This window comes from Paenibacillus thalictri, assembly GCF_004307995.1.
GTDB lineage: Bacteria > Bacillota > Bacilli > Paenibacillales > NBRC-103111 > Paenibacillus_AF > Paenibacillus_AF thalictri.
In genome coordinates, this window is the sequence record NZ_SIRE01000021.1 from 1 (window position 1) to 57671 (window position 57671).

Annotated in this window: 55 protein-coding genes and 1 tRNA gene (1 of these 56 running past the window's edge); 35 read left to right on the plus strand and 21 right to left on the minus strand. The window is 52.1% G+C overall.

Going from position 1 to position 57671, the window contains the following annotated elements:
- Nucleotides 1-1305: ATP-binding protein (locus EYB31_RS40385; RefSeq protein ID WP_420819477.1), on the plus strand; the 1305-nt coding region annotated here is incomplete at its 5' end.
- 240 nt (nt 1306-1545) lie between these two features.
- On the opposite strand, the gene EYB31_RS26435 is transcribed toward EYB31_RS40385, so the two are convergent.
- Nucleotides 1546-2571 (minus strand): EamA family transporter, encoded by a 1026-nt coding sequence (locus EYB31_RS26435; protein WP_131016448.1) that lies wholly within the window; start codon nt 2569-2571, stop codon nt 1546-1548.
- Nucleotides 2572-2636: 65 nt separating this feature from the next.
- On the minus strand, nt 2637-3425 hold the full coding sequence (locus EYB31_RS26440) for a glucose 1-dehydrogenase (RefSeq protein ID WP_131016629.1): 789 nt from the start codon (nt 3423-3425) through the stop codon (nt 2637-2639).
- A 168-nt stretch (nt 3426-3593) separates the two neighbouring features.
- Here EYB31_RS26440 and EYB31_RS26445 point away from each other — a divergent pair, with 168 nt between their 5' ends.
- Both EYB31_RS26445 and EYB31_RS26450 read left to right on the plus strand, forming a co-directional pair.
- Nucleotides 3594-3866 carry a hypothetical protein gene (locus EYB31_RS26445; RefSeq protein ID WP_131016449.1) on the plus strand — a complete coding sequence of 91 codons (273 nt, stop codon included), beginning with the start codon at nt 3594-3596 and terminating at the stop codon, nt 3864-3866.
- 30 nt (nt 3867-3896) lie between these two features.
- On the plus strand, nt 3897-4295 hold the full coding sequence (locus tag EYB31_RS26450; protein ID WP_131016450.1) for a hypothetical protein: 399 nt from the start codon (nt 3897-3899) through the stop codon (nt 4293-4295).
- Here the strand turns inward: EYB31_RS26450 and EYB31_RS26455 are convergent.
- Complete coding sequence (locus tag EYB31_RS26455; RefSeq protein ID WP_131016451.1) at nt 4221-5267, minus strand: YkvI family membrane protein; 1047 nt, start codon at nt 5265-5267, stop codon at nt 4221-4223. The genes EYB31_RS26450 and EYB31_RS26455 overlap by 75 nt on opposite strands.
- Nucleotides 5268-5459: 192 nt before the next feature.
- Here EYB31_RS26455 and EYB31_RS26460 point away from each other — a divergent pair, with 192 nt between their 5' ends.
- Nucleotides 5460-6044, plus strand: a complete 585-nt coding sequence (locus EYB31_RS26460) for a DedA family protein (protein ID WP_131016631.1) — start codon at nt 5460-5462, stop codon at nt 6042-6044.
- Between the two features lie 48 nt (nt 6045-6092).
- Here EYB31_RS26460 and EYB31_RS26465 read toward each other — a convergent pair whose 3' ends face one another.
- Nucleotides 6093-6827: a DUF4309 domain-containing protein gene (locus EYB31_RS26465; RefSeq protein ID WP_165452635.1), complete on the minus strand. Its 735-nt coding sequence runs from the start codon at nt 6825-6827 to the stop codon at nt 6093-6095.
- A gap of 364 nt (nt 6828-7191) precedes the next feature.
- Between EYB31_RS26465 and EYB31_RS26470 the strand changes: the two genes are divergently transcribed.
- The 4 genes from EYB31_RS26470 to EYB31_RS26485 all read left to right on the plus strand — a co-directional run bounded on the left by EYB31_RS26470 (nt 7192) and on the right by EYB31_RS26485 (nt 8819).
- Nucleotides 7192-7761: a xanthine phosphoribosyltransferase gene (locus tag EYB31_RS26470; RefSeq protein WP_131016453.1), complete on the plus strand. Its 570-nt coding sequence runs from the start codon at nt 7192-7194 to the stop codon at nt 7759-7761.
- A gap of 100 nt (nt 7762-7861) precedes the next feature.
- Nucleotides 7862-8182, plus strand: coding sequence for a hypothetical protein (locus EYB31_RS26475; protein ID WP_131016454.1), 321 nt, complete (start codon nt 7862-7864; stop codon nt 8180-8182).
- A gap of 161 nt (nt 8183-8343) precedes the next feature.
- Nucleotides 8344-8565, plus strand: coding sequence for a hypothetical protein (locus EYB31_RS26480; RefSeq protein ID WP_131016455.1), 222 nt, complete (start codon nt 8344-8346; stop codon nt 8563-8565).
- Complete coding sequence (locus tag EYB31_RS26485; RefSeq protein WP_165452636.1) at nt 8565-8819, plus strand: hypothetical protein; 255 nt, start codon at nt 8565-8567, stop codon at nt 8817-8819. Before EYB31_RS26480 ends, EYB31_RS26485 begins: the two co-directional genes overlap by 1 nt.
- 16 nt (nt 8820-8835) lie before the next feature.
- Here EYB31_RS26485 and EYB31_RS26490 read toward each other — a convergent pair whose 3' ends face one another.
- Nucleotides 8836-9060 (minus strand): hypothetical protein, encoded by a 225-nt coding sequence (locus tag EYB31_RS26490; protein ID WP_131016457.1) that lies wholly within the window; start codon nt 9058-9060, stop codon nt 8836-8838.
- Between the two features lie 324 nt (nt 9061-9384).
- Nucleotides 9385-9714 (minus strand): hypothetical protein, encoded by a 330-nt coding sequence (locus tag EYB31_RS26495; protein WP_240762898.1) that lies wholly within the window; start codon nt 9712-9714, stop codon nt 9385-9387.
- Nucleotides 9715-9872: 158 nt separating this feature from the next.
- On the opposite strand from EYB31_RS26495, the gene EYB31_RS26500 reads away from it, so the two are divergent.
- Nucleotides 9873-9956: transfer RNA gene (locus EYB31_RS26500), tRNA-Leu, on the plus strand.
- 154 nt (nt 9957-10110) lie between these two features.
- Here EYB31_RS26500 and EYB31_RS26505 read toward each other — a convergent pair.
- The 3 genes from EYB31_RS26505 to EYB31_RS26515 form a co-directional block, all read right to left on the minus strand.
- The gene (locus tag EYB31_RS26505) at nt 10111-10548 is read right to left on the minus strand and encodes a flavodoxin domain-containing protein (protein ID WP_131016458.1); all 438 of its coding nucleotides are present in this window, start codon (nt 10546-10548) and stop codon (nt 10111-10113) included.
- A 44-nt stretch (nt 10549-10592) separates the two neighbouring features.
- Complete coding sequence (locus EYB31_RS26510) at nt 10593-11036, minus strand: MarR family transcriptional regulator (protein ID WP_170318277.1); 444 nt, start codon at nt 11034-11036, stop codon at nt 10593-10595.
- A 281-nt stretch (nt 11037-11317) separates the two neighbouring features.
- Nucleotides 11318-12823: a sulfatase family protein gene (locus EYB31_RS26515; protein WP_165452637.1), complete on the minus strand. Its 1506-nt coding sequence runs from the start codon at nt 12821-12823 to the stop codon at nt 11318-11320.
- 317 nt (nt 12824-13140) lie between these two features.
- On the opposite strand from EYB31_RS26515, the gene EYB31_RS26520 reads away from it, so the two are divergent.
- From EYB31_RS26520 to EYB31_RS26555, 8 genes are all read left to right on the plus strand, one after another.
- Nucleotides 13141-14949: a sensor histidine kinase gene (locus tag EYB31_RS26520; protein WP_131016461.1), complete on the plus strand. Its 1809-nt coding sequence runs from the start codon at nt 13141-13143 to the stop codon at nt 14947-14949.
- Nucleotides 14924-16519 carry a response regulator transcription factor gene (locus EYB31_RS26525; protein ID WP_131016462.1) on the plus strand — a complete coding sequence of 532 codons (1596 nt, stop codon included), beginning with the start codon at nt 14924-14926 and terminating at the stop codon, nt 16517-16519. The genes EYB31_RS26520 and EYB31_RS26525 overlap by 26 nt, the downstream gene beginning before the upstream one ends.
- Before the next feature lie 183 nt (nt 16520-16702).
- Nucleotides 16703-18304: a type 2 periplasmic-binding domain-containing protein gene (locus tag EYB31_RS26530; protein WP_131016463.1), complete on the plus strand. Its 1602-nt coding sequence runs from the start codon at nt 16703-16705 to the stop codon at nt 18302-18304.
- A 71-nt stretch (nt 18305-18375) separates the two neighbouring features.
- Nucleotides 18376-19290, plus strand: a complete 915-nt coding sequence (locus tag EYB31_RS26535; protein ID WP_131016464.1) for an ABC transporter permease — start codon at nt 18376-18378, stop codon at nt 19288-19290.
- Nucleotides 19291-19303: 13 nt separating this feature from the next.
- Complete coding sequence (locus EYB31_RS26540; RefSeq protein ID WP_131016465.1) at nt 19304-20188, plus strand: carbohydrate ABC transporter permease; 885 nt, start codon at nt 19304-19306, stop codon at nt 20186-20188.
- Between the two features lie 27 nt (nt 20189-20215).
- Nucleotides 20216-21634 carry a sulfatase family protein gene (locus tag EYB31_RS26545; protein WP_131016466.1) on the plus strand — a complete coding sequence of 473 codons (1419 nt, stop codon included), beginning with the start codon at nt 20216-20218 and terminating at the stop codon, nt 21632-21634.
- 44 nt (nt 21635-21678) lie between these two features.
- Nucleotides 21679-23694, plus strand: coding sequence for an alpha-L-arabinofuranosidase C-terminal domain-containing protein (locus EYB31_RS26550; protein ID WP_131016467.1), 2016 nt, complete (start codon nt 21679-21681; stop codon nt 23692-23694).
- Between the two features lie 283 nt (nt 23695-23977).
- Nucleotides 23978-25039 carry a hydroxyacid dehydrogenase gene (locus tag EYB31_RS26555; protein WP_165452638.1) on the plus strand — a complete coding sequence of 354 codons (1062 nt, stop codon included), beginning with the start codon at nt 23978-23980 and terminating at the stop codon, nt 25037-25039.
- A 74-nt stretch (nt 25040-25113) separates the two neighbouring features.
- On the opposite strand, the gene EYB31_RS26560 is transcribed toward EYB31_RS26555, so the two are convergent.
- The gene (locus EYB31_RS26560; RefSeq protein ID WP_165452639.1) at nt 25114-27084 is read right to left on the minus strand and encodes an FUSC family protein; all 1971 of its coding nucleotides are present in this window, start codon (nt 27082-27084) and stop codon (nt 25114-25116) included.
- A 290-nt stretch (nt 27085-27374) separates the two neighbouring features.
- On the opposite strand from EYB31_RS26560, the gene EYB31_RS26565 reads away from it, so the two are divergent.
- The 8 genes from EYB31_RS26565 to EYB31_RS26600 all read left to right on the plus strand — a co-directional run bounded on the left by EYB31_RS26565 (nt 27375) and on the right by EYB31_RS26600 (nt 37684).
- The gene (locus EYB31_RS26565) at nt 27375-28262 is read left to right on the plus strand and encodes an AraC family transcriptional regulator (protein ID WP_131016470.1); all 888 of its coding nucleotides are present in this window, start codon (nt 27375-27377) and stop codon (nt 28260-28262) included.
- Between the two features lie 123 nt (nt 28263-28385).
- The gene (locus tag EYB31_RS26570) at nt 28386-29735 is read left to right on the plus strand and encodes a DUF455 family protein (protein ID WP_131016471.1); all 1350 of its coding nucleotides are present in this window, start codon (nt 28386-28388) and stop codon (nt 29733-29735) included.
- Nucleotides 29736-29960: 225 nt separating this feature from the next.
- Nucleotides 29961-31289: an ABC transporter substrate-binding protein gene (locus tag EYB31_RS26575; protein ID WP_131016472.1), complete on the plus strand. Its 1329-nt coding sequence runs from the start codon at nt 29961-29963 to the stop codon at nt 31287-31289.
- A gap of 91 nt (nt 31290-31380) precedes the next feature.
- A complete protein-coding gene (locus tag EYB31_RS26580) occupies nt 31381-32277 on the plus strand; it encodes a carbohydrate ABC transporter permease (protein ID WP_131016473.1) in 897 nt (298 codons plus the stop codon).
- A 5-nt stretch (nt 32278-32282) separates the two neighbouring features.
- Nucleotides 32283-33122, plus strand: coding sequence for a carbohydrate ABC transporter permease (locus EYB31_RS26585; protein ID WP_131016474.1), 840 nt, complete (start codon nt 32283-32285; stop codon nt 33120-33122).
- A gap of 28 nt (nt 33123-33150) precedes the next feature.
- Nucleotides 33151-34227, plus strand: coding sequence for a beta-galactosidase BglB (bglB, locus tag EYB31_RS26590; protein WP_131016475.1), 1077 nt, complete (start codon nt 33151-33153; stop codon nt 34225-34227).
- A gap of 17 nt (nt 34228-34244) precedes the next feature.
- A complete protein-coding gene (locus EYB31_RS26595; protein ID WP_165452640.1) occupies nt 34245-36044 on the plus strand; it encodes a cache domain-containing sensor histidine kinase in 1800 nt (599 codons plus the stop codon).
- Nucleotides 36041-37684: a response regulator transcription factor gene (locus EYB31_RS26600; RefSeq protein ID WP_131016477.1), complete on the plus strand. Its 1644-nt coding sequence runs from the start codon at nt 36041-36043 to the stop codon at nt 37682-37684. Before EYB31_RS26595 ends, EYB31_RS26600 begins: the two co-directional genes overlap by 4 nt.
- A 64-nt stretch (nt 37685-37748) precedes the next feature.
- Here EYB31_RS26600 and EYB31_RS26605 read toward each other — a convergent pair whose 3' ends face one another.
- Nucleotides 37749-38570: a helix-turn-helix domain-containing protein gene (locus EYB31_RS26605; protein ID WP_131016478.1), complete on the minus strand. Its 822-nt coding sequence runs from the start codon at nt 38568-38570 to the stop codon at nt 37749-37751.
- Between the two features lie 127 nt (nt 38571-38697).
- Between EYB31_RS26605 and EYB31_RS26610 the strand changes: the two genes are divergently transcribed.
- Together EYB31_RS26610 and EYB31_RS26615 are read left to right on the plus strand one after the other, a co-directional pair.
- Nucleotides 38698-39594, plus strand: a complete 897-nt coding sequence (locus EYB31_RS26610) for a phytanoyl-CoA dioxygenase family protein (protein ID WP_131016479.1) — start codon at nt 38698-38700, stop codon at nt 39592-39594.
- Between the two features lie 33 nt (nt 39595-39627).
- Nucleotides 39628-40446 (plus strand): sugar phosphate isomerase/epimerase family protein, encoded by an 819-nt coding sequence (locus tag EYB31_RS26615; protein WP_131016480.1) that lies wholly within the window; start codon nt 39628-39630, stop codon nt 40444-40446.
- Nucleotides 40447-40560: 114 nt separating this feature from the next.
- Here the strand turns inward: EYB31_RS26615 and EYB31_RS26620 are convergent, their stop codons facing one another.
- Nucleotides 40561-41481, minus strand: coding sequence for a tyrosine-type recombinase/integrase (locus tag EYB31_RS26620; protein WP_131016481.1), 921 nt, complete (start codon nt 41479-41481; stop codon nt 40561-40563).
- Nucleotides 41482-41650: 169 nt separating this feature from the next.
- Here EYB31_RS26620 and EYB31_RS26625 point away from each other — a divergent pair, with 169 nt between their 5' ends.
- The 6 genes from EYB31_RS26625 (at nt 41651) to EYB31_RS26655 (ending at nt 44918) form a co-directional block, all read left to right on the plus strand.
- Entirely contained in the window at nt 41651-41854 is a 204-nt protein-coding gene (locus EYB31_RS26625) for a cold-shock protein (protein ID WP_131016482.1), read from the plus strand.
- A gap of 112 nt (nt 41855-41966) precedes the next feature.
- Nucleotides 41967-42245, plus strand: a complete 279-nt coding sequence (locus EYB31_RS26630; protein ID WP_131016483.1) for an HU family DNA-binding protein — start codon at nt 41967-41969, stop codon at nt 42243-42245.
- Between the two features lie 803 nt (nt 42246-43048).
- On the plus strand, nt 43049-43390 hold the full coding sequence (locus EYB31_RS26640) for an ArsR/SmtB family transcription factor (protein WP_131016485.1): 342 nt from the start codon (nt 43049-43051) through the stop codon (nt 43388-43390).
- On the plus strand, nt 43368-44006 hold the full coding sequence (locus tag EYB31_RS26645) for an MIP/aquaporin family protein (RefSeq protein ID WP_131016486.1): 639 nt from the start codon (nt 43368-43370) through the stop codon (nt 44004-44006). The genes EYB31_RS26640 and EYB31_RS26645 overlap by 23 nt, the downstream gene beginning before the upstream one ends.
- A 13-nt stretch (nt 44007-44019) precedes the next feature.
- The gene (gene arsC / locus EYB31_RS26650) at nt 44020-44442 is read left to right on the plus strand and encodes an arsenate reductase (thioredoxin) (RefSeq protein WP_131016487.1); all 423 of its coding nucleotides are present in this window, start codon (nt 44020-44022) and stop codon (nt 44440-44442) included.
- 2 nt (nt 44443-44444) lie between these two features.
- The gene (locus EYB31_RS26655) at nt 44445-44918 is read left to right on the plus strand and encodes an ArsI/CadI family heavy metal resistance metalloenzyme (protein ID WP_131016488.1); all 474 of its coding nucleotides are present in this window, start codon (nt 44445-44447) and stop codon (nt 44916-44918) included.
- A 69-nt stretch (nt 44919-44987) separates the two neighbouring features.
- Here the strand turns inward: EYB31_RS26655 and EYB31_RS26660 are convergent, their stop codons facing one another.
- The 8 genes from EYB31_RS26660 to EYB31_RS26695 all read right to left on the minus strand — a co-directional run bounded on the left by EYB31_RS26660 (nt 44988) and on the right by EYB31_RS26695 (nt 54248).
- Nucleotides 44988-45833 (minus strand): sugar phosphate isomerase/epimerase family protein, encoded by an 846-nt coding sequence (locus tag EYB31_RS26660; protein ID WP_165452641.1) that lies wholly within the window; start codon nt 45831-45833, stop codon nt 44988-44990.
- A gap of 60 nt (nt 45834-45893) precedes the next feature.
- Nucleotides 45894-46715 carry a Cof-type HAD-IIB family hydrolase gene (locus tag EYB31_RS26665; RefSeq protein WP_131016490.1) on the minus strand — a complete coding sequence of 274 codons (822 nt, stop codon included), beginning with the start codon at nt 46713-46715 and terminating at the stop codon, nt 45894-45896.
- A complete protein-coding gene (locus tag EYB31_RS26670) occupies nt 46712-47629 on the minus strand; it encodes a ComEC/Rec2 family competence protein (protein ID WP_131016491.1) in 918 nt (305 codons plus the stop codon). The genes EYB31_RS26665 and EYB31_RS26670 overlap by 4 nt, the downstream gene beginning before the upstream one ends.
- Before the next feature lie 6 nt (nt 47630-47635).
- Nucleotides 47636-48721 (minus strand): ABC transporter ATP-binding protein, encoded by a 1086-nt coding sequence (locus EYB31_RS26675; RefSeq protein ID WP_131016492.1) that lies wholly within the window; start codon nt 48719-48721, stop codon nt 47636-47638.
- Nucleotides 48722-48735: 14 nt separating this feature from the next.
- The gene (locus EYB31_RS26680; protein WP_131016493.1) at nt 48736-50382 is read right to left on the minus strand and encodes an ABC transporter permease; all 1647 of its coding nucleotides are present in this window, start codon (nt 50380-50382) and stop codon (nt 48736-48738) included.
- Between the two features lie 199 nt (nt 50383-50581).
- Nucleotides 50582-51709: an ABC transporter substrate-binding protein gene (locus EYB31_RS26685; protein WP_131016494.1), complete on the minus strand. Its 1128-nt coding sequence runs from the start codon at nt 51707-51709 to the stop codon at nt 50582-50584.
- Nucleotides 51710-51766: 57 nt separating this feature from the next.
- Nucleotides 51767-52780 carry a LacI family DNA-binding transcriptional regulator gene (locus EYB31_RS26690; protein ID WP_131016495.1) on the minus strand — a complete coding sequence of 338 codons (1014 nt, stop codon included), beginning with the start codon at nt 52778-52780 and terminating at the stop codon, nt 51767-51769.
- 121 nt (nt 52781-52901) lie between these two features.
- Nucleotides 52902-54248 carry a hypothetical protein gene (locus EYB31_RS26695; RefSeq protein WP_131016496.1) on the minus strand — a complete coding sequence of 449 codons (1347 nt, stop codon included), beginning with the start codon at nt 54246-54248 and terminating at the stop codon, nt 52902-52904.
- Nucleotides 54249-54877: 629 nt separating this feature from the next.
- Here EYB31_RS26695 and EYB31_RS26700 point away from each other — a divergent pair.
- Nucleotides 54878-55453 (plus strand): nitroreductase family protein, encoded by a 576-nt coding sequence (locus EYB31_RS26700; protein WP_131016497.1) that lies wholly within the window; start codon nt 54878-54880, stop codon nt 55451-55453.
- A 204-nt stretch (nt 55454-55657) separates the two neighbouring features.
- Here EYB31_RS26700 and EYB31_RS26705 read toward each other — a convergent pair whose 3' ends face one another.
- Nucleotides 55658-56551 carry an AraC family transcriptional regulator gene (locus EYB31_RS26705; RefSeq protein WP_131016498.1) on the minus strand — a complete coding sequence of 298 codons (894 nt, stop codon included), beginning with the start codon at nt 56549-56551 and terminating at the stop codon, nt 55658-55660.
- Nucleotides 56552-56716: 165 nt separating this feature from the next.
- Here EYB31_RS26705 and EYB31_RS26710 point away from each other — a divergent pair, with 165 nt between their 5' ends.
- A protein-coding gene (locus EYB31_RS26710) for a Gfo/Idh/MocA family protein (RefSeq protein WP_131016499.1) crosses the window boundary here: on the plus strand, nt 56717-57671 show its 5' portion. Its footprint extends 68 nt past the window's final position; 955 of the gene's 1023 nt are visible here — the first part of the coding sequence; its start codon is at nt 56717-56719; its stop codon lies beyond the right edge, outside the window.

Genomic DNA, 57671 nt, shown 5'->3' on the forward strand with positions numbered 1-57671 from the left:
CGCGAGCTGGCCGCGCGCCATGCGCAGCTGGCGGCCCGCGAAGCGGAGCTGCGCGAGCGGCAGGGCGCCGGCGCCCTGCCGCTCCGCGCGCTGGAGCAGGAGCGGGCCGCGCTGCGGGCGGGCTGGCGCAGCTGGCGCGAGCGCTGCCGCCTCGGCGGCGAGGTGTCGCCCGAGGCGACGCTGGAGCAGCTGCAGCTGGCCGAGCAAGCGGAGCAGCTCGTGCGGCAGAAGCAAAAAAGCGCCGCCCGGCGTGACGCGTTGGCCGAACAGGCCGCGCAATTCGAGCAAGCCGTCTGCCGGCACTTGGGCAGCGCCGCGGCAAGCGATCCGGTAACGGCGCTGAAGCTGTGGAAGGAACGCGCAGCCGAATACGAGCGGGGCCAAACAGCCAAACGGTATGCCGCCGAACAACGGGAGGAGCTGGCTGCACAGCAGTCGCTGGCCGAGTCACAGCTGGAACGATTGGATCGCCGGCTGCGGCAGCTGTTGGAACAAGGAGACGCACAAGACGCCGAGCAGTTGCGGGTCAGAGCCCGCCAGCATGCCCAACGTCAGACCTTGGAGCAGGAGCGCAGCCAACTGGCGGCATTGCTTGCCGGCTGGGGTTGTACGGACGAAGGAAGCGCTGTAGGTGAGCTGCTTAAGGGTTATGATAAGCCGGGATTGAGCGCACTCGAGGATGTGAAGCAGCGGGAATGGAACGAAGCGGAGGAGGATCTTCAGGCATCCAGAACCCAATGCGCAAGATTGGAGCAGGAGGCGGAGCGGCTGGAAGGAGCGGAACGGGGCAGCCGCTTGCAGACGCTGGAAGAGCATAAGGCCGAGCTGAAGCAACTGACCTTGCGGTACGCGGCGTTATCCATGTGCTCCGCGTTGTTTGCCAGCACCAAGCAGCTTTACGAGAAAGAAAGACAGCCCGCCGTTATCCAGCGGGCCTCCGAATACTTTCGTATGTTGACGTGCGGCACGTTTGTCCGCATTGTCTCGCCGATCGGCGAGACAACCTTGCTTGCGCAGCGGTTGAGCGGCGAGATGCTGGAGACGTCGCAGCTCAGCCGCGGTACGGCCGAGCAGCTTTATCTGGCCATGCGCCTCGCTCTTGCTGACGACTATGCCCGGCATGTCCAGCTGCCGCTTGTCATGGACGATATATTCGTCAACTTCGACATCCAGCGGCTGCAGGGCAGCTTGGCGGCGCTGCGCGAGATGTCGCAGCGCCAGCAGGTGCTGATGTTCACCTGCCATGAGCATGTGGTCAGCGAAGCCCGCCGGCTTGTGCCGGAACTTCACTTGATCGAGCTGTGAAGCACGGCGGCTCCGCGCACGAGCCTGTCCGACGTAATGATTTAAGTGATTTATTCATCTTTGTGTAAGAAGGGTAAGGGAATGGTATGGAAAGTTTACGTCCGCCTTGAAAACTGCGTTTTTACCGTAAGGTAAATTGTATAGAACACGGTTTTCACGAGCGGTGGAATGCCATCCGTTTCCCGCAATAACCACACTGATGAATACATATCCGCGGATTTGCTTTCGCCGGTCAGCTTCCTAGCTGACAAGCCGCATCGCAACCATGCCCAGCAGGGCGCAGAGGATGCCGCCGATTTCCAGCCGGCTGAACTTTTCCTTGAGGATGATCCGGGCGTACAAAAGCACAAATAACACACTCATGGCCATAACCGCCGAGACAAGTCCGGTTACGCCGACACGGAAGGCAGGGAGAGCGAACATCATGCCGAATATGTTGGTTAATCCGACGAACATCCCCCACAGCAGCGTCCGCGAAAAAGACCATGGCGCCGGCCGGCGATCCGCCGTCGCCGTTGTGCGTTCCGCGACAACGGGAGTCGGTTCGGCATTGTCCGCTGCATCGCGGCTTGCCGCTTTCGTACGGCCGTCGCCGCTTTCGGCCGCTGCGGCCAATTCTTTGGCTGCGGCCGCAGCGGATGCTAACGCCGCGTTGGCGCTTGTATCTTGTCCGCGCCTCATCCATGTTCCTCTCAGCCATGCGAGAAAAAACAAGACGGATCCGGTCGCGTACATGACCGTTAAAGCCGGCATGGTCTGAGCTCCGTGCAAGGTGGCCATCTTGGTGGTCGCATCCGTCATCCCGAACAGCACCATAGTCAGAACGCCCCATCCGGCCCCTTGCAGATTGCTTAGCGAAATATCGTTGGAATAACGAATCATCAGAATCCCGATGATGATAATGCCAAAGGAGAGGCTCTGCAGTCCGCTGAGCTTCTCCCCTAATACGGCGTAGGCTGCTCCTGCCGCCACAACCGGCGACAATGAAGCCAATATGGCGATCAGCGACGCTTTGCCGACGGCGTAACCGCGGTACATCGCGGCGTTTGCGCCAAATGAAAAAAGTCCCATGAATACGCCGATCCATGCCCCGGCCGTCCAGGCTTGCCCGGCTACAACATTGCTTGCTACCGCAATAACGACACCGGACAAGTACACCCCAAACAACATCAGGTTTCGGTCCAGCCGTCTTTGCGACGTCCATTGATAAAGAATGCCCCTCATTCCGAAGCAAGCCGCAGAGGCGAGGGCGTAAAGTAACCACATGCTGTTTGTCCCCTTTTGCGCTATTCGTGAAAGCCGCTGATATGCAGTTTATTATAGTGCAGCCGTCATTCTTCGTAAATCATTTTTACCGTCATGCCGCCGTCCACCACCAGGTTTTGCCCGGTAATAAACGAAGCCTGATCTCCGGCGAGAAAAAGGCAAGCGGCGGCGATATCCAGCGGATGTCCGACCCGGCCAGCCGGATGCTGCAGTTTGTCGCGTTCGCTATGCACCGGGATGCTTGCGTTCGCCGACTTCTGCCAATCCCTTGTTTCAATCCAGCCGGGGCTTATGGCGTTGACCCGGATGCCGTATCCGCCTAAGCTGACCGCCATGGCATGCGTCAGCGCCAGAATGCCTCCTTTGGAAGCGGAATACGCCTCCGTATCCGCCTCGGACATCAGCGCCCGGGTAGAAGATATATTGATGATACAGCCCTTGCCTTGGCGGCGCATGATACGGGCCGCATGCTGCGAGCTTAAGAAAGTTCCGCGCAAATTGACGCCGATCACACGGTCGAACGCTTCTGCAGCAAGCTCCAGCACCGGACCGTTGCTGCTGATCCCGGCATTGTTGATGAGCGCGTCAATCCGTCCCATTTCCTGTGCCGTCACTTTGACCCAGCGCCCCACATCCTGCTCGTTTGAGACATCGGTACATACAAACAACGACTGCCCGCCTTCTTTGCCGATCCGTTTGACTACTTCAAGTCCCGCATCCTTATCCGTATCGGCAATCGATACCTGGTAGCCCTCTTGGGCAAAGCGAAGCGCGAGCGCTCTCCCGATACCTTGCGCTCCGCCTGTAATCAATACCGTGTTTCCGCGGGCTTGTTCATGTTCTGCCGTGCCCATACCGTCACCTCCATGTTCTCTTTTCATATTTTCCCATTATACAAGAAACGACTCCTTTACGGGAGTCCGAACGGCGGTTGTTGACATCTTGCCATTGCATTTTACAAAACATTTAGTCTAATCTTTAGTATAATCAGATAGAGTAAGAATGGAGAGGAGACTTACAAGGTGAATTCCGAACATAAACCGGGCAGGGAAATTACATACCAGGTTGGCTGGAAGAAAGGAAAGATTCGACTGGATCAAGCTGACCGTCCAGCAGCTGTGGAGGAGACGCCGGTGTCCGAACCCGAGCCGGCCGGCAGCAGGCTGCTTGAACGTTATATTTGGAGACCTCTTCCAACTGTAACGGGACGTACGCTTACCGTCATCGTCTGCGTATTGCCTGCGGTCAGCTTTATCGTGACGCTTCTGCTCGTGTCCGCATTAACACGGGGATGATGCATTTGAACCAAAAGGAGGACTTTCGACTTGAATACGATACTTGCTATTTTTGCCGGAATCATCGGTTTGTTTGTTACCGGCGCCGCTGTATTTACAGCATGGGTTTATGTGCAGCGGCGTAAGGAAGGCGGTACGCAACCGAAGCTGCCCGATCTGACCAAATGGTCGGTATTTGATGCGGCGCTGCTTATCTTGTTTGCGCTTGGTTTTGTTTTTTTACTTACCGATGTTGTTGCCGTTATCCGCGATCAGGCGAGCTACCCCATGTATCATTATGGCTATTTGCTTTGCGGGTTCATTTTTACATGCATGGGTATGCTTTTTATGGTGGTGCGGCTTGCGATGCTACTGTCATTCATGCGGGCGGACAGGGTGCCTGCGCCAAATGAGCATAGTCATCCAAGCCAAGCTGACAGCGCCGAATAAAGGATACAAAGATGACAGCAGCGTTTTGAACCCGAATTGGCTGACGATATAACTTAAGACAAGGATAGCGATAATTACGAACTGCTGCGGAATGGAGAAGCGCTGCTTTAATTGGAGTGTGAGACCGTAGGCGTCGGCGACATAGGTCGTGAAAATTTCGCCGTAAATGATCAGAATAAACATCGCCTGCAACCCCGGTCCAAGCCGTTTGATCACGTTGCCCATAGGGATGTCAAACTGGGAGATGTCGGGCATTTGCGCCGCCAGGGCGTAATGCCCGGCAAGCAGCATCAGCCCGATGCCGGCTCCGCCCCAAATGCCGCCCCAGAGCAGCACGGAACGGTCTTTCGTCTGAGCGCCAAGCGGGACAAGTACCGCTTGGGCCATCGCGAGATTAAACGCGCAGTATAGAAACGGAGCCGACCATACGGCCCGAACGGGGGAATCGCTGCCCATATGGAGCCAGTTTTCGGCTCCGGGTTTGTCCCATGTGAACCATACTAAAGCGCAGCTGAAAAAAATCATCATCGGAACAACGATGGTGTTAACCATCATTAACGCGCTCATGCCTTTGCTCAGCACGAAATAAGCAAGCACTAAGGTGATCGCAAGACCGAGCTGATAAGAGCTGCCGAGCTGCTCGGCAAAAATCGAACCGGCGCCGGCCAGCATGACCGTTGTTACGCCAAATAAGATCACAAGTGTAAACAAGCTGATCCAATTGCCGAACTTCGGCCCGAATAAAAACACATTCATATCCTCGTATGAAGTCGCGCCGACCCGATGGGCCAGCAGCATCATTTTGATGCCCAGCCAAACGAACATAACGCTGGCGAGTCCAATCGTGAGTGTTGCCATCCAGCCGTAGCGGGTGAAAAATTGCAGGATTTCCTGCCCGCTGGCAAAGCCCGCTCCCACAACCGTTCCGGCATATGTAAAGCTGATTTGAACAATGCTGATTATTTTTTTCATCAAGCCTCGACTCCGCCTTTCGCACACCTGCATTAGTACAAGGTATGTAGGGGGAAAGCGGGACATGACTTAAGATTTCTAACTTAAGACAAGCGTTCGCCAAAAACAACTTTTTCTGCTAAAATTAACTTTGGATTTAAATAGATACCTTTCATACCGGAGCGTGCAGGCGTGCAGGAACAAATCGTGGACATGGTAACGCAATATGGATATATCGCTCTATTCGGACTGCTCGCACTCGGCATTGTAGGGTTGCCTGTGCCTGACGAAATATTGATGACTACAGTAGGTTCTTTAACCTCACTGGGCATGCTTTCGTTCTGCACATCGCTGATCGTTTGTTATCTCGGAGCGATGACCGGCATGATGGTCAGTTACACGCTTGGGAAAAAGGTCGGCAAGCCGGTTTTGTACCGGTACGGCAAGTGGATCAAACTTACGCCGCAGCGGCTTGAGAAGGCGGAGGGATGGTTTAAGAAGTACGGATTGTGGGCGGTCGCGTTTGGTTATTACGTTCCGGGGGTTCGTCATTTTACGTGTTATTTGGCAGGCGTCAGCGGTGTCGGATTGTGGAGATATTTGCTGTACGCGGGGAGCGGGGCACTGGTCTGGGTGCTGACCTTCCTCACCTTGGGACATTTTATCGGACAGAATGCTCCGGCTCTGATGGGTTTGGTTCATAAGTATATGGGGGTAAGTGTAACGGTCATTATTGTGCTCGTTGCGGTCGCGGCGTTGATTTATATGAGGCACCGTAAAAAACAATCGCTCCGCTGATCGCTCAAAAGGCTCTTCCGGTAACGGAAGAGCCTTTTGCATGTGCGCTTATTTATCGTAGAACAACTTGATTGAGTTGATAGTTTTTGTTTTCGGATCGACATCCAACTTCAATACTGTGCCTTCCGACTTATAGGTCAGCACGTAACTGGTGTTGGTGTCGGGTTTCCCGAGTGCCTTGTATGCATCGTCGGTCGTTTGGCCTAACTTCAACCCGTTCAAACCCGGATTGATTTCGCTGCTTCGGACATCGACAAACATCAACTGCTCCGCTTTATTAAAGCCGACCATAAAATCGGTATAATCATATACCGTCATCGGATCGATCTCATCATCCATCAAAAATTGCTCGCGTGGGTTGCCGAACTTTTTCACCACATCGCTTGCCGATGTTTTGAGCGTAAGTCCCATCAAGATGGGCTTGGCCACGGTGTAGGTTTCCTGCACATCGACTTTCGGTTTGCCGGAAGTGGCTGGTTTAGCCGGTTCCGGCGGTTTGTCGGCCGGAATGTCCGCGCCGCCGCTGGAGCTGGAAAGCGTGACTTTATCGGCTGCTGCATTCGCTGCTGCCGGCTTGTCGGCAGATGGCGGGGCAACGTCGAGCGGTGTCACTGTTTGCGTATGAGCGGGCGCATCTGCGGTCAAAGCGGGCAGGTCTTTCACCTGGATAATCGGCTTCTCCGCTACAGGCTGTTCCTCAGGGGATTGTTTGCAGCCTGACATGAGCATCATAACTAGGAAAGGAATGGCTGCGCCTGTTATCAGTTGCCTTGCTCTGTTCATACGCATCATCCTTTCGGCTAAGGGGGTACTTGCAACATTTCTTATCTTACTCGTTTGCCGTCACTTTCACAAAGACCGCTTGGCTGACATATTCAGCATATTCTCTAGAAATTGGCAGCATTTGATTTTCTGAAAACAGTTTTCACGGCCAAGGACCGTTTTTCTAATCATTACACCATTATAGACGGAAAAACAGGCTAAAAGTTGCACCTTTTTAGAAAAAAATTCAAAAATTTGCTGCTTATGTCCGTATGATACTTTTCGGAATAATCGTAAATTGTATGAATTTACAGGATAGTACTTGAAACTCAGTTTTCTGTTATGTTAAGTTATCTGAAAGAATGATGTCATACGGAGGTTGTTTATGGATTTACTGAAAAATAAAATATTGGAAGTTGGCGTTGTCATATCAAAGGATGTCATTAAGCTTGACTCCATCTTAAATCATCAAGTCGATCCCCAGCTGACACTGGAAATGGGCAAGGTGTTTGCCACCAGGTTCCGTGAAGCAGCCGTCGATAAAGTCATGACAATCGAATCATCGGGTATTCCGATTGCGTTTGCCACCGCTTTGGAGCTGGGCGTGCCGCTTGTCTTCGCGCGCCGCAAAAAAACGCTGACAACCGATGACGACGCCTGGAGCGAACGGGTGCCGTCGTTCACCAAAGGGATTGTTACCGATATAATGGTATCCAAGGCGTACTTGCGGGAAGGCGAACGGGTGCTGATCATCGATGATTTTATTGCCAACGGGGATGCCGCTAGAGGCTTAATCCGGGTCATTCGCCGGGCCGGCGCGGAAATTGCCGCAGTGGGCATCGCTGTGGAAAAAACGTTCCAATCCGGAGGACGTTCCATTCGCGAAGAAGGCATCCATGTGGAATCTCTTGTCAAAATCGCTTCCATGGAGAACGGCAACATTATTTTCGAATAGGCATGAATTATTTTCAAAGCGTTGCCGCCTTCCCTAGTTATTGATTTTCCTTTATAATGTACGTATAAAATGTACGCAACGTAAAAGAGGAGGCAGTACCATGGGCGAGGCTATCATTCCGAACGATTTTTTAATGACAAAGCTGTCCGAGGCGAAGGTTCATTTCGAGCGTGCCCTGGATTGCAAGCATACCGAATTTGATGACTTGTATCCTTATATGATCGAGCATCCTCAATTTTTCTGGTACAAAAGGTATGTGGCTTGGTCCGAACTGCTCACTATCGTGAAGCTCTGCACGGAGCTGAAAGTAGAATGGGAGCAGCAGTTCTCCGCTCAGCAGGTCGATTATATCAAGAAGCGGGTCATGTCCAGCAAGGTGCTTGATTACTGGTTTGAGACAAACGATACCAAAGTTGTGTAATGCCTTGAATACATGAAAGACCCGCGCTGAAGACTAAAGCGAGGGTCTTTTTATTAAGAGTAAAGAAAATTTCTGGATGAAGCTGTTCCTGCAACCGTCAAAGAGCTGGCGGGACTTGCGGGCAGCTTAAGCAGTCGCCGATAAGAGGAGGTTACAAGCGAATGATTTCCGATGAACAACTGGATCGGTACCGATTGGATGGAATTCTGCTGCGCGTAGTGCGGGATGCCAGCCCGGAAAACGACTTGCGTGGTTACGTCGTGGCATGGGACGAGGAATCGGTTGTGATCCGCAAGCGAAACCGCAATATGGTCAAGCTAAAGAGGAGCTACCGGTATCAGCCCTACGAGCAGGAAAGAAGTACCGACGGGCTCGGTATTTAATGTCATACGCCAGGGCAATCTACTTGTATGGAGGCGACGGCATGGAATATATTCCTTTAGATCAACACCATGTGTTAAAAGTGGTTGCCGGCACACAGGAGGATGTATGGCAAGGTGAGGTCATATTGCTGGCGAGCGGGCAGCGTGAAGGCACCATGCTGGGAACAAAGCTTTTTCAAGTGCCGGAGCAAACCAACCGCGAACTTCTGTGCGGCATGGCTCAGCAGGCTTTGCAAGCTTACCGGGAGGGGTAGTCAACCGGTACCCGGGTTATCGCGGCCCCAGCAGCAGCGAGCACAAAAACAACACGCCCAGCGTCGCAAACAGCGATAGCAGCAATAAACCAAATCCGCCCAGCAGCAGCATACCCCCGGGGATGAGCAGCAGCAGGAACGTTGCAGCGAATCCCCAAAGCAGCAGCTTAAACGTAAGCCGGAATAACCCCCACAGAATACATGCGATCAATATACCGGCGAGCAACTGAACGAGCATCATAGACATCGACCCCTTCTCCGCAGGAAGATGTGTTCCTCGTAAAATTATATTCAGCCCGGAACAGATAAGCACTGAATTTTTGCTATAAGCGTGCATATACTATAATCCCACAGCTATTAATTTTGAAATGAGGGATAGGCTATGTCCGAAGAAGGATCTGCGCTGAAAGGAACGGTCTACGGCATATTGTTTACGCTTCCAATATGGGGACTGGTCGGATGGCTTGTATTCACTTATTGCATAAAATAGAAAAAAAGACCGCGACGGCTTCTAGAAGAAGCGCCACGGCTTGGTGTCTGGATGGGTAACGTAAAATCGTTATGCCTAATCCAGCATGCTCTGCGATTTGCTGGAAAGCTTTTTGTCGCGGAACGTAAATTTGGCATTCGAGTTCGGTTTGTCGCCTTTATATTGATAAGTTTCGGTATAATCGGGTTCGCCTTGCTTGCCGGTTTCGGATATTTTTTGTCCTGCTCCGCCAACAATTTTTTGCACGTCTTCGTAAGTGGCGCCAGTTTCAATCTTATCGAAGGCGGCTTTGGTGATAACGGCTTCCTGCTGCTTAGTAGAACTGGGCGTACCTGTTGAATTCGATGAACAACCGGCGCTTGCGAGCACTGCGGCAGTCATCATGATCATCAACCATTTCTTCATATCCATCGCTCCTTGCTGCTTGCTTAGCATGTTATATTGTTTCCCTGCTGACCGGGTACCTATTCATTGTATATAAACGGAGGGGTGTTTGTCCAGAAACTAACCGTTGACACCGTCTAGGTTACCGTGATATTATAGTCACTGTTCACTTCATATTTGCGTTCGTGGCGGAATTGGCAGACGCGCTAGATTCAGGTTCTAGTGGGGTAACAGCCGTGGAGGTTCGAGTCCTCTCGAGCGCATCAGGAATAAATAAGGGTTTCAGCTTATGCAGCTGAAACCCTTATTTATTGTTGAGGCATGACCGCAGCTTGCTGCAGCCGGTAACGCCGTCCGGTTTATGGAAACCTGGGCTCGTAAGCCAATATCTACCCTGATTTTTTTGGCGCGGTCAAGTTAGAGGGTCTTGAATTTCTCAGCAAACGATTTTATATGATCCACAAAAATTCCTTTTAATTGATCGGTGCCTTCCTTAGGCGCAGCATAAGCCTTGTAACCGCCAAACGATGCTATGCAGATAGCTGCTTCTTTCAGATCTTCGGGAATGTTTCGTGTTATTATTTCTTCTGTTTCCTTCGGTTTTTCATTGCAAATAAAGTATCCCATTTTCTTTTTTAGTAACTCGCTACGATTTTTTTTGATAAAGTCCCGAATGGGCTTATATATTTTTCCGTCTCTTACCCCCGCCCCGAGAATAATATGATCAAAATCTTCTAACGCGGGTTTTTCCGCTTCAATGTTACAAGTCGTGCAGTGCACGAGCTCGTCCGCCAACACTTTTACACATTGCTCTGTTGCTCCGGTTTTCGTGGCATATAGAACCAACATACTCATCTTTTGCTCACCCTTATCGGTAAAAGATTTACTTGCGGAATTCGTCACGGAGAAAATTTGCTGCGTGCGTTTGAATGAAGATATTGAATTTGCTCCTCCAATACCTCGCTAGCTTTGCCTAAAAATGTTGAAATAAGCTCAAGCTCTTCATCCGTATAGCTGGAAGCCAACTTGACCATCGCTGTATGAAGAGGGAGGTATGTGCTGCTGACTTCTTCTTTTTGTTCATACAATGGAACAATGATTACTTTACGGCGGTCATTAGGATCGTTTTGCCTGCGAACATAACCGTTATTTTCAAGCCGGTCGATTAAAGCGGTAACGCTGCCTGTCGTAAGCCCGGTGAGTTTCGACAATTGCCCGGCTGTGATTGGACCTTTTTCATGCAGAATATCCACGGCTAAAAAATCATTATTGTAAAGTCCCAAACAGGACGCCGCACATTGCTGATAAAGCACCGTTCGATTACCCAATCCGCGCATGCGCATTGTAAAGATTTCCTGCTGCTTTGTGGGCTGATCTTGTCGGTCGTCTGCCAAAGAATTCGCCTCGCTTTATATTTGAATTGTATTTCTTTTACGAAATACTTGATTATCAAGATACTTTATTAACATAATACTTGATTGGGATCATTAAAGCAAGTACTCGAAGTGCAAGGTTTGCCTAACAGCCGTAGGGGCTTGAGTCTTCTCGAGGGCATAATAGCAATCAAGGGTTTCAGCCATATGACTGAAACCCTGATTTGTTTTCCCGAATTATTGTTCTAGCTTCAGCCGCGGATCGAATATGGCGCCAAATAGTTTCTTGCGTCCTTCTTATACGCATATTGGCCGGGATAGGGAAGCGGGTCCTGGCTGCGCATCATCCATATGACAAGCTCGTGGAAGAGCTCCGCTTCGATATCCTTCGTATCCGGCTCGCCGTGCCGGTTGTTTAATTCCAGCGGATCACTGCTGATCCGATACAATTGCACGTTGCCCTGCATGCTCACATTCAGCTTCCAGTCTCCTTTACGGACCGTTCGCATGAAACCTGCCTGAGTCACCGTGTTCAGCTCATCAAACCGGACGATGGCGCCTTGCTCCGTTTCGGTCCGCTTGCCAAAACGGCTGATGTCCAGTCCGTCTTCCTCCGAAAATTCCAACCCGCCAAAGCCATGTTCACCGTACACGCTGGAAAATTCCTGCGCAGGATATTCCGCTCCGGTCAATAGCGGCCACAAGCTCCTGCCTTGCACGCCTGCCGGAATTTCCGTTCCAACCGCTTCACATAACGTTGGCATGAGATCGGCCAAGGAAACATGCGCAGCATGAGGCCGTTCATCCCGTTGAATCCCAGGTCCTATCCAGAACATCGGAATGCGCAGCAGGATATCGGGAAGCTCCGGGCCTTTTTTGATCAGACCGTATTCTCCGACAAAATCCCCGTGATCCGATACAAAAACAAGGATCGTGTTTTTCATCAACTCTTGGGACTCCAGTCCGGTTACAAAACGGCGCAGCTGGTCGTCGAGCAAACGCAGCATGCCGAAATAATTCGAGCGGACACGGCCGATGTCGGCGTCAAAAGCCGGATTGAAGTGCTCTCCTTGCTTGCGGCACCACTGCCATTTGAAACCTTTGGTTTCCAGCGCTTGCGCGGAGGATTGAAGCGGCGGCAGCGTTTCCGGCGGGAACATCGAATAATACGGCTCAGGCACCTGATAAGGGTTATGAGGTTCCGGAAAACTTAACCATAAGAAAAACGGATGTTCTTTGACGCCTTCGATCCATTCGAGCGCTTCCGTCACGCCCCGGTACGGATTTTGGCTTTGTAGCGGAAAAGGAGCAGGTTCCGTCTGGTTCACCGAGCACCGGCTAAGCCATTCGATAAACGCCCTTTCGTCCTCATTGCGAAACGGTCCGGCGTCTCCATAGTGCTCCAGACCAAAATAATGGTCAATTGAAGCGCTGTCCGGCTTCAGATGCGAATGATTTTTTCCGATCAGCGCGGTCGCATAACCTTGTTTTTTCATGATGTCAAACAAATCGTGAGTGTAGCTGATATGCTGAACGCTTCCGTTTTCCCGTACACGGTGGGCGCCGGGATAACGGCCCGTCAGCATGCTGCAGCGGGCCGCTACGCAGATAGGTGAAGTCGTATAAGCTTTATCGAACCAGACGCCGCTGCGGGCGAGCGAGTCCATAAACGGAGTCGTGTCTATTGGAAAACCTTCTCTTGCGCTTACGTCCGCTCTTTGCTGATCCGTCATAACAACGATGATATTTGGTTTCATTGACATGCCCTCCAACCTATGTGTTACCCTTACTTTACTATAGGTATTGTCATTTATGGCTGTACAATTTTGACCGGAACAAGACGAGGGTGAGCAAAATCGTACAGTGGAAGCCCTGAAACAGATGTGAAGGTGCTGCCGCCGCCACGGCATCGTACGTATTGCCGGGAACCGATTGCCTAAAAAAACGCTTTCGGCATATTTCGCGATTTTTCGCTATAATAGGGGTAAATCGAAATTGGACACTGATGTCCGAATCGAATGGCCATCGCGAAGCGGCTTGCCATTTGCGGATTGCAAGATAGGAGGAGAAGCGGGTGAGGGGAGCCTGGTTCCGGATCACAAGTATCCAAACCAAAATTTTTCTTGGTCTCCTGACGGTTGCGGTGCTTTCTACGTATCTCGTCATGATCTACATGTACGGCAACACAACCGAGTCGATCAAACGCAATGCGATTCAATACGCTTCCGACGGGCTTAGCCATTCCGCGGAAAAACTCGCTTATTTGAACCGCGATATCGAGCGGGTGCTTACCGTTGTTACGCTTGATCAGGATAATGTTGCTTCGGCGCTCGTGACCGCCAACACGTTTCCTACTCTCGAATGGTTTCAGGAGATCAAGAAAGTGGAAGCGTTTCTACAGCCGCTGCGCGGGTTTAATACGTACATCGACCGGCTCGCCGTGATTGGCCTCGACAACCGCAAGTTGTTTCAAAGCGGGATCAATCCGACGATGGAGCTGCGGGAAGACGAGTGGAGTGAACGTTTGCTTCGCACCGATCCGAACCGCGGCCGGTTGTATGTCGAATACCGCAATGGCCTGGTTGCAGCGGGAAAGCTTATTTTTGCCCAAGGGAAAAAAATTGGCTACGCCGTGCTCGACATCAACCAGGAGGTGTTTGAATCGACCTTCTACAGCCAGCCGAGCGAAAATATGGAGCTGCTGGCCGTGTCGAGCGACGGCACGATTATTCATCATCGCGACAAAGAAATGATCGGCCGCAAAATTCAGGATACCGTTTATAGCGCATACTGGACGTCACCATCGAAATCCAATGAAATCGAGCAGCGGAAAGTACAGGTCGCCGGCAAGACGTATATTCAGCTTACCAAATACATTCCCGTTCCTGATTGGGAAATTATCGCTTTGGTCTCCGAGTCCGATTTGCTTCGCGATACGATGATCGTACGCGACGAAATGATCCGGATTCTGCTGATCGTTTACGTGCTTGTGCTTGTCGTATCAATGCTCTTGTCGAAGCAGATTACGCGCAATTTGAAGGCTTTGACGCAAGCGATGGAGCTGGTCAAACGGGGAGATATGAACGCCAGACCCGAAGTGCGCTCGTTCGACGAGGTAGGGAGGCTGAGCGCTGCGTTTACAACGATGATGCAGCGGATCCGGGATTTGATGAACGATGTGGAAGAGCGGGAACGGCAGAAGCGGGAGGCCGATTTCAAGGCGCTGCAGTCGCAAATCCATCCGCATTTTATTTATAATACGCTGAATACGATCCGGTACCTCGCCAACATCCAGCATACGCCCAACATTGAAGAGCTGACCGCTTCGTTTATTACGCTGCTGCGCGGCATCACGAGCCAGCATAGCGAGAAGATCACGGTGCGGGAGGAGCTTGCGCTGCTAACTCATTACTTGACGATACAGAAATACCGGTATATCGGAATTTTACAATATACGATTTCGTCCGATCCGGCTTGTGAAGATTGTGAAATATTGAAGTTTACGCTGCAGCCGATTGTGGAAAATGCGCTGCTGCACGGCATCGGACCCAAACCAAATGGCGGTACGATTCATGTCGAGATTTTCCAGGACCAGGAGGATATGGTTTGCATCGTTCACGATGACGGCGTCGGGATGACGGAGGAGCAGGTGCAGCGCGCGCTGCAGCATGGGGGAGGAAGCGGGCTGCAAGGGATGAGATCAGGCGTGGGTATCCGCAACGTGCAGGAGCGAATCAAGCTGTATTACGGAGAGCGTTACGGCATGACGATTTATTCCGATCCCGGCAGCTCGACGACGGTGGAGGTCAGACTGCCCATGACAAAAAAACAACCGGGTGAAGAGGAGGCGGAGGGGCATGAGCTGGAAGGCACTGTTGGTTGACGACGAATGGCTCGTGCGCAGGGAGCTGCGTCATCTGGTCAATTGGGAGGAAATCGGTTATACCCTGGTCGGCGAAGCGGCCAACGGGCTGGCGGCTGCGGAGATGATCAAAGAGGAGAGGCCCGATCTGGTCGTTCTGGACATTCAAATGCCCGGCATGGACGGAGTTGAGCTGGCGAGGCATATCGCGGCACACGAACCGCAAATCCGGATGCTTGTCATCAGCAGCCACGATCAATTTGACTATGTAAAAAATACGTTAAAAAGCGGCGCCTCCGATTACTTGCTGAAACATGAGCTGAATCCGGACAACTTGCGGCTTGTATTAGGCTCGATCCGCAAGGAACTGGAACAAGACCGGGCCCGGGAGCGGGAGGAAGAGCGCACCGAAACGGAGAGGAAAGATTCCTACTCCCCGCTGCTGAGGCAGTTTGTCCGTGAGCTTGTGCTTGGATACCGCCCGGCGGTTCAGCAATGGATGAGCGCGTATCCGTACACCGGATCGAGATCGGCGCTGCTTGTCATCCAAATCGCTCATTTCTTCAGATTGTCCCAAGGGAAAACGGATACCGAAAGAAGCCAATTTATTCAGTCCGTACTTGATATATGCCAACAGTCGATCGGAACGATGCAGCACGGCTGCGCCGTTTATATCGATCACGGGAGGTTTGTCATTCTAATTGGCTGCGCCGGGGTGCGCAGCGAAAGTGCGATTTATCAGGAGCTGAGCCATCTGGAAGGGGCCGTATCGCGCTCGCTGCACCTGCTGCTCAACGTAAAGACGGCCTGTCAGCTTGCCGGAGTATGCACCAGCGCCGGGCTGCTGCCGGAGATGTATGCGAGAGTGACGGAAAAGCTGCGCTACATGTCGGGGATGGAAGTCAATGCGCCTGCCGAAATGACGTCAAACAGCGATGCGCATGAGCAGCTGTTTTCTATTCAGCAGGAGAAGCAGCTGCTTACAGCCGTTATTGGCGCGGCAGAAGACGAGATACGCATGATTTTGGACGAGGTGCTGAAGCCTGTGCTGGGGCGGTCGGCGAATGATGCGCGATTGCGGCTGCTGCTGTGCGAGCTGATGTCGCTGGCGCGGAAAGTCGCGGTGAAGATCGGGTTCCAGCAGCTGGATGTGCTGGAAGCCAGGCTGGAGCAGCTTGCCTTATGCGAAGATACGGCGGAAAGCGGCGAGCAGCTCAAACGCGTATTTACGTATTTGTCGCAAGCTTTGGGTGAGAAGCCCAGTTATTCCCCTTACGTACAGCAGGCCATCCAGTTTATTCGTCATCATTATCACGAGGAAATCGGCCTTGACCGGACGGCCAAGCAGCTTAACTTGTCTCCCGCTTATTTATCCCGGCTGTTCAAAAGCGAAACGGGCGTCGGCATGGTGGAATACATCAACCGGATCCGTGTCGAAGCGGGCATGAAGCTGCTGCAATCCGGAGAGATTAGCGTGAAGGAAGTATACGAGAAGGTCGGATTTAACAATTACAGTTACTTTTTTCGCGTATTTAAGGAAATTACGGGACAAACCCCGCAGCAGGCGGCCAAACGCGAGCAGGACTCATGAAGGGGAACCGTCCGCCAAACGCCCCGATAGCTTATGAAAGGGACCGTCAGGCCATTTTTCCTGGCGGTTTTTGCTGCAGGTTGGACAAAATTGTACAGTCCTTGGACAAAATCGTGCAGCCCGGGAAGCTTCAACGGGCGATAGAATAAGATCATCTTCACATACAGAAGGGTGGTTCCAATCATGAGCAAATTAAGCAAACGGGGTGCAATCGGTCTGACCGCATTCATGCTGGCGTCAACGGCATTGTCCGCGTGCAGCCAGGAGCAAGCGGCCGCGCCCTCGGCCAAAGAAGGGGCAAGCAGCGAAGCAAAGGGCTTGAACGCGACCGGATTTCCCATCGTCAACCAGCCGGTTTCGCTCCGATTTGTAGCGCGTAAAAACCCGCAGCACGGCGAATGGAAAGATATGATGGTCTTGCAGGAATACGAGAAAAAAACCGGCATCAAGGTCGAATACGAAGTTTATCCGATGCAGAACTTCGATGAGCGCAAAAATTTGCTGTTTGCCTCCAACGATTTGCCGGACGCTTTTATCAATTCAGGGATCTCCGCGCAGGAGCAGCTGAAGTACGGAACACAAGGCACACTCATTCCGCTGGAAGGGCTGATCGACAAATATGGTCCTAACCTGAAGGCGCTGTTTGAAAAATATCCGGACGCGAAGAAAACGGTTACAGCTCCGGACGGACATATTTATGCTTTGCCGACAATTGTAACTCAGGCTGCGGCCCGTACCCAGAAGTTGTGGATGAATCAGCAGTGGCTTGACAAAGCAGGATTGAAAGCGCCTACGACGACGGATGAATTGTACCAAACGTTAAAGAAATTCCAGGAAATCAACCAAGGAACGGATGCGGTGCCGTTCGCCATCGATATGGCCAGCGCTACCGGCAATATGTTTACGAACGCTACGATGAGAGGTTTGGCGGGCATATGGGGGCTGCCGCTCCAGATGGGCACGTCCGGCGGCATTGAGGGAGGCAAGTTCAAGCTTTGGTATGACAGCGACCGTCTGAAGGACATGCTGGTGTTCCTGAATAAGCTGTACAAGGAAAAGCTGCTTGACAACAACAGCTTTACGCTTGATATCGCCAAGCTGAATGCCATGACCAAGGCGAATAAAGTCGGCATGACGTTCAACCAGACCGATGTCGGAATGGACACGAAAATTTTCAAAACCTTTGCATATCCGAAGTCATCATTCGGCGATCCGGTTGCGAATGCCGGAGCGGTCGCACGTGACCTGGGCTCGTTTGCGATTACGAACAAAAACAAATCTCCGGAAGCGACGATGCGTTGGGTCGATTACTTCTATGGAGACGAGGGCTCGATTTTCCTGCGCTTCGGTATCGAAGGCAAGACATACAGCAAGGATGCAGACGGCAATCTCGTCTATTCAGATCAAATTATGAAGGACAGCCGGGGCATCCAGTTCGCGATCGGCGACATGACCATTTGGCCGGGGGCCGGTGCGCCACACGTCATTAACGATAAGAACGCGGTAGCGGTCACCACCCCCGCCATTATGGAAGGACAGAAGAAGATCGACGCCATCATGCCGAAGACGGTATACGGCGCGCCGCTTATGGAGCCGGCGATTGCCGAGAAGTACAGCGCGATGACGGAAGATATTAACAAATTCGTGCGTGAGTCGGTATCGAAATTTATTGTCGACGGCGTAGCCGACGACAAGTGGGAGCAATACAAACAGACGTTGCAGAAGCTTGGCATCAAGGAATACGAAGGCTTCTTCCAGAAAGCGCTGGACAGCTACAACAAGTAACGGGATGAAAGGAGAGGCCCATCTCGATCGGCCTCTCTTCTTTCTATCCTTTTGGGAGAGGAGCTAAAGACATGAATCCATCGCGTTCGCTGGCCAGAAGCCTCGTCAAACATTGGGAGTTTTATGCGCTGCTTGCTTTGCCGCTGGCCTGGTACGTTATTTTCCAATATATCCCGATGTACGGCGTGCAGATTGCATTTAAAGATTTCAACCCGGTGAAGGGGATCAACGGCAGCCCGTGGGTCGGCCTCAAGTATTTTCAGGAATTTTTTCAGGCGTATTACTTCTCGCGCCTGATTATCAACACGCTGCTGCTCAGCTTGTACAATATTGTGTTTGGTTTTCCGATCCCGATTTTACTGGCTTTGCTCATCAATGAAATCAAAGGCACCGCGGTCAAAAAGGTGCTGCAAAATATTACTTACGTGCCGCACTTTTTATCGGTTGTTGTTGTTGCCGGCATGGCGTATACGTTTCTTCACCAGGACACGGGTATTGTTAACCTGCTGCTGAAGACACTTGGCATGGAGCCGGTTGCTTTCATGCAAAGTCCGGGCTGGTTCCGCACCGTATTTGTTTCCACGGGCGTATGGCAGGAAGCGGGCTGGGCGGCGATCATCTACCTTGCCGCTTTGTCCGGCATCGACCCGTCGCTTTATGAAGCGGCCAAAATAGACGGGGCATCCCGCCTGCGGCGCATTTGGCATATTTCGATCCCCGGCATCGCACCAACGATCATCATTTTGTTTATTTTGCGGATCGGTCATGTGATGGATATCGGTTTCGAGAAAACGCTGCTGATGCAAAACAGCCTAAACGCCGAGTCGTCGGACATTATTCAGACTTTCATTTATGCAACCGGGATTCAGCAGGCCAGATACAGCTTTACCGGAGCGATCGGCCTGTTTAATTCCTTGATTAACTTCGCTTTGCTTATTGTGGCGAACCGGATTGCCCGCTGGAAAAGCGACACAAGCTTATGGTAGAGGGGGACTTTTCATGGATTCACGCAGCTTTGCTCCGGGGGACCGGCTGTTCGATACGCTGCTGTACGTAATTGCGGCCATCGTAGTTGTCGTTACGGCGTTTCCCATTTACTTTGTGGTCATCGCCTCCATCAGCGATCCGGTGCTTGTGCTGAACGGCAAAGTTACGTTATGGCCGGCCGGCCTCAACACAGAGGCGTATCACGAGGTATTCAAAAACAAGCAGGTATGGAGCGGCTACCGCAATTCCATCATGTACACGACGATCGGCACATGCATCAATTTGCTGCTGACGACCGTAGCGGCTTATTCGTTATCGCGGCGAACGCTGCCCGGCAGAAACATCTTTATGTTTATCATCACGTTTACGATGTTTTTTAACGGGGGGCTGATCCCTACTTATTTGCTGGTCAAAGATTTGCACTTGAACAATACGTTTTGGGCGCTGGTCATTCCAAACGCGATTGCGACTTACAATCTGATCGTCATGCGGACTTATTTCCAGAACAGCATTCCCGACGAGCTGCTGGAGGCCGCGCAGATGGACGGCTGCACCAACCTGCGCACGTTCTGGAGTGTGGTGCTGCCGTTATCGAAGCCGATTTTGGCCGTTATGGTGCTTTTCTATGCAGTGCAGCATTGGAACTCGTATTTTAACGCATTGATTTATTTGCGGGACAGCAAAATGTTCCCGCTGCAGCTCATCCTGCGGGATATTTTGATCCAGAACAAAGCGCAGCTCGCCGCCGACAGCTTTGGCTCGGACAAAAGCATATTCCTTGCGGAGAGCATCAAATATGCGTTGATTATCGTAGCGAGCGTTCCCGTGCTGGTGTTGTACCCTTTTGTGCAAAAATATTTTGTCAAAGGTGTTATGATCGGCGCGATCAAAGGATAATCGGAAGAAGAGAAGGGGTGTTTCGGCATGAATGTGCTCTTTATTATGTCTGACGAGCATTCCGGCGAAACGATGGGGTTTGCCGGACATAACAAGGTCCAGACTCCGGTGCTGGACCGGCTGGCGGGGGAAGGAACGGCGTTTACCCGCTGTTATACGCCAAGTCCGCTTTGCACGCCGGGGCGGGCGAGTTTTTTTACCGGGAAGTATACGCATACGCTGGGAACATGGGATAACGCGACGCCGTATGACGGCCGCTCCACCGATATGGCGAATCATTTGCACCGCCACGGCGAGCGGCTGACCAGCTTCGGCAAGCTGGATCTGCATCCTGACGGCCAATATGAAGGGCTTGATGCAACGTTGTGGGGACCGCGCAATAACCCGCAATTCGAGAGTTTCTTCCGGGATCGCGACGTCGAGATGGGCAACGATTTGCGTTTTAAACATATGGGCATCCGCACCGAGCCTTCTTTTGACGAGCGGGTGCGCGATGCGGCGCTGGAATGGCTGCGGGGCCGCCAAGGCGCAAGCGAACCTTGGGTGATGTATGTCGGCTTCTTGAATCCCCACTTCCCGTTTATCGCGCCGGAGGAGAAGTGGAACAAATATGACAAGCTGGTGACGGACGAAGATATGGCGCCCGCGGCGCGAAGCGAATTTCCCGAGCTGAACGAGCCGCTGCGCCAGCTGCGCCGCCATTTTCGCGGGGATGTCGTCGACCCGGAAACGCTGAGGAAAGCGCACGTCGGCTACTACGCGATGACGGAGGAGCTGGATGCCAACATCGGCCGGCTGCTGCAAACGCTGAAGGAAATCGGGCAAGAAGAGGATACGCTGATCGTGTATACAAGCGATCACGGCGAGCAGCTCGGCCGGCACGGGTTGTGGTGGAAGTGCTGCATGTACGAGGAATCGGCCCGCGTGCCTTTGATCTTGAAAGGGCCGGGCATTCCCGGCGGTCAAATCATCGATTCGCCGGTGTCTTTGCTCGACATGTTCCCGACGATTTGCGATGCGCGCGGCATCGAGCCGCCTGCCGGTCTGCCCGGACGTTCGCTGCTGCCGCTGGCCCGCGGAGAACATGACCCGCTGCGAGCCGACTTTGCATTCAGTGAATATCACGCTCACGGAGTGCCCAGCGGCATGTATATGATTCGCTGGCAGAGATGGAAGTACGTATATTACGTCGGTTTCGCGCCTCAGCTGTTTGATCTTGCTGCGGATCCTCGCGAAATGCACGATCTGTATCCGTCCGCGTCGGCTTCCGAGGAGCTGCGGCAGGCGCTTGAGGCTTGCGACTCGCGGCTCCGCAGCGTTTGCGACCCGGAGGCGGTCGACCGGCGGGCGCAGCAGTTCCAGCAGGAGACAAAAAAGCGGCTTGGCCTAACCGGTTATGTGCCGCCCAAAGGAATGCCGGTGCCGCACCCGGAATACAGCGAATAATATCATTGATAAACGACATCAATGGCAAATGGAGGTTACACACAATGAGCAACCAAGCGAAAATTACGATTCAAGCGGGAGAAGTCCAAGCCGCCACAATTAATCCTTATGTGTTTGGCCATTTTGTCGAGGATATCCGCGACCATATGGACGCTATGCTTGCTTTTGTCCTGAAGGATATGGATTTTGAGGACGAGGCGGTTGGCGGTGTCTCGTCGGGCTGGTATCCGATCAATAACGGGAAAAATACGCGCTTCGAGCTGGAGCCGGCGGCACCCAAACATTCCGGTCACAGTCAAAAAATTAGAATTTACAGCAGCGATCAATGCACCGCCGGCATCGGGCAGCGCATCTCCGTACGCGGCGGCATGGAATACCGTATTCGGCTTGTAGCGCGCGCAGCGCTTGACATTCGCGAGCTGGTGTGCGAAGTGGCCGATGCCGCCGGCGGAAAAACGCTTTGCTCGGCGCAAGTGGAGCTGACCAGCCACAATTGGCGGGAGTATACGTTCACAGTGACACCGGCCGAAACCGCAGAGAACGCGGAATTCCGTCTGCTGATTTCCTCGGAGGGTGCAGCCTGGCCGGACTCCATTGCAACCGGAATCTTGTGGCTTGATCATGTTTCGATGCTGCCTGCCGATAGTAGGGGTATCGTCAAGAAGGAAGTTATCGACTGGAGCCGGGAGCTGAACGCAGGCATGATGCGCCTGGCCGGCAACTATATCAGCGCGTACCATTTTGAGCACGCCATCGGCCCGGAGCTGGAGCGGCCAAATATGATCAACGAGGCGTGGGGAGGCTGGACGAACAAATATTTTGGTACCGACGAGTTTATTCGCTTCTGCCGCGATTTGAACGTCGAACCGCTGATTTGCGTTAATGCCGGCTCCGGTACGCCGGAGGAAGCGGTGCAGTGGATGGAATACTGCAACGGCGGCAAAGATACGCCGTTTGGCGCACGCCGGATCGAATACGGAAACGAAGAACCGTTTGGGGTGAAATATTGGGAAATCGGCAATGAGATTTACGGCCCTTGGCAGGTAGGACATTGTTCCGCGGAGGAATTCGCCCACCGCTACGTCCGCTTCGCCAAAGCGATGAAAGCGGCCGATCCGAACATCATTCTGATGGCCTGCGGAGACGTAAACAGCGAATGGAACAAGACGGTGCTGGATATTGCCGGCGAATATATCGACTATTTGACGCTCCATATTTATCACGGCTTCGGAACCGTCGGCATTGATCCGAATACGCCGAAGGAAGAACGATATAAGGCGATGGTCGCTTACCCGGAAATTACGCGCCATATCGTAAACGAGACGACCGAGCTGATCCGTAGCAGCGCCAAACACGAACATGTGAAGTTGGCCATTACGGAATACACAACAATGTATTATCCGAATACGATCCGCAAAGGCCTTCCGATGGAACATACGCTCGAATCGGCGGTGGCCAACGCGGCTAATCTCAATGAGTATATTCGCCAGGCCTCGATGGTGGAAATCGGCAGCTACTCCGATCTGGTCAACGGCTGGCTGGCCGGCTGTATTCGCGTAGGCGACCATTTTGCCGACCAATACCGCGGGAAACAGCCGGGATGGAGCGGGAAAAGCCAACTGGTCTACGGCACGCCGACATATCACATGATGAAGGTTTACGCGAACCGCGACATTGCCCGCACGGTCACAAGCGCGGTGGATTGCGGCACATTTGGCGTGACGCCGCAAAAAAATCGCTTTGGCGTCAAGCTGGATGAATTGCCCGTGCTGGATGTCGTTTCCTGCCTCAGCGAGTCTGGAGATACGCTGACATTGTTTGTTGTCAACCGGGGTCTTGAGCCCGTTCAGACGGAAATTTCCGTTGATGCCTTTATGATGTCGCCGGATGTAACGATGTGGGAAATTAGCGGGGACGATTACGAAGCGATCAACTCGGTATTTGCGCCGGATTACATCGTCAGCAAGCAGAAGCAGCTGACGTCCGAGCAAGGCCGCTTGACCTGCAGCCTGAACGCGCATTCCATTTACGTGCTGGAGATGAAACGCCGCAACCGATAAGTCTGCCGATCCGGCAATAGCTGGAGGGCTGCTGCGGTTTGCGAAGGCTTTTAACCTCGCGGTAATGCTCCGCAGCAGCTGATCTACGGTAACGAACAGTTGAAGACCATCCGTTTCCCTGATCTTAAGGTCATGGGAGCGGACGGTCTTTTTTGGCGTATGAATTGGACAAGGGAAACTCTCGCAGCCGTCATTTGTTTCGAGCTTGCAGGAGCATGAATATGGCATGTATTGATCTTGAATTTGTATTTGACCGAATGTTCGGACTGCTGCATGATATTGAGTGTACTGGTTGAAATTGGACGGCCATTTCTTGATATACAAGGAGGATGAGCAGGTGGTCAGAAAAGCGGTTATTTTAGCTGCCAGGGAAAATACATCAGTCGGGCAAGTATACAACGGGAGCGTTATGGAGAAATTGAGCCCTTATGTCGACATATACCAAGAATGGGTCCATAGCGGGAATATGAAGCAGCACGCCGAGCAAATCCGCGAGGCCGAAATCGCGTTCTCTACATGGGGGATACCGGAATTTACGGAGGAAGACATTAAAACGTATTTGCCTAATTTAAAAGTGCTGTTTTATGGCGCGGGTTCGGTTCAACGGTTTGCGCGAACGTTTATTTCGCAAGGCGTGACCGTAGTCAGCAGTTGGGCGGCCAACGCCGTCCCCGTAGCGGAATTTACGGCTTCGCAAATCGTGCTTGCCAACAAAGGTTTTTACCGCTCGTTGTTTCGGTATAAGCAGGACAACCGGGAAGCACTGAGCGTCGCCCGGATGTACCCCGGAAATTTCGGGGCGAGAGTCGGCATATTGGGTGCCGGGATGATCGGCAAAAAGGTGGTCCGATTGCTGAAGGCATATGAGCTTTCGATTGATGTGTTTGATCCGTTCCTGCCGGATGCGGCTGCAGCGGAATTGGGCGTAAGGAAAACCGGCCTGCTCGATATTTTCACAAACTGCGACACGATATCCAATCATCTCGCCAACTTGCCGGCAACGGAAGGAATGTTAAATAAAGAGCATTTTGACCGGATGCAGCCGCATGCGACGTTTATCAATACGGGCAGAGGGGCGCAGGTCGTGGAGGCCGATTTAATTCGCGCGCTGAAGGAAGTGCCGACCCGCACCGCGGTGCTTGATGTGACGTTCCCGGAGCCGGTAAGACCGGACAGCGACTTTTTGAACATGGACAACGTCTTCTTGACCCCGCATATTGCCGGCAGCATGAACCGCGAAATTGCCCGCATGGGACACTACATGGCGGAGGAATGCGAGCGATATTGCAACTGTAAGCCCTTACAATACGAAGTTACGCTGCCTATGCTGGAGACGATGGCTTGAACCGACCAGGTGCCCGGAAATCAGCATGGTGAACTTGCAGGCCAAGTAGTTTATCCAAGCGTTAAAGCAATGGTTTAAGCTTTCGTTTCCGGGGGATATGTCGATTCCAGGGCGAGCTGCAGGCAGGCGATTTCTGTATGAATGGCCGGTAAAGACGGCAGCTCGGGAAGTTTCGTCTTGCGTATCAGCCGCCGCTGTTCGGCGGCTTTGGCCATCCATTCCAATGCAAGCAGCAGCTCGGCATGGACAGGAGCGGGCAGGATCGGCCGGTTGCCGTATTTCCAGCATGCGTCCAGCAAGTACCCAAGCCGTTCGATGGACGATACGGCGGGCCTGAGCAGCTCGGGGCCTGAGCGCCGGTGGACAATTTCACCCAATGCGGCAGTGAATACCATATTGACGTTGGCCAGGTTGGTTTGCATTTTGCTCCGTTCAGGAGGTTCTTTTGCCGCTGCAGGATGTGCCGGTTGGGCTGAAAACAGCAGCAGCAGAAATTGCTGCTGGCTGCGAATGGTTTTGGCGATCAGATGCGGAAGCAGCCGGGATGCTTGTTTCCTGCCGATCAATAACGTGCCAAGCAAACCGATCATACAGCCGGCCAGCACGTCGACGGTCCGCGCTGCCGCAAAAAATGCGGCGTCATGGGACAGCGAGCTGCTTTCCGCCAGCAGCAGGGCATTGGGGGTAATGAACAAAGCGGCAATTCCGTAATTATATACGATGGCGAACTCGGTGAATATCGTCAATACGACAATGGCGATCAGGATGACATAACCTTGCGGTTCCAGCGACAAGATGGCAAACGCGATGAGAATGCCCAGTATGGTGCCGATGGACCGCTGCACGGCGCGGTGAAACGTCGAAACGACGGTTGAACCGGACATCACCGCCGCACAAGACAAGGTGACCCAGAACGACCGGTTGAAATCAAACGAAAAAGCGGCGATGGCGGCAACCGTAAGTACGGCCCCAAAACGCACCGCCGTCAGGAACACGATCGAATGTTTGTCAAACGAGCCGCCTAAGACGACGCTTAATGCAGGCTTGGTGAAATGAGCGGTTTGATGAAGCCGGGACAACGGTTCGTGCAGCGCGGCTTCGGCGTCCTGCACCTTGAGCAAGAGCTGATCTGCGTGATGGTTCTCAGCCGGGCGAAACGACGGCAGATCTTCCTGAATGAAGCCGGCTCTACTGCGTTCTCCAATACGCTCACCGATGCTGCGGGCATATTTTCCGATCTCTACGTCCGGCGTTTCGCCGCTCGTCTCCGTATGTTCAAGCAGCTGCACAACAATCAGATTGGCGCGATCAAGCAGCAGAAGAAGGCGTACATACGGCTCCGGCGCCCGCCGGGACGGCCTGCCGGCCAGTAAAATATTTTCGGTTATCTCGAGCTGCCGGATAAGCTTCAGCTTCGCTTCCTCGTACGACCGGGTTCCCGCTGCCTCCATACATGCCGCAAGTTCCACGTATACCTTCTTTACCGCCTCGGTTTCGGGTCCGAACGGATTATGGAGCCAGCCGATCATCCCGATCATCCACGACAAAATTCCCCCTAGCAGCACCAGTCCTGCTCTTAACGGAGCCAAAGCCGGATCGACCGGCATGCCCGTTGCCATCGTGAAAGCAAGTACGAAAAAAATACTTGCCGGCCCTGTTATTTTTAAAGCTCCGAACAGGTAAGTGACAACCATCCCGATCACTCCGACCATTATTGCCGAACCGAGCGGATAAGGGGCGAGAAGTGTCCCCAGTCCGACGGATAAGGACATGCCCAGCGCGGCAAAGCCGATTTTTTTCGCTCTTTGCGCGTATGGAATGTTAAAGACGTACAAATACGTAAGACTTCCGATCCCCGCAAGCAAACCGTAAGCCAAATTGTCCGCCAACAGCCCCAGCAGAACCGGGATTCCGGAGCATATCCCGGCGCTGATCGCCTTTGTCCACGGAAGGGGACTTTTGTTCACGTTGAAGGCTTGCTTAATCACTTGCAGCAGATGAAGCAAGGCGGAATCGGCCGATGCTGTGGTACGTTGTTTAGACAATCCAAGTCCTCCTTGCATAAAATGCACTTAATGGATATTTTTCTCAAATCGCTCTCGTTTATGCGTAAACAGCGTGAAATACGTGTGCAAATATGTGATTCATTCGTGCCGGCAAACAAACAGGCCTTACGATAGCTGCAAAGTCATGGCAGTGGCTTATTTCAAAGCCTAAAAGATTTTTTATGAAATCATTCTTGAAAAAAAGCGGTAAGCACGTAGAATTAAGATAGATTTCTTTGGTGATGAAGCGGCGTCCGCAAGAGAACCTTAACGGCTTGGGAGGGAAATGAATGGACGACAATTTATCCCTTGTCGTGGACCGGGAGTTTAATCAATCGTTAAGCCAGTATCCGGTATTCTGCCAAACGAAGCGGGATACGGCGGTGATGGCTTTTATCCATGCGCATGACGGCTATGAGTTTCATTTTCCCTGCTCTTCCGTTGGCATCTGTGTGGTAGACGGGCAGCAGCTTGAATTCGTACCCGGCAAAATGACGATCATTCGTCCCGGCGCCTATCATTTTATCCGCTCGACGCAAACGGTCGAATATTGGCGGGTGATTTTATCGGTCGACGAGGCGTATCTGAGCGTGCTGTCCGCACAGGAACCGGCAATTTCCGCATTGATTGATGTTTGGTTTCCGTCCGATGAGATTGGAGCGGCGCAGCTGCATGTGGAGTCGAAGGAAGGGATGGAAGCCGTTCAATACCTGCTGCGCACGATCGAAAGGGAGCTGGAGCAGCGGCGTCCGCATTTTCAATTGGTCGTTAAGGCGCGGCTGCTGGAGCTGTTTGCGCTGCTGGGCCGTCTGGAAAGCCCGGATTTGGCTAAACGGACGGTATTGCCGCAAACGTCCCGCCAACTGATGAACAAGGTGGCGGATTACATTTCCGACCGTTATGCCGACACGCTGTCGATGGATACATTAGCGGCGGAATTCCATATGTCAAAATCGTATTTGCACAAGCTGTTTAAGCTGCATACCGGTCAAACGCCAAACCAATACCAGCTGCTTCAGCGGATCAATCATGCGAAGCTGCTGCTTAGCGGAAGCGACGAGCCGATTACGGCGATCTCGCTGCGGCTCGGTTTTGGCGAGATGGCGTATTTCAGCCGCTGCTTCAAGGAAGCGACGGGTGTGACGCCGAGTTTTTACCGGAGCAGCATGCGCGAATAAGGCGGCTTACGTGCAAATATCGGAAAAGTAGAGGATTCTCCAAGCATCGGAGATTCAGGTGCAAGCGTCTTCAAGAAACCTCTGTTACAGTGGTGTTAACCACATAAAACGAGGTGAAGGATAATGGATTCGAAAAAAACAATTATGGTTGACGTCAATGATTTAGGTTTTTTGGACAATACGGAAAATCGGACGGGCTCGTTTGTCCGTCCTGTCGATACCGCGCTGCTCTTGAAGGACTGTTACTGGATCGAATTCGAGCTGTCGCGTATGGCGATGGGCTGGGTGACGGGGGCGGCCGACTGGGAATGGAAAGGCGATCTCGTACGTATGGGCTACCTGCATACCGAGCATATGAAAAAACTGCGCGATCGTGTCGCCGAGCTTCCCGGCGCCGCTTTAAGCGACAGGTCCTGGACACCGGCGCGGGTGGCGGACGTTTTCTTGTCCGTGTCGCTTGCACCCGCTTTTCCCGAATTTGCTTGGGCGTACCGCAGCTTTGTGAGCAAGCTGTACAACAGATACGCCGGGCTTGCCGATACGCTTGATCCGATTCTCGAAGCGCCAACGCTGGATGCGCTGCGTGTCATTGAGCTGGACAGGAAGCAGCTTGTAAGCTGGGCCGAACCGCATGTCCGCTTCGCTTACGTGGACGATCCGCAATCGCGGCAGCGGTTTGACAGCTGGTGCCGTTACGTCGATCAGAAGTGGGACGAACTGTTTGCGGAAGAATCGGCGCCGGCGGCCGAGTGGGCAGAACGGCTGAAGTATCCGCCTGCGGGTCCGGTTCCGGCCATTCCGGCCGCCGATCCGAAATACCCGCATGTTGACCTGAACCGTTATAAAAGCGCGATGTTCGACCCGAAGTCGCCGACCTATGACAGCGTCAAACATATGATTTTTATTAACGCCAGCGAGATGTCGGCAACGGAAAGCCTGACTTATTTGTATTACGGCGTGCAGAAGATGCCGATGGAGTTTTATCACGATATCGCCCGCCATACGTGGGATGAAGCCCGGCACAGCCGCATGGGCGTGCGGCGGTTGAAGCAGCTTGGCTACCGCACCGAGGATTTCTCCTGGCACCCGTCGACGGCGCTGACGCCGGACAATCTGGAGCGCACGTTCCCCGAGTTTTATTCCACCTTGACGATGGTGATGGAGCCGTGTTCGTTTATCAAAAAACGCAAGTCGATTGATGCGTTTAAGCACTACGGGGATGCGTTATCGTCGCTGCAATCGGAATACGACATCGCCGACGAACGGCTGCACGTTCAATTCGGCAAAAAATGGGGCGCCAAGCTGTTCGAGCAGATCGACGACTTTGTGACGGCCCAGTCCGTCGCCGATAAAGCGAAGCAGCTCCATCTGCAGAAAATGGGGTACTCGCAAGAGGAAATCGACGGCGTGCTGAGAAGTTTCCCCGAGTTTTGCGGTTTCGCGACGATGGATTTGAAATACGACAACTACTAAGACGTACGGACCGTACGGATGGTTATAAACGCTGCGCTAAACACACGCACCAAAACGCACGGAGCCCGATTCACCGCTTATCCAGCGGACCGGGCTTTTTGTTTGCCCGGGTAAAGGTGCGTTGTTTTTTACAAAAAGAGCGTTCGTTTCTGCATTCACTGGCGGTGAAACGCCTTGTATAGTAAAAAAGGAAAGCGCAATCATAAACAGGGAGGCGAAACGATTGTGAAACAAAGAAAAATATGGGGGACGGGGACGGCCGTTTTGTTGTCATTGTCGCTGGCGGCAGGATGCAGCGGCGGCGGATCGGCGGGAACTGCAAATTCAACCGGACCAAGCCCGGCGGCGGGAGCGAATTCCGCGGCGCCTGCGAAAAAAGTTGAGCTGCGTGTGTTATGGTGGGGCACTCAGGACCGCCACGATATGACCGTCAAGGCGTTGGAGCTGTTCGAAAAGAAATATCCCGACATCAAAGTGAAACCGGAGTTTTCCGGATTCGACGGCTACTTCGATAAATTAAACGTCCAAGTCAGCGGCGGCAATGCGCCGGATTTGTTCCAAATCACGTACCAGGTAATGAACGATTATGCCTCGCGCGGAGCTTTGCTGGACCTGAATACATTGAAGCTGAATTTGGCCGATGTTGATGAAGGAACCCGTAAAATCGGGATGTATCAGGATAAAATGATGATGCTTGCCGCAGGAGTCAATACGTCGGCATTTGCCATCGACCCGGCACTGTTCCAAAAAGCCGGCATTACGCTCAAAAATCGCTTCACCTGGAACGAATTTGCCGCCGCCAGTAAGCAGGTGGCCGAAAAGTTGGGCAAAGGTTCTTACGGAACCCCGGATTATATGAATAACCCGGATATGCTCAACTACTTCATGCGGCAGAAGGGCAAGTCGTTTTTCGACGGCAAAAAACTCGGGTTTGACCAAGCCGATCTTGTCGAGTTTTTCACCTATTGGGACGGGCTGCGCAAGTCGGGAGCGGCAGCGCCGGCGGAAATTACGGCCTCCGTTACAAGCGGCGAGCTGGAGAAGCAGCTGATCGTCAGCGGCAAAAGTCCTGTTGTACTGCTGGGCTCAAACCAGATCGGCAGCATGCAGTCACTGGCTAACCGCGACTTGCAGATGATGCTGTGGCCGTCGATGGAAGGCGGCAAGGAAGGCCACTATATCTCGGCCGGGGTGGCCTGGTCGATCTACCAGAAAAGCGCCCATCCGAAAGAAGCGGCCATGCTGCTGGACTTCCTGACCAACGATCTGGAAGCTGCCAAAATACTCGGCGCCAACCGCGGCGTGCCGATTTCGGCCAAAGTACGCGAGGCTGTGGGCAGCTCGCTGAGCGCGACGGATAAAAAGCAGTTCGCTTTTATCGACGAGATGGCGAAGGTGGCGACGCCGTTTAACCCGAACCAGCCGGTGGGAGCGGGCGAAGTGCAAAGCTTGCTCGTCAACATCACGCAGCAGGTTCAGTTTGAGAAAAAGAGCATCGCGGAAGCGGCAGCGGAATTCGTGACGAAAGCGAATCAGATTTTGCAGGCGAAATAACATGGCTTATTCATGGGCGATTCGGGGCTGCGGGCGGTTTCATCCGCGCCCCGCTGTCGTTTTTGTTTCCGGAAGCAGGGAGGTTTAACCAATGGGCAGCAGAGCGTTTCGAGCCAATATCAGCGCATATATGTTTTTGGCGCCATGGCTGATAGGGCTATTTTTATTTATGGTTGGGCCTATGCTGGCTTCGCTATATTTGGCTTTTACAAAATATGATCTTGTGTCCGCACCAACTTGGATCGGGCTGCAAAACTTCCAGACGATGTTTGCCGACCCGCGGTTTTATTTGGCCGTGCGCGCGACGGTGCTGTTCGTTGGCGTTGCCGTACCGCTGAAGCTGGCGGCGGCTCTGGGCGTTGCGCTGCTGATGAACCGCAATCTGCGCTTGATCGGGCTGTACCGGACGGTGTATTATGTGCCGTCGCTGATCGGCGGCAGTGTGGCCGTATCCGTCATGTGGCGGCAAATTTTCGGCGGTGACGGTATTTTCAACCGGTTTCTGGGGCTGCTGGGAGCGGACAATATGACGATCTGGATCGCAAGCCCGAAATACGCGATCTATACGATATGTTTGCTTGCCGTCTGGCAGTTCGGTTCGTCGATGGTCATTTTTTTGGCGGGGCTGAAGCAAATTCCCGAATATTTATACGAGTCGTCCGCCATCGACGGCGCCGGTAAAGTGCGGCAGTTTGTTTCCATTACGCTGCCGATGCTGTCGCCTGTGCTGTTTTTTAATCTCGTTATGCAGACGATCGGCGCTTTTCTTATGTTTACGCAGGCGTTTATCGTGACGAAAGGCGGACCGATGGATGCTACGCTTGTGTACGCTTTGTTTCTTTACGAGCAAGGGTTTTCGTTTATGAAGATGGGTTATGCTTCCGCGCTTTCCTGGGTGCTGCTTGTCGCCATCGGCCTGTGCACGCTGCTGTTTTTTGCGACTTCGCGTTATTGGGTTTATTATGAGACGGACGGTGACAAGGAATGACTCGCATGCAAGCAAATCTGACCCGCCGCACGCTGCTCCATTTGATATTGCTGGCACTCGGCCTCGTGATGGTTTATCCGGTCATCTGGATGCTGCTGAGCTCGTTTAAAAGCGACTCGCACATATTTTCTTCATCAGCGCTGCTGCCAGAAGTATGGTCGACGGCCAATTATACGAAGGGTTGGAGCGGGGTTCCGAAAATCAGCTTTGGCACTTTTTTCGCCAACTCGTTTTTTGTTGCGGGAGCGGTGGTCGTCGGCAATGTCGTCTCGGCTTCGTTGACCGCCTTTGCATTCGGCCGGATGCAGTTTAAGCTGAAGCAGCTTTGGTTTTCCGTCATGATTGTGACGATGATGCTGCCGGCGCAAATTATTTTGATCCCGCAATATTTGCTGTTTAACAAGCTGGGCTGGGTAAACACGTATTTGCCGCTGATTGTGCCGCACTTTTTTGGCGCTGCGCCGTTTTTTATATTTCTGATGGTGCAGTTCATCCGCGGTTTGCCTAAGGAATTGGACGAATCGGCGCGGATGGACGGCTGCGGCGTTTTTCAAATCTTTTTGCGTATCGTGATGCCTTTGTGTGTGCCGGCGATTATTACGACAGCAATATTCAGCTTTATTTGGACGTGGGACGACTTCTTTACGCAGCTTGTATATATTAACGATCCGGTTAAATTTACAGTGCCGCTTGGCTTACGGCTGTTTTTGGACGGCGGGGGCACAAGCCAGTGGGGAGCGATGTTCGCCATGTCGGTGCTGTCGCTGATCCCGAGTTTTATGGTTTTTTTGCTCGCACAGAAGTATTTTGTACAAGGAATTGCAACCACCGGGATGAAAAACTGACCGGGTTTCAAAGGAGGATGGGGCATAAATGCAGCCGTTAAACGGGCTTAACCGGGCGCAGCTGGAAGATGCGATATCACAAGTGATCCGCGGCATGCAGGGGCTTAAGGCAACGATCGCGGAGGATACTCCCGCGAGCATCATTTCCATGGATGTATGGGATTGGTCGCAGGGGGTTGGGTTATTTGCGCTTTACAGATATTATAGAGAGACAGGGGATACAGCAACGCTGGACTATTTGACCGGCTGGTTCGCAAAACGGATCAATGAAGGGCTGCCTTCTCCCAATATCAATACGATGTGTCCGCTGCTTACGCTGAGTTATTTGTACGAGGAGACGGGGGATGCCGAGGCGCTGCGCCTTTGTGGGCAGTGGGCGCAATACGCGGTGCAGGACTTGCCGCGAACGGCCGAGCTGGGCTTTGCCCACACGGCTGTCGACAGCCCCAACGAAGGCGAACTGTGGGACGATACGCTGTACATGACTGTGCTGTTTGTTGGGCGTATGGGGATGCTTTTGCAAAAAGACGATTACGTGCAGGAGAGCATTAGGCAGTTTCTCGTGCACCTGAAATATTTGACGGACGTTCGCAGCGGACTGTTTTTCCACGGCTGGACGTTTAAGGAGCGGCACCACTTCGCCCAGGCGTTATGGGGTCGCGGCAACGCTTGGTATACCGCCGGTCTTGTCGATTATCTCGAGATGGTGACGGTGCCGGAAGGGGTTCGCCGTTTTCTGCTGACCTCGCTGAACCGGCAGATTGATGCGTTGGCCGAACTTCAGGCCGAAAGCGGCTTGTGGCACACGCTGCTGGACGACCCGGCTTCGTATGAGGAAACGTCGGCTTCGGCCGGTTTTGCCTACGGGATATTAAAAGCGGTTCGCATGGGCTACACCGATGCTTCGCGCCGGATCGTCGGCGAGCGGGCGCTAGAGGCCGTGCTGCGGCAAATTGATGCGGACGGGGCCGTACAAGGCGTGTCTTACGGTACAAGGATGGGACGCACGCTGCAGTTTTACAAGGACATTCCGCAATGTCCGATGCCTTACGGCCAATCTATGACGCTGCTGATGCTGGTCGAAGGGCTGCGGCATTTCAAATAACAACAGGGGGTGAACACATGAAGAAGGGACAATGGCGAATCAGGCCGATCCTGCTGCTGGGCTTTATCGGTCTGACGTGGCTTCTTCTGCTGCTCACCTGTTTGATTTTTTACTGGAACGTCTCTAAGACGGTGATCGGGCAAATCGTCGATAACCGGCTGGAGCTGATCGACCAAACTCACGGCCAAATCAGCTCGCGGTTCCGCGATGTGGAGGAAATTGCGCTGGTCATCTCCTCCAATCCGAACCTGATCGACGCTTTCGGCGACAACAGCCGCGATGTGTACAGCCTCATTCAGACCCGGCGTGATGTCGTTAACAATGTGGTGAATCCTTTTTTGTATTCCAAGCCTTATTTATCCAGCGTGAGATTGTTCAGCGACCGTTTTAAAAACTTGCCGTTATCCGCTCTGGACCGGGTGTACCCGATGTCGGCCGCGGAATGGGACCAGGAAGTGCTGAACCGATCGGATTCGTTCTGGGCCGGTTCCCATCCGGATCCCGTCGCCGCTTACCAATCGAAGCAGGTCATCTCTTACGTCCGCAAAATATTCAACGGCCAGGGCCGCGTGATCGGCCTTGTCGAGATGAATATGGATGAAAGCTCGCTTTCGCAGCTGCTGCATGGCGAACGCAAGGTGTACGACGGCATGCTGCTTATTACGGACGGCGGGGGGCGTGTCGTCACCCGGCTGACTTCGTTTGCGGACGGCAGGCTGCCGGAGGAAGTAGACGAGTCACGTTGGATGGACAATATTCGCGACGTGCAGCAGGACGGTTATCATGCGGCGACGATCGGGGGAGAGCCGTATCTGGTGCTTTATTCGTATCCGGACAAAACACAGTGGCGCCTGATCGAGTTGATCCCGACGGAACGCATCTACGGGCCTGTGAAGCAAATCCGCAATGCGGTGCTGGCGATCGGCATCGCCGGGCTGCTGCTGAGCTGTATCATCGCTTATTATTTATCGGGACGGATGACACGCCAAATCCCCGAGCTGCTTGGCGCTTTCCGCCGCGTACAGGTCGGCAAGCTGGACACGAAAATATCCGAGCAGCATGCGATTTTCGAATACCGCCAGATCGCTTTATCGTTTAACCGGATGGTTGATGAGCTGAACATGCTGATCGAGAGCCGCGAGAAGGAGCAGCGGGCGGCGCAGGAGGCGGAATACCGCGTTCTGGAAAATCAGATCAACCCGCATTTTCTGTACAATACGCTGGATATGATCAACTGGATGGCGGCGGCCAAAGGGGCGAAGGAAGCCAGCCTGATGTCCGCCAAGCTGGGCAGGCTGTTCCGGCTCAGCTTAAGCAAGGGCAAATCGTTTATTTCGCTTGCCGAGGAGATGGAGCATGCGGCGATTTATGCGCAGATTCAGCAGGCGCGGTTCAAGGAGTCGTTCCTATACGAGGAGCGGATGGCGCCGGACACTGAGCAGCTGTTTGTGCCAAAGCTCATGATCCAGCCGCTGATCGAAAATTCGATCGTGCACGGCTTCCGCAATCCGGCGGCGGAGCGTACGTTCCGGATCACCGTAAGCGCCTACCTGGCCGGTGAAAACCGCAGCGAGCTGATCATCGTGATTGAAGATAACGGCGAAGGCGTGGCTGACCCGGCGGAAGCGGATACCCGTAAAGCTCAAAAAGGCACAGGAGGACACGGCATGGATAATGTGCGCAAGCGGATACAGCTATACTACGGCGCGGGATATGGGGTAACGCTGAACAACCGTCCGGAAGGCGGGGCGCGGACGGAGATCAGAATCCCTGCCGCCGCCTGTCAATCGGAAACAAATCGGGGTGTAAGCGGATGAGAATATTGATTGTCGACGACGAACATCACATTATGGACGGACTGGTGCAGCTCGTTGACTGGCGGCGGCTTGGCGTGACCGATGTGGATACGGCCGTCAACGGACTGCAGGCGCTGGAACGGTACGAAACCTGCAAACCCGACTTGATCGTAACCGACATTACGATGCCGCTGATGGACGGGCTGACCTTCCTGGAGCGCGTGCGGCAGACCGATCCCGATACGCCTGCGATCATCTTAAGCGGCTACGACGAGTTCGAATATGCAAAAAAAGCGCTGCATCTGCGTGTGTTATATTATGTCATGAAACCGATTGTGTTGTCCGAAATCGAGCAGATGCTGTACGAAGTGATTCAGAAGATGTGCCGTGAAGCGAAGCAAAAGCAATATGACGAGCAATTCAGCCGGATGGTGCAAAACCAGCTGCCGGTGCTGCGCGAGCAGTTTTTGTACAAAATCGTCTCGGCGGGGCTGAAAAACAGCGATATTTCCGAGGAACAGCTGACTTTCTACGAGCTGCCCCAGGAGATTTCCGGCGGTGCGCTGCTGCTTACGCTTGGACTATACCGGACGACCGAAAGGCATAACGAGTCGGAGCGCGATTGGCAGCTGTTCAAATTTTCCGCGCTGAATATCGTGCAGGAGTCGATTGCTTCAGAGTCGGGTGCGGAGGCGGCATATCCGCTGCAATACATGGAGGACCGGCTGCCGATTCTTATTTGCGGGAGCGGTGCGGAGGCCGCAAGGGAGTGCGCCCGCCGGCTTGCCGGGCTGCTGCTTGACCGGATCGGCCGCTTCCTTGCGGTTGAAGCCAACGCGGGGATCGGGCAATGGTACGGCGAGCCGGACAAATATTGCCTGTCGCTGAAGGAATCCGCCGATATGCTGCGGCTTGCCGAACACGAGGGGTACCAGCTCGTGCTCAGCGCAGGGGAGGATCACCGCACGTCATGGGAAGCTGCGGAACAGCAAAGCGAGCTGCTGAACCTGCTGACGGAGGCGCTTGCGCGGGGGGACGAATCGGCAGCGCTGCAGCTGTGGGCGGATATCGAACACCGCTTGGAACGCAGCCGTTCCGGACTGGGCCATATCCAGACCGCAGCTATCGCGATGATCAGCCATGTGGTGCTTGGCTTGTCCAAGCTGGGGACGCAGCTGCCGGAGGGGGATGCGCTGCAGCCGCTGCGCGTCTTTCAAGATATTCAAGCCGCACGGGCAAACGAAGAGGTATTGCGAATTGTAAAAGAATATGTTCGAACGAAATGGCTCAATCCGCTCGGGGGAGAAAGCCATGCGGGAGCGGGCGACTATACGGCTGTCGTCAAACGCAAGGTGGAAGCTTGTTATCATCAGCCGCTTTCGTTTGCCGATATTGCCGGGGAGCTGCATTTGTCCCGCAACTATTTGGGATATGTGTTCAAACGGGAGACGGGGGTCAGCTTTATTCAATATTTGACCCAATACCGCATCGAACGTTCGAAAGATTTGCTGCGCACGAAGCGGTATATGATATCGGAGGTGGCGGAGAAAGTCGGCTTCGCCGATGCGGCTTATTTCAGCCGCGTGTTCCGCGGAGCGGTTGGCATGAGCCCGCTTGAATACGTGTCCGAGCTGCCATCGCATCCGGCGAGTACGTTTTAAAGCTGGCCGGACAGCGCGCCGCCAAGACTTGCGGGCTGCCAAGCTTTGCTTCCGGCGGTTCGCTTTAGCGATGGCTTCGCGGCTCCAGCGCACGTGCCCGGTATTGTGAAGGCGATTGGCCGGCAAACTGCTTGAACTGTTTGCTGAAAAAGTAAATATCCGAATATCCAAGCGTATCGGCGATCTGCGACACATTTAACGTGCTTTCCGCCAGCAGGTGGCATGCCCGTTCGATGCGGGTTTTGGCGATAAACGTTTTTAAGGACAATCCGGTCTGTTGTTTGAACAGGATGTTCAAATAACGCGCCGACAATCCCGACAAATCGGCGAGCTGCTCATGGCTTGGCGGCGAAGCGACATGTTCCTTGATGTGCCTGACGATCCGGCGGACGACCGCATGGTGTTTTGCGGACGGATCCTGCTCGATGAAGGCGGCTCGCGCCAGCATGGTGAGCATCGCTTGCAGCAGGATGGCGAATTCCGCGGCGTCCATGTCGAGGGCGGCTGAGGTTGCCGCCGGCTGGGGATCGTCCAAGACGATCAGCCGATGAAGCAGCGTCTCCGGCCAGGCCGTGTCCGTCAAATGGACGCAGGGCGGCAGGGCGGGCACTTGCTCCGGAGTGCCTTGAAAATGGATAAAAATAACGGTTAATCTGTGGTTTTCATCCTGCACCGCCTCAATCCGGTCTCCGGGACGGAACAGGAAGCAGCAGCCGGCATAAGCGGCATGCCGCTGGCCGTTCAGATTCACTTCGCCTTCGCCCGACACGACATACCACAGATCGTAATCGGTCAGCGGCTGCGGCCGCCAGTTCCAGCCTTTCTCACAGCGGGCTTTGCCGGAGTGGCGGCTGCTTGCGAGCGGGACGGCAAATGGCAGATCCATTGTTCATTCCTCCTGCACTTTCGCATTTCAGTACAAAAATTCGGAATCGTACAACATCCTAAAAAATCGCCTTCATTACTATAATCGATTATATAGTAAAACGATTCTATTAGGGAGTGAATGGACGATGAGTACAAATACGAACAGCTCTTCCGAAGTGGCTCAAGGGGTATATATGGGGCAGGCCGTTACGATACGGGCCACTGCTATGACCAATGAAGAAATCGCTTCCCAGCTGTACCGGTATGAGCGTGTTTCTCCCTTGGTGCCGTCGCTTGCGGACCTGGGCGAAGCTGAGTTAAAGCTTTACAAGCAGCAAGGTTATCTCGGCGTGGAGAAGGTGCTTTCCGCGGACCAAGTGCAGGCGGCGACCGGAGCGTTAATGGACCTGATTTTCGAAGACGCAAAAGAAGCCCGCATTCAGTACACGAGGCCGCGCAGCGAGCTGCACAGCCGCGAGGAGCAGGAGCTGGCGGTGCGCAAGGTGCATGATTACGTGCCCAGCGACGAAACGCTGACCGCAATCGCGGGCGATCCCGCGCTGCTTGCAGCGGTTCGCGACATCCTGGGTGACGAGCCGGTATTGGTGCAAAACATGGCGCTGCTGAAGCCCCCGCATGTTGGGGGCGAGAAGCCGTGGCATCAGGATATGGCTTACGGGCCGCTGGCTTATGATAAGCCGATTGTCGGCGTATGGATTGCGCTGGACGAGGCGGCGCTGGATAATGGATGTATGCATGTGGTCCCGCGGTCGCACATGGATGGCGGGGTGCCTCATTATGCGGTGCGCGATTGGCAAATTTGCGATACGAGTGTGCGCGTGGAACACGACGTGGCTGTACCGCTGCCGCCGGGCGGAGCTTTGTTTTTCCATGGCATGCTGCATCACGGGACGCCGCCGAATGGCAGCGACAAGCGGCGGCGGGCGCTGCAGCTTCATTATGCGGGCAGCTCCTCACGGAAGGTGCGCCCGGATGAATACAAACGAATGTACACAAATGAGATGACCGACGCAGAGTGTTGATGTATCTGCGCTAAAATGTAAGGAGGACGTATTTTGCAGACGATCATTGCTAAAGCCTTTTGGGGTATGGACGGCACGGTGGAGGAAAAAGTCAGGCGTATCGCCGAGGGGGGATACGATGCGGTGGAGGCCCCGGTTCCGCAGGGCGTGCGGCCGGGGGAGTTTCGTACGCTGCTGGACGAATATGGCTTAAGCTACATCGCCCAGATGGCGACGGCAGGCGGAGATCAGGCGGCCGAACATGCCGTTTCTTTCGGGGAACGGCTGCGGCAGGCCGCAGAATACGGGCCGCTGTTCGTCAACTGCCACACGGGCCGCGACCGGATGGAAACCGACGAGCAGCTCCGCTTATTCCACAGCGTGCTGCGTGACGAATCCGATGTTGGTGTGCCGGTCGCCCACGAAACGCATCGCAGCCGGTGCATGTATACGCCTTGGACAACGGCCAAGCTGCTGAAAGTGTATCCTGAACTGAAGATATCCGCAGATTTCAGCCATTGGGTATGCGTGACGGAATCATTTCTGCAGGCAAGCGAAGCGGATGTTCATCTTGCGATCGACCGTGCGCTGCATATTCACGGGCGGGTCGGTTATTTTCACGGCCCGCAGGTGGCGGATCCCCGCGCTCCCGAGGTAGCCCAAGAGGTAAACGTACACGAAGCGTGGTGGCAGCGCATTTATGAAGCGAGAAAAGCGGCGGGAGCGGAGTTGTTTACGTTTACGCCGGAATATGGGCCTCCCGGCTACATGCATGTGCTGCCGTACACGCGGCAGCCGGTTTCCGATTTGTGGGAGATATGCGATTGGGGCCGCCAGCGTGTGCCCGAATGGATCGGTGCGGATCGTAAATAAGCTTTACAGCCAAAATCAAAGCCGGATCAAACACCGTAAAGGTGTCTCGGATCCGGCTTTATTTGTTTTCTGTCTGGACACGCATTCCATTGATGACGAGGTGGTACCATTTCCCTAAAACGAGGGCAGAGCCGGCGTATGATGGGAGTTACCGGCCTGCGCAATGCCCTTGACGTAAATCATTGTTGTGTCCAGACTATAGTGTCCCATAATTTGCGCCAGACGGTGCAACGGGGTGTTCTCCGCCATCACGTAACCGAACCGGTGCCGCAGATCGTGAGCGCTTAATCCTTCGAGCCGCGCCGATTTCATGTATTTTTGAATCATATGGCGTAAAGCTCGTTCGGTTAATCGATTGCCGGTTTTCTCCGATGGAAACAGATAAGGACTATCCGAAGGAAGGACTGCGAGATATTTTTCTAAAGCAGCTCTGCAGGCAGCGTTCAAAGGTACTTCCCGCTGTTTATTCCGTTTGCCTGATCGAACTGTAAGCTGACCGCTGGGTTTACCGATTTGAATATCTCCGGGAGCCAGATCGCATACTTCCATTGTTCGTAAGCCGGTATGAAGCATCACGATGAGAATCGTCTGATCCCGAAGGGAACCGCCGTGCTCAGCCGCAGCGATCAATGCAGCTTCTTCTTTGTTTGTCATCTGCCTGGGAATTCCCTTTTCTTCCGGAACCAATTTAACCGGCTTCGCAGGGTCGTGGCGAATCTTGGATTCCAGCAAGGCCCACTCGAAAAAACGTTTCAGGGTTATGAGCCGTCGATTAATGGTCGCCGGTCTCAAATCCATTACTTTTTGCGCCGCTTCCCGATACCGTGTTAATGTTGGAGTAGCTATATATTCAATTCGAAATATAACCTCTTCCTCTGGGTGGCCAGTTGTCTCAAACCAACCAATGAAGTGTTTCAGGTCGCTTGCGTATTCCTTTAGGGTTTTGGGATTCAAATCTTCGTGAGTGGTGAGAGTGTGAATGAAGTCTCGAATGATCTGTTCTCCTTGTCTAGAAATCCCGGTTGTTTCACTCATTAGCAAGACCTCCAAATATTGACTTACATTAGCGGACATGGTATCCTTATCTTAACCAATACATTAGCGGACATCAAGTACGAGTTCTGAAAATGCCTAATGACCGCTATTCTTTATTAGTAGCCATTGAAATGGTTGTGTTTAATAATTTAGTTTTTGGAGGAATCCTATGCAAACAGGTACAGTTAAATGGTTTAATGCTGAAAAAGGCTTTGGTTTTATCGAAATCCAAGACGGAAACGACGTATTCGTTCATTTCAGCGCGATTGAGGGCGATGGTTACAAGTCGTTGGATGAAGGTCAACGCGTTCAGTTCAATGTAGTCCAAGGTAATCGTGGATTGCAGGCTGAAAATGTTTCTAAAATTTATTAAATCATTCGAGCTGCTCTAAACCTGGGGCAGTTTTTTGTTTATTCCCGCTTTTACACTCATGCACGAGGACTGTCATTTTCGTAATTAAAATAATATAAGCGAGGTATTGTAAATGAACAAAGAACAATTGATCGAAGATGTGGCGAAATCTAGTGGATTTTCAAAAAAGAATGCTGAAAAAGCAGTAACGCATGTTCTGGACTCGATTTTTGAAGCTCTAAAGCAAGGCAAAGAAGTTCAACTGGTTGGCTTCGGAAAATTTAATGTCCGTAGTCGTGAAGCACGTATGGGAAGAAGCCGTAAAACCGGTGAAGAGGTGGAACTTCCGGCGGGTAAAGTTCCTGTATTCACGGCAGGAATCACTCTGAAAAAAGCTTTAAATCAAGCCTGACGCCATCAAATGCGAATATAAAATAAAGATGTGACCACATCAGAAAAGCGGTTTTTTATTAAAACAAGTACACATGATTCGAACGTTAGTGTCGTATTTTCTACAGTTGACGACATAATTAATTTTTATTCCAACAAACAGAGTTTGCAGAGCAAAGTGGACGATCTGAACAATTTAAAAGGTCACAAAGACAAGGAAAGGAATGGTATATCAACGAAATGACTCTTTATAACCGGCCTGTAAGGACAATCAACAAGAGTTCGTGGTTGATAATGATTTCCTGTGTTTTTACTTCATTTGTCTTCACTGTTTGGGGAGGATGCCTTTTGCTTGGCTGCCTCCTTTACATTGCCTTCTCGAATCTAAAAGTCAGAAACATCTTGGTAAGATCGGGAAATTCATTGCTGCGAACGGTTTTCAAGAAAAGGGAATTGCTATAAAATTACTCCAAGAATACATCTGCAAGAAAAAGGACTCGGTTGACATCTCAGAAGCGCCTCGACCCTGAAATCTAATAAACCGTCTCTCCCCCCGTTTAACTCACGACCGTCGGTGGTCGCCAACTCTCTTCCACTATCTGGATCCGATATCAGATCCGCTGCAGCTTCCCTAAAGCGATCAAAGAAAAGGTTTAATGACTGGTGGGTCCGGGATGTGTCACCCGGACCGGCTTGCTGCCAGGTCATATAAACTATTAATCAACTTTTTTTGATTAACTAATTGACTAGGGGAAAAAATGGTGGTACATTCATTACGGATAATAAATCAAAAAAAATTGATTAAGCTAAAAGGTGATGACCTTTATGACCGAAATTTCGCTTAAAGATTACGAAGCCAAATTCAAGGCGCTTGCCGATGAAAAACGATTGCAAATCATGTACGAACTTACTCAGCGCGGAAACACTTGCGTCTGCGACCTTACGGATATTTTCGAAATGTCTCAATCCAAGCTTTCTTATCACCTGAAGATCTTGCTTGATGCCGGTTTTATTACGAAAGAGACACGCGGCACATGGAGTTATTACGAAATCAATCAAGATCAGGTGAGCCATATCCTCTCTGAGGAGTTATGTTGTATTTTTAAACCAGCCAGATCAGGTAATAACTGCTGTGGTGCGCCGAATGAAAAAGAAACTCATTGCTGAGTTTGTCGGCACATATGTTTTAGTTTTTGCCGGTCCTGGAGCAATGGTGATTGATGAGATTACGAAAAGTATCACACATGTAGGAGTTGCACTGACATTCGGGCTTGTTGTGACTGCTCTTATCTATACATTTGGTCATATATCAGGCGCCCATTTTAATCCCGCGGTAACGTTTGGGTTTTGGGTACGGGGAGATATTTCTCTTCGCGATAGTTTATCTTATATTGTGATTCAATTTGGCGCTGCGATCGCTGCTTCTTATACGCTTTTCCTGTTGTTTGGCAATGTCGCTAATTTAGGTGCTACCTTGCCTCTTTCGTCGGAAAGCCAATCTTTTGTTTTAGAATTTATTTTGACGTTTGTGCTGATGATCGTCATTTTGGGGTCAGCTGTACATGGTAAAGCGGTGAAAAGCTTTGCCGGCCTGTCCATTGGCGCTACGGTCGGGCTGATGGCGATGTTCGCGGGTCCAATCTGCGGAGCCTCTATGAATCCTGCACGTTCGCTTGGGCCGGCAGTGGTTTCAGGAGCTACGCAACACTTATGGTTATACTTAGTGGCTACTGTCCTTGGGGCCATTGCTGCTTCGCTAGTTTATCAAACATTACATGAATAAGGGGCAGATTTAATTGAAGAAAAAGCTAGTTTATTTTCTTTGTACGGGTAATTCCTGCAGAAGCCAAATAGCAGACGGATTTTTGAAGGCGCTGGGGAACGAAAACTACGAAGTCAAAAGCGCCGGTCTTGAAGCGCATGGGCTAAATCCCCGAGCTGTTCGGGTGATGGAGGAAGCCGGCGTTGACATTTCAGCTCATACTTCAGACATGATTGATCCCGAGATCCTACAACGGGCGGATTACATTATCACCCTTTGCGGTCATGCTAACGATCATTGTCCGGTGGTTCACAACAATAACGCGCAAAGATGGCATTGGGGCTTCGAGGATCCGGCGAAAGCGGCAGGTACTGAGGAAGAAATCATGGCAAAGTTCCGTGAAGTACGGGAAGCCATTAAAAGTCGCATTGAAATATTCGTGAAAGAAGGGAAATGAGCATGATTAAACGGATGCACGTAGCGGTAAACTGCAGCGATCTTCAAAAATCTCTCGATTTCTACAAAGCTTTTTTTGGTTCTGAGCCGACGAAGGTGAAAGAAAATTATGCAAAATTTGAGCTGGATAATCCGGCACTGCATTTTTCGTTAAATGTTCGTGCTTTTGAGAAAAATGGCGTCCTTAATCACCTGGGCTTTCAAGTCCATGATACAAAAGAGGTACTTGCGATTGCTGATCGCCTTCGTGAGACGGGACTTTTGCTTATCGATGAAATGAACACAACCTGCTGTTACGCGGTGCAGGATAAAGTTTGGGTACATGATCCGGACGGCAATGCTTGGGAAATCTTCTTCACAAAAGAGGATTCGGAATTTGAAAGCGCCGGTGAACCGCGTGCTGCATCGCTTTGCTGTGTCCCTTCATCCGGTCCGGCAGCCATTGAATTAGGCTCCTTCACAAAGAAAGTATTTTAAAGCTGCAGACGATGAACATAAAACAAAAGCCATGCGAAGAAAATCGGCGCATGGCTTTCTAGTGAATATTCAGCTTGTCCGCAGCTCGGGACAAATGGAGCGCAAGTAATTTAAGCTTCTGCCGATGCCCTCGACAACATCGCCGACCTGCTCGTATTCGATCAAATATACGCCTTGGAACGGAATATGAGGAAGCAGCTCGCCGTAATTCAAATCGTCGTCGCCAGGGGCGCAGGCCACCCAATAATCGCCGGTCCGCTTCCAGTCCTTCAAATGGCAGTAATTGATCCGGCTGCCAAGCAGCTTGGCATAATCGGCCAGCGGCCGCGACGGATCGACGGCTTTCAGGTTGCCGGGGTCAAAGTTGAAGCCGACTTCGGGAGGCAGCTCGCGGAGCAGCCGGTTCAAGCAATTCCATTCCGTGGAAGTCGTATGCTCATGGATGAATCCGTTGTGGACCGGCGTATTGCGTCCGTGTGTTTCAATCGATATCACGATGCCGTGCTCCAGGCACAACGCGTTTAATTCCGCAAAAGCCTCGATCATCCGCGTCCAACGCTGCTCCGTCATGTTTGCCGCAAGCTCGAAGCCGGTAAACAGCCGCACATGGGTCGCGCCAAAGCGGGCTGCAAGTTGGATGTCATGGGCAGCCCGTTCTTTTTGCCTGCGTACGTCCTCCGCATCTTCCAGTGTAAAATCGCTTTCCAACACGACAAACGGCGCTTTAATGCCGTAATCGCTAATGCAGGAAAGCAACTCGTCGATTTCCCCTTGCCCGATGTCCCGCTGAATACGTCCCGGAAAATCCCCGCCGATGCCCAGCTCCAAATAAGAAAGCCCAAAATCCTTGGCAATTCGGCAGTGCTCTTCGATCGTGCGATAATGCAAACCCCATTCTCCCAACCCGACGATCAATGCAATCACCTTCCTTTTGTTAATATTCTCAAAAATCAACTCGCTGGAAATCCTCGTAGTTTATTGCTGCGCTTGCAAGCAATATTTCTCAATGACTTCCGCGACGGCATGATGCAGATGCGACCTGGCGACATATTGCGCGTGCGTTTTCAGCTCCGGATGGGCATTGTCCACGGCTACGCCGAGTCCGGCCTCGCGGATCATCTCCAAATCGTTCAAGTTGTCCCCGATCGCGATGACCTCTTTCATGTCGATGCCCAGCCGGTCGACGAGCAATTTTAACGCATGTCCTTTGGACACCGAGTAGGGCAGCACCTCCAAATATGTCGTCTCCGATTGCACCAGCTCGCAATGAACGCCTGCCAGCGGGGCGAGGGTTTGCTTAATTTGAGAGAAATCACCGTCCTCTTTAATGATGAGCACTTTATTCACACTGCTCTGGAGCAGGAAATCGGGCGTATCCCAAGGCCTGCATTGCACCCTGTCTTTTTTCATATATTCCTCAATGATAGCGTTTATTTCTCCAACCCACAATGATCTGTCGCTATAAAAAATCATATCAAGCGACAGGTCCTGCTGCAGTTGAATGCACATCTTGATGACCTCGGCGGAAAGCACGGCTTCAAAAAAGCACTGCCCCGAAGTAAAGTCGACAATTTTGCCGCCATTGTACAAAATGACAGGGTGGCGTATGTTCAGTTCCTCCGCAAAGCGAAGCGCCGCTTCCTCCATGCGGCCTGTCGCCAACGTGACGATTCCGCCTTGCTGTTGAAAGGTTTGGATCATTTGTTTGTTCTGGTCGCTGATCGTCTGTTCCAGATCGACAAGTGTTCCGTCGATATCTGTAACGACCATCCGATAACGTTGTACTGGCGGTGTCATTTCAGTTCCATCCTTTCCGGGATGAACGGCAAACGGGAAGCAAGGTGATGCGTACCCGGCTGCGAGCCGGTCACAAATAGCTGACAACCTGCGTTTTGCGCGAGCCGGGTCCACTCTTCCCGAAACTGTTCGTATTCTGCATTGTGGTTTGTGATCAGCAGCCAGTCCGGCGAAAGCTGCTGCAGCAATTGTTCATTCCAAGCGTCCAGCATGCCGTGATGTCCTATTTTAAAACCGCGAGGGTGAAGATGTGCAGTTTTCATAATCCGTTCCCAATTCGATAAAAGCGCATCGCCGCCGAACAGAAACAGCTGTTCCCCGCCGGATTGCTCGAGCAGCCAGACGCTGCTGTCCAAATTGGACAACGAATCGAAAGCGACAAGCCGTTTCTCCTGTATGTCCGGCGAGGAGTCAGCCAACTGCAGCAGATTGGTATAAGCAAACAAGTCGCTTTCGTGCTGCGGATCCAGGTGCCGCAGCACGATGTCTCCGAACTGCCAATCTTTCTTTTGTCCAAAAGGATGGCGCACGGACACGTTGCTATTTTGCTTCAACAGCAATTCCTGCAGCGTACGGTAATTGCTCAGCACAGAGGCGGATTGCGCCGCTTTAGGATGCCGGTATTTGCCCGGTTCCCATTCCAGCGGCGGATAAGGCAACACGGCCTCCCGCACGGGAATATGCTCGGCCACTTCCAGCAGTCCGGTCACATGATCGGGATGCAGGTGGGTTAAAATCATCAGGTCGATGTGCTGCCAGCCTTTGTTCCGTATAAACTGGATTGGCTTCACCGAATCGTCGAAATAGTCGTCTCCGCCGTCGATAAGCAGAACGTATGTATCTTTTCCTGTTTCTATTTCCACAAAAAACGAATCGCCCCGGCCGACGTTCAGCGCATATAAACGAGAGTTCAATTAGGCTCACTCCTTAAGCAGGTGTATCTTCTTTTTATCCAGAACTAGCCGGACATGGCCTTCCATATACCCCCGCACGCTGGGGCTGGAATCGTCGACAATCCACTGCATCGGACCGGTGTCGACCCCATAGCGGATCATCCGGCCGAGAAAGCTGCTGCGCAAGATGGTCCCGTTCCAGGCGTTATCTTCGTTTCCTTCGCCAGCCGCTCCCGGCATAATGGAAATGCACTCCGGCCGGATCACCAGCGTCACTTCATCGCCTGTTTTGGCCGAGTAGTCCGCTTTGTCCACTTTCACCGTCATATCGGCGCATTTGACAATCAAATCTTGTGCTTCGATCCCGACAACCCGGCCATTCAAAAAGTTGGCTACGCCGACAAAATCGGCGACAAACTTGTTCACCGGTTTAAAATACACTTCCCAAGGCGTGCCGACCTGACAAATCGTTCCTTTATTAAACACGGCGATCCGGTCCGACAAGGACAAGGCTTCGTCCTGATCGTGGGTGACGAAGATGGCGGTGATTCCCGCCCGCTGCTGCATTTCCCGGATATCGCTGCGCACTTCAACCCGCATTTTGGCGTCGAGGTTGCTCAGCGGCTCATCCATCAGCAAAATGTTCTGTCCCGTAATCAGCGCCCGCGCAAAGGCGACCCGCTGCTGCTGCCCGCCGCTCATCTGCTTCGGAAAACGCTGCTCCATTCCTTTGAGCCCGAACATGTCCAGCATTTCCTGAACTTTCTCGTCCAGCGCTTTGGGCGGCGTCTTTTTCAACTTTAAGCCATATGCGATATTTTCATAAACGGTCATATGGGGAAACAGGGCGTATTCCTGAAAAACAAGCGGCGTGTTTCGTTTGTACGGCGGCAGCCCGTTGACTTTATGGCCTTCAATGTAAATCGATCCGGAGTCCGGCTCGTTGAAGCCGGCGATCAGCCGCATCAGTGTCGTTTTGCCGCAGCCGCTTGGGCCGAGCAGTGTGGTAAAGCTGCCTTTCGGAATATCCAGCGACACGTTGTTGATCGCATGAAAGGCTCCGAACGTTTTGGTGACGTTTTCAATTTTGATGATTGGTTCCGCTGCGCTCATAAGATAGCCTCCGTCTATAATCCTATGGATTTGCCTTGTTCTTTCAAGAAAAGCCGGGCGATGCCAAGAACGGCAAATGCGATGGAAATCAGCACAACCGTAAAGGCCGAAGCGTTGCCCCAGGCGCCGTTTTGCACAAGACCAAGAATGGATATGGTGCCTACGGACGTTTTTGCCGAATAAATAAAGATGATGACGCTCAGGCAGGTGACCGACCGCAGGAAGGAAAGCACAAGCCCGGAAAGGAAAGGCCCTCTGAGCAGAGGAAGCAGCACGTTTTTAAACGTCCGCAGATTGCCCGCCCCCATATTCAGCGACGCCTCTTCCAACGAAGTGCCGATTTGCTGCAGGCCGGCGAGACTGGCGCTGTAACACGTAGGCAAATTCCAGAACATCAGGGCCAATATCATAATGGAAGAGGTGCCCGTCAGCACAAGCGGTTTCTCGTTAAAAGCGATAGCAAAGCCGAGACCCAAGAATACGCCCGGAACGGCCCCTGGCAAAATCGCCAAAAAGTCCAGCAGGCGGTTGATGCCGACCTGCTTCCGCTGCACGATGTATGCCAGCGGTATCGAGAAAAAAGCGGCCAACAGCGATGAGATCAGCGCAAATTTGATGCTGTTGTAAATTTCCGTCCCTTTGTCCCATACGTAGCTCATATTTTTCAAGGTCAGCGACCAGTCGAAACCCCATGTTTTGGTGAACGCTCCGTAAAACAGCACGCCGTAGACGGACAGCACAACCGCCGTAACGAACAGGCAGAAGCCAAACAAACCCCATTTTATATAAAAAGGAACAGGATACGGCTCAAGCGAAGTTTCTTTGCCGGTAACGGTTATATAGGAGCGTTTTCCTACCCAATTTCTGTTCAATATAAAAAGGCCAAGCGCCGGAACAAGCAAGGCGGTAGACAACATGGCAGCGGAAGGCAGGTCAAACAAGCCGGCCATCTGCATGTAAGCTTCGGTTGGCAGCAGCGTATAATTGCCCCCGATAATCATCGGATTTCCGAAATCGGCAAGCACGTTCATGGCCGCAATCAGCGCGCCACCCGCAACTCCCGGCCTGCAAAGCGGGAAAAAAACATCCTTGAACACCTGCCAGCGTGTAGCGCCGAGATTGTAAGCGGCATACTCCAGATTGATCGAACTGGCTTTCAGCACTCCGTTGATGACAGCGTAAGCGTACGGGAAAAAAGTAATCGTCTGCACAAGCCAGAGTCCATGCCAGCCGTAAATGTCAAAATTCACGTGAAGCACATGCTTCGAGATGATGCCTTGCCTGCCGAACAGCAAAATGTACGACAAAGCTACGATAAACGGCGGAGAAACGACGGGCAGCAAAGTAATAAAACGGAACAACCCTTTCAACGGAATGTCCAGCCGTGTAATCGCATATGCGAAAATAAAGGCGACCACCGTACACGATATCGTAGAAATAACGGTCATAAACAAGCTGTTTAACGCTGCATTAAACCACCTTGAATTCGTAAACAGGTTTGTGTAATCGCTCCACTGCGGAAAGCTGATTACTTTAATGATCGGCCATACGACAAAATAAACGGTAATTAAAATAATCGCCAACATGATAAGAGCCATATACGGCTCGTTTTTTAGCCTTTTTATTTCGGCCCACGTATCTTTGGCTGCTGCTAAGATCAAGGAGGGTCACACCTTTCCGGCGGAGCTGAATAAATGCTGTATCGCAAGAAAAACTTCCGCTAAACCGCGGTCGCTCATCCTCGAAGGACTTCGCTAGAAGTTTTTCTGAAGAGCCTGGTTTATGCGGAAAACGCTCGATCTTTTCCGTTCATTTTCCGCACAACCAGCCATATCGTTTCAGAGCATAAAGAGAGGGGAGTTATTTTTTGCCGGCAGTCATTTCCGTAAATTTCTTCACAACGTCCGCTTTCATTTGAGCCGCTTTGTCTCTGTCGTATTTGACAAGCTTGACGTCTTCGATCTTGATCATGCCTTCCGGCGGAGCGACGTCCTTGCGTACGGAGTAGCGGTTCGATAATTTGGTGTTCATCTCGCCGACAGGTTTGGTCAGCAGCCAATCCACGAATTTTTTCGCATTTTCGGTATTGGCTCCGCCTTTGACGATGCCGACGCCGCCGATTTCAAACGCGGTTTGCTCGGGAACGATGACTTGAATCGGGTAACCTTGTTTTGCCGATTTGACAATATCATGGGCCCAGGACATGCCGGCGATAAATTCGCCCGTTGCGGTCAAATTAATGCCGTCGCCGGCCGCAGGTGTGTAGTGATGTACGTTGTCGTTTAATTTCTTCAAATAATCCCAGCCCTTGTCGTCGCCCAAACGGAACAACTGGTCGGCGATAAAGATGTAACCACCGCCTGCGGTTGCCGGATTGGATGTGATGAATTGGCCTTTGTAGTTCGGATCGAGCAGATCGTCCCATGTTTTTGGTTCTTTCACGCCTTTGGGGGCAAGCTCTTTTTGGAAACGCTCCTTGTTCAGCACGATGCCGAGAACGCCCATGTACCAGCCCTGCCAGAACCCCTTAGGATCGTTGAACTGAGGATCGAGATCTTTGGCATTTGGCGAAGAGTATTTTTCAAGCAGCCCTTGCGAGGCGAGCGGATCGTAAAATTCAACCGAACCGCCTACCAAAATATCCGCTTTGGGAGAAGCTTTTTCCGCTTGAATGCGGGTGCTGGCCTCACCGGCCCCGCTCAAACGCAAGTACTCGATATCAATTCCTGTGTCTTCTTTAAACTTTTTCTGGATTTGCACAATATCGTCTTCGTTCAGAGCGGCGTATACCGTTAATTTTTTGGAAGCGGGAGGGGCGTCTTTCTTTTCCTCTTTTGGCGTTGTTCCGCTTGGCGCACTTGGCGTGCCAGGGGCGGAGGCGGTTTTGTTTCCTTCACCGCTGCTGCCGCAGCCCGATAAGACGGTAACGCTGACCAAAAAAATGACCGTTAACAAACTGAATAATTTCACGCTTAATTTCCCTAACATGCAAGAACCTCCTTGGAATTGTGTCAAAGGCCGGACGTTTCAATAAAATGAATCACGTTAAGTTCTTTTCAGCGATTGGCATGATTGCCGTTCGATCAGTCTTGCTTCTATTAAATCGGAAGGCGGCGTCTGCGTTTTATCCGCAATCATTTGCAGCAGCAGCTCTGCCGCCTTTGAGCCCATACGGTGCGTCGGCTGTTCCATCGTAGTTAATTGAATCCAGTGCAGCTCGGCGTATTCCAGATTGTCGAAGCCCATGACGGAAATTTGCTCCGGGACTTTGATATCCCGTTTGGCCAGCCACTCCAGAGAACCGATGCCGAGCAAATCGTTGGCCGCGAAAACGGCGGTCAAATGCGGGTTTTGCTCATAAAGCTCGCTCATCGCTTTTCGGCCGTTTGGAATATGCCGGCCTTCGGCGACCACGATATCGGTGGATTCGGAGAGCAGACCGTATTTCCGCATCGTATCTTTGTACCCAAGCAGCCTTTGTGTTCCTGTAAAAGAGCTCTCGGGCATCCCGATAAATCCGATCTTTTTATGCCCGAGCTCCAGCAAGTAATTCACCGCCACCGTCGCCGCCTGGTAATGATCGACGTCGACATAAGGCATGGAAAGTTCTTGCGGCGTTCTTCTTCTTAAGAAGACGACAGGCATTTCCAGGGACGAGAGCATCTCGATAAACGTTGCGTCCAAAAAGTCGGGAGTGATAATCAGTCCGTCGAATTGTCTTTCAATGGCATTGGCGATGAACTGTTTTTCCTTATCCGGATTTCTGTCCGTGTTGCCGTACACCACTTGATAGCCGTGACCAAACAACGTTCTCTCGACCGCTCTGGCCAAGCCGGAAAAAAACGGGTCCGATATTTCGGGGATCATCAGTCCGATCGTAAACGTCTTTTTGCGGATTAGTCCTCTTGCGATCGCATTGGGCCGGTAGTTGAAGGCACGGATGGCTTCCATAACCTGCTGTTTTGTTTCTTCGCTGACATCGGGATGATTGTTCATCGCCCGTGAAACCGTCGATACAGCAACGCCCAAATGCTTTGCTATATCTTTGATATTAGCCACAACTTCACCTCGCTTTACTTCGATTACAAACGTTTCCGGAAACGTTTCTAATGATACAGGACAAATTTACTGCATTCAATCAGTTATGGCGATATTTACAATATCTTTAAGCGTTCCCGCGCTAGCGAACCGCCTCGATGGTGGCCGTCACTTTCGCTTGACCGTTTGAGGTAACGGCGTTTGTCCAGGTCACGGTTTGACCGACCGCCGGAGCGGAATCAAGTTCGCCCATGCCGTCATCTCCGCTGGTGCCGTCGGAATCGTAAATTTCGATGTTCATCGGCGTATTCGGAGGCTGAGCGACATAACGGTCATTGTAGGAGGAGCTGTATTGGGCGCCTGCGCTGGCATCCATCGTGCCCCATGCAACGTTGTATGCGGTTCCTACTGCGGCGTCGTTTTTCTTCCACAGCCGGTCGTCGCTGACGCCGGAGCCGTTAGCCCGGAATTTGACAAAAATATCGCTGGCCCCGCCAAAAGGATCGCGATTCGCCAAACTGGTAACCGAAGAAATCTGCAGCCGGTGCGTATAATATTGGTTGTTCACATATACATGGGAAAACGTGCCAAGCCCGTTAAGATGCGTGTCGATCATATGCGCCGGATCGGCGATAAAGTCCCCGGTGAAGGTGGCTCCGTCGGTGGAATCATCCCATGCCCAAGGCAGCTTGGCGGAGTCGGTCCCGTAAGTATCGCCGTCCAGAGCGCCCCATGCGCCGAAGGTATGGCCGTTGCCGATGTCATTTCTCCGGTTCCAGAATTCATCGACCGATTTCAGCGCATAGCTGTAATGATGGGTGTAATTGCCTGTCGCATCCGTTACGGTATCGGCGGTTCCGCCGTATTCGTAGACGATGCCGTCGCCGCCGGGCGCTCCGCTTCCGTCATAAGCGAGGTTGCCGTGTCCGCCGATCGGGCTTTGCCCGTTGGACTGAATAAATACCTTCGGATGGGAGCCTCTGAACAATACGCCTCCGTCAACGTTATCGGAGCCCGTTGTGATCGTCGGATCGTTGGTGTACTGATAATATTCATTGTGGGATAGCGTTTCCATTAATTGAAAAGATCCGTATGTACTGCCGTCCTTGCGAATGACCAGCAGCAGCCCTTCCATGTCGTTTTCGTGTCTGTCGATGGTGAGCGGACCGTCGTCGCGGGCATGATAATCATAATAACCGATAAAATAATGGGTGGTAGTTTCTACTACGGAGTAATAAGCGTATGCCTTAAGAGGGTAGCTGTTTATATTTTCCCAGTTGTTGTTGCTCACCCAATCGCCATCATAATCGAAATTAGTCATATAGTCGGCGGGATATCCGTATGTGGAATTCACATCTTGATAAAAATCGGGCGCCCAATAAGCGGCAAGCTCAGCGTAGCTGGCGGCATGGGCTTTAGGTGCAAAAGGGACAATCATAACGGAAAACAGCAAAATAAATAACGGGAAAAGTATTTTAGACCTCATCATTTATTCCTCCTCAGTGAATTCAGGACATATTTTTGAAAATGATGTCTGACTGAAAGTGGAAGTGAACAAACTGCCGGTTCATGGAGTCGTGTGTTATGCAAAAACAGATTCTAAGCGATTCAAGCCGTACTTAGCAGCATTCCTCCTTACATAAGATCAAAATAGATGATGTTTTTAATTACCGCAAACGTTTCCGGTAACGTTTGTATTTATATTACAATATTTTGGTAGCGCTTGCAACATGAAAATATGTTTGAGGAACAGGAAGCAAAGCCTGTCACAATGAATCCATCGTACATCGAAAGGATGAACTTATCTTTTTGCGATCGAACGGGAACTGAAGGAAGCCGCGCCGGAAGAACCGCAGTGAGCGCTCGATCAAGCTGTTTATGATCTGGCGCAAAAATTGGCTGCTTTCAACTCCGCTTACATAGTGGTTTTGCAAGCGTCTTTGTGTGTAAAGAGAATGCCCCGTCCGGTCAAATAATGAAGCAAAATGCTGCTGAGTGCGGGATCGTTTTGTTGCTGCCGGTTGCTGCGGTCTGGAAATCCATTTGAAAAAAAACAGTCCTGGCACTATAATGAGAATTGTTATCAATTAAACAAGCGGGTTGAGAGGAGATTTAACGATGAACGTACATGAAGCCATATTGGGACGCAGAAGCATAGGGCGTATGACAGCGGATCCCGTTGATAAAAAAGTGATAGAGAAGTTGCTTGAGGCAGCGGTATACGCGCCAAATCACCGCAAGACGGAGCCGTGGCGGTTTATTGTTATGACCGGGGAAGGGCGCAGTGTGCTTGGCAAAGGGTATGCGGAAGTGGAGCGGGAGAACGCGGCAGGGAAAATGGACGAGGAACAGCTGAAAGCCCATCTGGAAAAACAGGCGGCCAAGGCATTCCGCGCGCCCGTTGTTATCGCCGTAGCGGTGGAGCCTTCCGAGGGGCTGGGGATCGAGCGGATTGAAGAATTTGCCGCGGTGCACGCCGCGGTGCAAAACATGCTGCTTGCCGCGCATGAGCTTGGCCTTGCATCGATTTGGCGGACCGGCAGCCCGACGTACCATCCGAAGATGAGGGCGGCATTTGATTTGCCGGAGACGGCGGAACTGGTCGGATTTGTTTATCTTGGACATCCCGTGGAAACGTCGGTGCCGATCCCGGAACGGACGTTTGCCGGCAAAACGGTGTGGCTGGAAGCGTAAGAGGCTGTCTGACTGAGAGAAGCGGCAGGCTGCCTGACAGGGGATGCGGCTGAAAAAGCCATGCGGCCCCTCGCGGGAAAAGCGGCTGAAATCGCCATACGTTGCTTGCTGCCGATAAGAGGCCTTGAATGGCCTCTTTTTTCTTGCTGCGTTGCATCATTGCGACACCGCGTTACCTCACTGTATGAAGCCGATTCAATACCTCTAACCGCTTTGTCCTCGGTGTTCCCGAAAATTGGCCGGAGTCATATGCACGTGGGACTTGAAAATTTTATGAAAATGAGAGATGCTGTTGAACCCGCATTGATCCGCTATATACGAAACAGGCTGGTCCGTTTCCGCCAGCAGCTCCTTGGCTTTCAAAATGCGCTTGATATTCAAATATTCGGGAATGCTGAATCCGGTCAGCTGGCTGAACACTCTGCTGAAATGGGCCGGGCTGATCAACGCCTGTTTGGCCAACAGCGACAGCGACAAGTTTTCGTGCAAATGCTCATCCATATATTTCAATATTTCTTTCATCCAAATGTTGTTTTTCGACTCTTTCGCCGGCGTCAGCCCACTCTCCATCTTACGAATCCGCAGCAGCAGAAGCATAATGTGGTGCAGCGCATTAAGGACGGATAAGCGGTGTCCCGGCTGCAACGAAACAAGCTCGTGTTGCATAGAGGCCAGATGGGCCTCTATTTCTTGTTTGTGCTCTGATTGCAATCTGAGCAAATAGCTCGGAGAATGCTCCGTTGCCGTGAACAGATCCATAAAAGAAAAGGTATCGCCTACCTGACTGGGATTGATCAGCGAAGAGCTGAACAAAATAACGCTTACAATATAAGGCGCATCAGGCGAGCTGCTGCCCCGATGGATCGAATTGCCGGGAATCGTCAGGATGTCTCCGCCTTTAAAGTCCAGAAAACGGTTATTGATGAAAAACAGCCCTTCCCCTTCATGGATAAACACGATTTCATTCCAATCGTGAAAGTGAAAGCCTTTTTTGGACTGCCTTGCATCCAGTTGCGGCTGACGGACATGCTTGTACATCAACACGAGCGGAAACATCGAAGGGTGATGGTGAGATTCGCAAAACGCTTTCAAAAACATCCCTCTTTCGGTTCACTTTAATCAGCTTTCATTCAGATTATATCAAAAAAGAGCATGTTTACCACAAAAATTGAAAACAAAGATCATGATCTAATTGTTATGATGTTATTGTCAATACGGAGCAAGAGCATGGCCAAAGATCAACTGAAGGGGGATGCAAACTAGATGTGTAAGCGCTACAATGTGGCCGTTATCGGTGCAGGAGATATGGGCGCCAGGCATGTAAAAGGGTGGATCGAAGCCGGCCACCATGTGATGATTCTGGTCGATATGGATGAACAGAGATTGAGGAAAGTGGCGGAAGAAAACAATGTTCCGTATACGGCGACCGATTATAAAGAGGCGGTTAGCCGGCCCGAAGTCGATATCGTTTCGATTTGCCTGCCGCTTGCCTTTCATATGCCGGTTACTTTATATGCAGCGGGGCAGGGCAAACATATTTTTTGCGAGAAACCGTTAGCCAGCTCCTTGGAGCAAGCGCAGCAGATGGAAGAAGCCGTGCACAACGCGGGAGTCAAGTTCGGGTTAGGTTTTCAGCGGAATCTTTCGCCGGGGATTGCCGTTGTGAAAAAGTGGGTGGAAGAAGACAAGTTTGGCCGTCCCCTTGTCATCAGTTCGGATCTTCTGCAGGAAGTCAGACCCAAGCGGGTTATGCATGACAAAAACGGCAATCAAGGCCCGATCGTTGATACATGCTGCCATTACTTTTTGATGTGGCAAACGATTTTGCAATCCAAACCGCGGAAAGTATACGCATCGGGCGGCATTTTTGCCAAAGACCGTCCGGAAATCGCTCATTTCGAACAACTCGCCGTCGATACCGCGGTGATTACGGTTGAATATGAATCCGGTGACATCGGAACGATGACGATTAGCTGGGCGCTTGCCAAGGATACCAAAATGACAAACAGAAATGACCGGTTGTTCGGACCAAAAGGAGGGGTACAGGGGCCATTCAACATATTCACCATTCCCGAGCTTGAGCTCAAGCTTATGGAAGGCGATCAATCGGAACGAGTGGCTATTCATCAGCTGAATTTGCATGCGGAGCAGTTTAAGTTGTTTGCCCAAGCGCTTCAGGACGATTCGCAGGAATATATCAGCTTTTCGACGGGGAAAG

Excerpts from the sequence above, each read along its gene's own strand:
- EYB31_RS26565 (WP_131016470.1), top strand. The coding sequence starts at position 27,375 with ATGGACGACAATTTATCCCTTGTCGTGGACCGGGAGTTTAATCAATCG.
- EYB31_RS26475 (WP_131016454.1), top strand. The coding sequence starts at position 7,862 with ATGGGCGAGGCTATCATTCCGAACGATTTTTTAATGACAAAGCTGTCC.
- EYB31_RS26495 (WP_240762898.1), bottom strand. The coding sequence starts at position 9,714 with ATGAAGAAATGGTTGATGATCATGATGACTGCCGCAGTGCTCGCAAGC.
- EYB31_RS26485 (WP_165452636.1), top strand. The coding sequence starts at position 8,565 with ATGTCATACGCCAGGGCAATCTACTTGTATGGAGGCGACGGCATGGAA.
- EYB31_RS26530 (WP_131016463.1), top strand. The coding sequence starts at position 16,703 with ATGAGCAAATTAAGCAAACGGGGTGCAATCGGTCTGACCGCATTCATG.
- EYB31_RS26535 (WP_131016464.1), top strand. The coding sequence starts at position 18,376 with ATGAATCCATCGCGTTCGCTGGCCAGAAGCCTCGTCAAACATTGGGAG.
- EYB31_RS26605 (WP_131016478.1), bottom strand. The coding sequence starts at position 38,570 with ATGGATCTGCCATTTGCCGTCCCGCTCGCAAGCAGCCGCCACTCCGGC.
- EYB31_RS26595 (WP_165452640.1), top strand. The coding sequence starts at position 34,245 with ATGAAGAAGGGACAATGGCGAATCAGGCCGATCCTGCTGCTGGGCTTT.
- EYB31_RS26705 (WP_131016498.1), bottom strand. The coding sequence starts at position 56,551 with ATGTTTTTGAAAGCGTTTTGCGAATCTCACCATCACCCTTCGATGTTT.
- EYB31_RS26510 (WP_170318277.1), bottom strand. The coding sequence starts at position 11,036 with ATGCGCATGCGCGGATTGGGTAATCGAACGGTGCTTTATCAGCAATGT.
- EYB31_RS26600 (WP_131016477.1), top strand. The coding sequence starts at position 36,041 with ATGAGAATATTGATTGTCGACGACGAACATCACATTATGGACGGACTG.
- EYB31_RS26515 (WP_165452637.1), bottom strand. The coding sequence starts at position 12,823 with ATGAAACCAAATATCATCGTTGTTATGACGGATCAGCAAAGAGCGGAC.
- EYB31_RS26570 (WP_131016471.1), top strand. The coding sequence starts at position 28,386 with ATGGATTCGAAAAAAACAATTATGGTTGACGTCAATGATTTAGGTTTT.
- EYB31_RS26470 (WP_131016453.1), top strand. The coding sequence starts at position 7,192 with ATGGATTTACTGAAAAATAAAATATTGGAAGTTGGCGTTGTCATATCA.
- EYB31_RS26675 (WP_131016492.1), bottom strand. The coding sequence starts at position 48,721 with ATGAGCGCAGCGGAACCAATCATCAAAATTGAAAACGTCACCAAAACG.
- EYB31_RS26465 (WP_165452635.1), bottom strand. The coding sequence starts at position 6,827 with ATGAACAGAGCAAGGCAACTGATAACAGGCGCAGCCATTCCTTTCCTA.
- EYB31_RS26545 (WP_131016466.1), top strand. The coding sequence starts at position 20,216 with ATGAATGTGCTCTTTATTATGTCTGACGAGCATTCCGGCGAAACGATG.
- EYB31_RS26490 (WP_131016457.1), bottom strand. The coding sequence starts at position 9,060 with ATGATGCTCGTTCAGTTGCTCGCCGGTATATTGATCGCATGTATTCTG.
- EYB31_RS26435 (WP_131016448.1), bottom strand. The coding sequence starts at position 2,571 with ATGTGGTTACTTTACGCCCTCGCCTCTGCGGCTTGCTTCGGAATGAGG.
- EYB31_RS26580 (WP_131016473.1), top strand. The coding sequence starts at position 31,381 with ATGGGCAGCAGAGCGTTTCGAGCCAATATCAGCGCATATATGTTTTTG.
- bglB (WP_131016475.1), top strand. The coding sequence starts at position 33,151 with ATGCAGCCGTTAAACGGGCTTAACCGGGCGCAGCTGGAAGATGCGATA.
- EYB31_RS26540 (WP_131016465.1), top strand. The coding sequence starts at position 19,304 with ATGGATTCACGCAGCTTTGCTCCGGGGGACCGGCTGTTCGATACGCTG.
- EYB31_RS26685 (WP_131016494.1), bottom strand. The coding sequence starts at position 51,709 with ATGTTAGGGAAATTAAGCGTGAAATTATTCAGTTTGTTAACGGTCATT.
- EYB31_RS26480 (WP_131016455.1), top strand. The coding sequence starts at position 8,344 with ATGATTTCCGATGAACAACTGGATCGGTACCGATTGGATGGAATTCTG.
- EYB31_RS26620 (WP_131016481.1), bottom strand. The coding sequence starts at position 41,481 with ATGAGTGAAACAACCGGGATTTCTAGACAAGGAGAACAGATCATTCGA.
- EYB31_RS26665 (WP_131016490.1), bottom strand. The coding sequence starts at position 46,715 with ATGACACCGCCAGTACAACGTTATCGGATGGTCGTTACAGATATCGAC.
- EYB31_RS26645 (WP_131016486.1), top strand. The coding sequence starts at position 43,368 with ATGAAAAAGAAACTCATTGCTGAGTTTGTCGGCACATATGTTTTAGTT.
- EYB31_RS26700 (WP_131016497.1), top strand. The coding sequence starts at position 54,878 with ATGAACGTACATGAAGCCATATTGGGACGCAGAAGCATAGGGCGTATG.
- EYB31_RS26630 (WP_131016483.1), top strand. The coding sequence starts at position 41,967 with ATGAACAAAGAACAATTGATCGAAGATGTGGCGAAATCTAGTGGATTT.
- EYB31_RS26610 (WP_131016479.1), top strand. The coding sequence starts at position 38,698 with ATGAGTACAAATACGAACAGCTCTTCCGAAGTGGCTCAAGGGGTATAT.
- EYB31_RS26655 (WP_131016488.1), top strand. The coding sequence starts at position 44,445 with ATGATTAAACGGATGCACGTAGCGGTAAACTGCAGCGATCTTCAAAAA.
- EYB31_RS26455 (WP_131016451.1), bottom strand. The coding sequence starts at position 5,267 with ATGAAAAAAATAATCAGCATTGTTCAAATCAGCTTTACATATGCCGGA.
- EYB31_RS26625 (WP_131016482.1), top strand. The coding sequence starts at position 41,651 with ATGCAAACAGGTACAGTTAAATGGTTTAATGCTGAAAAAGGCTTTGGT.
- EYB31_RS26695 (WP_131016496.1), bottom strand. The coding sequence starts at position 54,248 with ATGATGAGGTCTAAAATACTTTTCCCGTTATTTATTTTGCTGTTTTCC.
- EYB31_RS26585 (WP_131016474.1), top strand. The coding sequence starts at position 32,283 with ATGCAAGCAAATCTGACCCGCCGCACGCTGCTCCATTTGATATTGCTG.
- EYB31_RS26525 (WP_131016462.1), top strand. The coding sequence starts at position 14,924 with ATGAGCTGGAAGGCACTGTTGGTTGACGACGAATGGCTCGTGCGCAGG.
- EYB31_RS26640 (WP_131016485.1), top strand. The coding sequence starts at position 43,049 with ATGACCGAAATTTCGCTTAAAGATTACGAAGCCAAATTCAAGGCGCTT.
- EYB31_RS26460 (WP_131016631.1), top strand. The coding sequence starts at position 5,460 with ATGGTAACGCAATATGGATATATCGCTCTATTCGGACTGCTCGCACTC.
- EYB31_RS26505 (WP_131016458.1), bottom strand. The coding sequence starts at position 10,548 with ATGAGTATGTTGGTTCTATATGCCACGAAAACCGGAGCAACAGAGCAA.
- EYB31_RS26550 (WP_131016467.1), top strand. The coding sequence starts at position 21,679 with ATGAGCAACCAAGCGAAAATTACGATTCAAGCGGGAGAAGTCCAAGCC.
- EYB31_RS26440 (WP_131016629.1), bottom strand. The coding sequence starts at position 3,425 with ATGGGCACGGCAGAACATGAACAAGCCCGCGGAAACACGGTATTGATT.